Below are 56,186 nucleotides of genomic sequence, written 5' to 3'. Positions count from 1 at the left end.
GGTATGACGATGCCGTTCATCGCGTACGGCGGCTCGTCCGTGATCGCCAACTGGGCCCTGGTCGGCATCCTGCTGCGCATCAGCGACACCGCCCGCCGCCCCGCGCCGTCGCCCGCCCCGAACCCCGACGCCGAGATGACCCAGGTGGTACGGCCGTGAACAAGCCCCTGCGCCGCATCGCGATCTTCTGCGGGCTGCTCGTCCTCGCGCTGCTCGTCCGCGACAACTGGCTGCAGTACGTGCAGGCCGACAAGCTCGCCGAGCACGACATGAACCGCCGCGTGCCCATCGAGCGGTACGCGCAGCCGCGGGGCGACATCATCGTCGACGGCAACCCGATCACCGGTTCCAAGAAGGTCAACGGCGACGACTTCAAGTACAAGCGGACCTACAAGAACGGGCCCATGTGGTCGCCCGTCACCGGCTTCGCCTCGCAGCGCATAGGCGCCACCCAGATCGAGTCCCTCGAGGACCGCATCCTCACCGGCAACGACGACCGGCTCTTCTTCCGCCGCAGCCTCGACATGCTGACCGGCAAGAAGAAGGAGGGCGGCAACGTCGTCACGACGCTCAACGCCGCCGCGCAGAAGGCCGCGTACAACGGCCTGAAGGGCCTCGGCAAGGGCGCCGTCGCCGCGATCGACCCGGAGACGGGCGCGATCCTGGCGCTCGCCTCCACCCCGTCGTACGACCCCTCCAGCTTCGCGGGCAACACCAACGACGAGGCCGAGAAGTTCACCAAGCTGGACAAGAACCCCAATAAGCCGATGCTGAACCGCGCGCTGCGCGAGACCTACCCGCCGGGCTCCACCTTCAAGGTGGTCACGGCCGCGGCGGCGATGGAGCACGGCCTGTACACGGACATCGACGCCAAGACCCGCTCGCCGCTGCCGTGGACGATGCCGGACACCCGGACCGAGCTGAAGAACGAGGGCCCCATCCCCTGCAAGAACGCCACGCTGCGCGAGGCGCTGCGGGTGTCCTGCAACACCGTCTTCGGCAAGATCGGCTCGGACCTCGGCAAGGAGAAGATGCTGGAGACCGCGGAGGAGTTCGGCTTCAACGAGGAGCAGTTCGTTCCGGTCCGCTCCAACGCCTCCGTCTTCCCCAAGGAGATGGACCGGCCGCAGACCGCGCTGTCCTCCATCGGCCAGTTCGAGACGGCCGCCACTCCGCTGCAGATGGCGATGGTGACCTCCGCGATCGCCAACGACGGCACGCTCATGGAGCCGTACATGGTCCGTGAACTCCAGGCGCCGAACCTCGACGTGATCGAGAAGCACTCGCCGAAGGAGATGAGCACGCCGCTGTCCAAGGAGAACGCGCAGAAGCTCCAGGACATGATGCAGACGGTCGTGAACCAGGGCACCGGAACCAGGGCCAAGATCCCCGGCGTCACCGTCGGCGGCAAGACGGGCACGGCCCAGCACGGCCTGAACAACAGCAAGAACCCGTACGCGTGGTTCATCAGCTACGCCAAGACGGACTCGGGTTCGCCGGTCGCCGTCGCTGTGGTCGTCGAGGACAGTGACGCCAGCCGTGGCGACATCTCCGGTGGCGGTCTCGCGGCGCCGATCGCGAGGGACGTGATGAAGGCGGTCCTCGACAGCAAGAAGTGACCCCTGTCACGGACCCTTCACATCGGTGCACGTTGCGATACCGGTCCTGTATCGGGTGACGGTTGCGGCCGGGTCACGTTAGGCGATCCGGGTACGGTATGCCCGGACAGCACACCGCCGGACCGCGCAACACGGTGCGGTCGGGACCGACGGAGAGGGCTGGATTAGCTATGGAAGAGCCGCGTCGCCTCGGCGGCCGGTACGAGCTGGGTCAGGTGCTCGGCCGCGGTGGCATGGCGGAGGTCTACCTCGCGCACGACACCCGCCTCGGCCGCACCGTGGCGGTGAAGACGCTGCGCGTGGACCTCGCGCGCGACCCGTCGTTCCAGGCCCGGTTCCGCCGTGAGGCCCAGTCGGCCGCCTCGCTCAACCATCCGGCGATCGTCGCGGTCTACGACACCGGCGAGGACTACGTCGACAACATCTCCATCCCGTACATCGTGATGGAGTACGTCGACGGCTCCACGCTGCGCGAGCTGCTGCACTCCGGGCGCAAGCTGCTGCCCGAGCGCGCCATGGAGATGACCATCGGCATCCTCCAGGCGCTCGAGTACTCGCACCGCAACGGCATCGTCCACCGCGACATCAAGCCCGCGAACGTCATGCTGACGCGCAACGGCCAGGTCAAGGTCATGGACTTCGGCATCGCCCGCGCCATGGGCGAGTCCGGCATGACGATGACGCAGACCGCGGCCGTGATCGGCACCGCGCAGTACCTGTCGCCGGAGCAGGCCAAGGGCGAGCAGGTCGACGCGCGCTCCGACCTCTACTCCACCGGCTGCCTGCTGTACGAGCTCCTGACCGTCCGGCCGCCGTTCGTGGGCGACTCCCCGGTCGCGGTGGCCTATCAGCACGTGCGGGAAGAGCCGCAGGCCCCGAGCGTCTTCGACCACGAGATCACGCCCGAGATGGACGCGATCGTGCTCAAGGCGCTCACCAAGGACCCGGACTACCGCTACCAGTCGGCGGACGAGATGCGCGCCGACATCGAGGCCTGCCTCGACGGCCAGCCCGTCGCCGCGACGGCCGCGATGGGCGCGGTCGGCTACGGCCACCCCGACGACCAGGCCACGGCGATGCTGCGCCCGCAGAACGGCGCCCCCGGCCAGGCCCAGACGTCGATGATGCCCCCGGTCAACCCGGATGACGGCGGCTACGACGAGAACGGCCGCCGCGGCCGCCAGAAGAAGAGCAACACGTCGACGATCCTGCTGATCGCCGCGGGTGTGCTCGTCCTGGTGGGCGCGATCCTGATCGGCAAGTGGGCGTTCACCGGCGAAAGCGGCGCCGCCGACGACAAGAAGGCACCGAATTTCGTCGGCGAGACCGTCAAGGAAGCCCGCGAGTCCGCCGAGAACGTCGACCTGAAGATCAACGTCTCCAAGCGCGAGCCCTGCGAGAAGTACCCGAAGGGCCAGATCTGCTCGCAGGACCCCAAGGAGGGCGCGAAGGTCGAGAAGGGCGACACGATCAATGTGGTCGTGTCGACGGGGGCGCCGAAGGTCGCGGTGCCGAGCGTCCTCGGCATGGACGAAGACAAGGCCACCGAGAAGCTCGAGGGCGACGATTACCAGCTCGTGGTCAAGACCAAGCCGCGGATCTCCACCGAGACCGCGGGCAAGGTCCTCGAACAAGACCCGGTCACTGGTACCGAAGTGCAACAGGGCAGCACGGTCACCCTGTACATCGCCAAGGAGCAGCAGAAGACCAGCGTCCCGGACGTGTCCGGTCAGACGTGGGAGGCCGCGAAGAAGCAGATCGAGGCCAGCGGGCTCGTCGCGACCCGTACGGATGTCGAGAGCGACAGCGTCGAGGAGGGCAAGGTCATCCAGACCACTCCCGTCGCGGGCACCAAGGTCGACCCCAATTCCCAGGTCGCCGTCCAGGTAGCCAAGAAGAAGCCCGAGGAAGAGGACGTCCAGGTCCCGACCCTCACCGGCCAGAAGCTCTCCGACGTCCGTGACGCCATCGAGGACGCGGACCTAACGGTCGGCAACATCACGGGCCCGCAGGACGACGACGCCGTGGTGGTCCTCGCCGACCCGCCCGCGGGCAGCAAGGTCAAGCCCGGCACCCCGATCAACCTGACGACCATCGGCGGCGGTGGCGGCCAGCAGGGCGGCAGTGACAACGGCGGCGGTGACAACGGCGGAGGCGACGACGGCGGAGGCGGCTTCATCGAGGGCGCCACCGGCTTCGGCCGCCACTTGCGGGACTGAGTCCCGAGCGGTAGACGGCAAGAGCCCCGGCACCAGAACGGTGCCGGGGCTCTTCCCGTGCCATGCCGCGGTAGGTGCCTACGTCAGCTCCGGCGGCGGCGTGCGCTTGTTGTCGACCTTCTCGACTCGCTGCAGTTCGCCCCACACCACGTAGCGGTACGTCGACGTGTACACGGGGGTGCACGTCGTCAGCGTGATGTAGCGGCCCGGCTTCTTCGTGCCGGACTCCTTGGGGACGGCGTCGAGGACGCGGACGTTGTACTTGGAGGTCTCGGGGAGGGTCTTGAAGACCTTGTACACGTACCACTTGTCGCGGGACTCGAAGACGATCGGGTCGCCCTCGTCGATCTTGTCGATCTTGTGGAACTTCGCGCCGTGGCCGTCACGGTGGGCCGCAAGGGTGAAGTTGCCCTTGGCGTCCTGCGGCAGCGCCGACTTGACCGGCTCGGTGTAGTAGCCCGCGACACCGTCGTTGAGGGTCTTGGTGTCGGTGCCCTTCTTGACCAGGATCTCGCCGCCGCTCATGGACGGTACGTGCAGGAAGCCGATGCCGTTCTTGGTGTTCAGGGCGCCGGGGCCGCCCGCCCAGCGGTCGCGGACGGCGTCGCCCTGCTTCTTCGCCTCGCGGTCCGCTATGACGTTGGTCCACCAGAGGGAGTAGGCGACGAAGAGGCCGAGGATCACGCCCGCGGTGATGAGGAGTTCGCCGAAGAGGCTGACGGCCGTCGCGAGGGGGCCGCGGCCGCGCGGTCGCGGCGGCCGCGCGGGCCGGGACTCGTCGGTCCGCTCGTCCTGGTCGGTGGTGGCTGCCACTGCATCTGCCCCGTCTGTCTCGGCTTTCCCGGCGCCTAGTCGACCAGCGCGGCCGGTTTCCCCTTGGCCCGTGGCCGGTCTTCGACCATCTTGCCCCACACGATCATCCGGTACTTACTCGTGAACTCGGGGGTGCAGGTGGTCAGGGTGATGTAGCGGCCGGGTCGAGTGAAGCCGGAGCCGGGCGGGACGGGGCGGAGGACCGCCGTGTTGCCCGGACTCGTCTGCGGCAGGATGCTCGCCATTTTGTAGACGAAGTACGTGTCCTGCGTCTCCACCACGATCGGATCGCCCGGTTTGAGCCGGTTGATGTACCGGAACGGCTCGCCGTGGGTGTTGCGGTGTCCGGCGACCGCGAAGTTCCCGGGATCGGCTTCGGGCATCGGGGTCTTGGTGCCGCCCTCGCTGTAGTGGCCGACCATGCCCCGGTCGAGGACCTTGTGCTTGTCGATGCTCTCGGCGACCGGCACCACGACGTCGAGCTTCGGGATGTGCAGCAGGGCGAAGCCCTGGCCGGGTTCGAAGACGCCGGGCTTGCCCTTGCCCTTCGCCCAGTCCTCCTTCAGGTCACGGGCGGCGGCGTTGGCCTGCTGATGGGCCCGTATGTTCGTCCACCACAGCTGGTACGTGACGAAGAGGAGCATCAGGACGCCGACGGTGATGAACAGCTCCCCGATGGCGCGGCTCGCGAGGGTGGCGGGGCCCGGTCTGCGGGCCCGCTCGGCGCGGCGGGCCTCCAGGCGGGTGAGGGGGCGGCCCGCCGCTCCGGCGGTGGCGGGCGCGTCCGCGGTGGTGCGGGGCGCTTCCCCGGCGGAGGGGGGCGCGTCCCCCGCGGCGGGCGGCGCGGAGGTCCTGGCGGCCGCTCTGGCGCCCCGGCGGCCCTTGTGCTTGGCCGCCTTGCGCCGCGCGGCCCTGCCGCCCGGGACGACGGCCTCCGGCGGCCCGGGAGCCTCTGGTGGTCCGCCCCCGGCTATGCGGCGCGTGTCCGCCGTCCGCAGGCCTATGGTCTCGTCGTCGGGCGGCTGCCGAGAGGCGTCGGGCGGCTGCTGAGAGGCGTACGGAGGCCCCTCGCCGTACGCGTCGGGCACTGGGGCCTGTGGTGGCCCCGGCGGCTCCGGAGGCGTCGGTTCCGGCTCCGGGCCCGGGGTCGCCCCGCTGCGGAACCACGGAGACGGATGCTCCCCCGCCCCCGCCGCGTCGGCGCCTCCGTGCGCCCCCGCGGTCACGCCGTGGCCCTGCCCACCACCGGGGCGAGCCCGCTCGAACGGGCGACGGCCCCGGCGTCCCCGCACTCGGTGAGCCAGTTGGCCAGCATCAGGTGCCCGTGCTCGGTGAGGACCGACTCCGGGTGGAACTGCACGCCCTCGACGGGCAGTTCCCGGTGGCGCAGGCCCATGATGATGCCGTCCGCCGTGCGGGCGGTGACCTCGAGCTCGGCGGGCACGGTGGCGGGCTCGGCGGCGAGCGAGTGGTACCGGGTCGCGGTGAAGGGCGACGGCAGGCCCGCGAAGACGCCCTTGCCCTCGTGCGTGACCGGCGAGGTCTTGCCGTGCAGGAGCTCCGGCGCCCGGTCCACGACACCGCCGTACGCCACGGCCATCGACTGCATGCCCAGGCACACGCCGAAGACGGGCACGCCGGTGGCGGCGCAGTGGCGCACCATGTCGACGCAGACGCCCGCCTGTTCGGGGGTGCCGGGGCCAGGCGAGAGCAGCACGCCGTCGAAGCCGTCCTGCGCGTGCCGCAGCTCGACCTCGTCGTTGCGCAGGACCTCGCACTCGGCGCCCAGCTGGTACAGGTACTGGACGAGGTTGAAGACGAAGCTGTCGTAGTTGTCCACGACGAGAATGCGCGCGCCCATCAGTTGTCCACCGTCACGTCGTTGAAGGGAAGCAGGGGCTCGGCCCAGGGGAACACGTACTGGAACAGCACATAGACCACGGCGAGGACCAGCACCAGGGAAATCAGTGCCCTCACCCATGCGTTCCCCGGCAGATGCCGCCAGATCCAGCCGTACATGCCGTCCCTTTCGTCGCCAGACGGCCACCCGGCTCCCTCGCACCAGCCGCCGCCGTACCGCACCAGACTAACGGCGCAGTGCCTCGGGCTTGCCTGCCTCCACGGGCTTGGTGGCGTCCAGACGGGCCCAGGCGATCAGCCGGTGGCTGTGGCCCCACTCCGGCTCACAGGTGGTGAGGGTGAGATAGCGGCCGGGCCCCCTGAAGCCCGACGCGCGCGGCACGGGGTCGATGACGCCGGTGTCACTGGGGAGCGTTCTGTAGGGCTTTGTGGTGATGCGGTACGTGTACCAGACCGTGCCGTCGGTGAGGACAACGGCGTCGCCGGGGCGCAGCTCGGGGAAGTCCTTGAAGGGGTCGCCGTAGGTGCGGCGGTGGCCCGCGACGGCGAAGTTGCCCTTCTGGCCGAGGGCGGCGGTGCGGGCGTAGTGGCCGAGCCCCTTCTTCAGGGTGTCGGTGGCGGTGCCCTGGAGCACGGGCTTGTTCCACGTGAAACCAAAGCGGGGGATGTACATGACGGCGAAGGGCTCGCCGTCTTCGTAGGGCCCGGTCTCCACCGCCAGGAGCGGGGCCGCGTCGCCGTCCCCGCTCCTGGCCAGGGACTGCTCGGCCCACCGGTCCTGGAGGCGGTCGATCTGCTGGTCCATGGCGCGGTCGGCCTTCACGCCGGTCCAGAACAGCACGTACACCACGAAGAGCACGATGACCGTGCCGACGGTGACGCACAGTTCGCTGAACGTCCTGACGATCACGCGTACCGACACGGGCTCCCCCAGCGGCTCGCGCCACGGTTACTCCATGGCTACTGCACGGGCTTGGCGTAGTGGAGGTTCACTGTGCCCGAGTAGCCGGGAAGAGTCACCGCCCCGTCGTCGTCGACTTTCCAGCCGAGCCCGTAGGCGTTGACGTACAGCATGTAGTTCTGGATCTCGGGGGAGGCGGCGAGGGCCCGCCTGAGCTTGTCGGGGTCGCCGACGGCGGTCACCTTGTACGGCGGCGAGTAGACGCGGCCCTGGAGGATCAGGGTGTTGCCGACGCAGCGCACGGCGCTGGTGGAGATCAGGCGCTGGTCCATGACCTTGATGCCCTCGGCGCCGCCCTGCCACAGGGCGTTGACCACGGCCTGGAGGTCCTGCTGGTGGATGACCAGGTCGTTGGGCTGCGGCTCGGGGTAGCCGGGCAGCTTGGCGGTGGCGTTCGGCGGGGCGTCGGTGAGCGTGACGGTGACGGCGTCGCCGCTGAGCTTCTTGGTGCCCGCGTTGCGCTCCAGGGCCCCGAGCCGGGCGGCGTCGGCCTTGGTGCCGGGGCTGTCGCGGCGGGCGAGGGACTCGACGTCGCCGCGCAGCGAGCCGTTGGACTGGTCGAGGTCCTTGTTCTTGCGGCTGCGTTCCTGGATGAGGTCGGAGAGCTTCAGGAGGGAGGCGTCGGTGCGGATGTTGGTGCCCTTGGCCGTGTTGAAGCTGGTCATGAAGAGCAGCCCGGCGAGCGCGAAGACACCGGCGGTGAGCACCCGCACCGGGCGCCAGCGGCGGCGTCGGGCCCCACCCGTGGGGAAGTCGGCAGAATTGCTCAACGTACCCTTATCTCCTTCACCGCCGCGGAAGCACTACGCTAACGGACGCCCGGGGGAAGACTTAGCGCACCGTAGCGCCGTAGCGTCAGCCCCGGCGTCGGACCCAGTTACCTGCGCGGCCACGCAGCGCATCGACAGGAGAGACCCTCGTGCCGAAGTCACGTATCCGCAAGAAGGCAGCAGACGACTACACGCCGCCGTCGTCGGCCAAGAAGGCTACGAACATCAAGCTGACCAGCCGAAGCTGGGTCGCCCCCGTGATGCTGGCGATGTTCCTGATCGGCCTGGCGTGGATCGTCGTCTTCTACGTCACGGACGGCAAACTGCCGATCGACCCCCTGGGGAACTGGAACATCGTGGTCGGCTTCGGCTTCATCGCGGCGGGCTTCGGCGTATCCACTCAGTGGAAGTAACGCAAGCCGTGGCCTGAGTTATCCACAGCGCGAGCAGCGCCATCCACAGACCTGGGGAAAGGTCTGAAGATCTGTGGATAACTCTCCGGAGGTTGACGCCGGTGTGACCGGTCGGTCCAACGGGGCCGACCCGTTCACCCCTTGCCCCGCCTGGGAAAACCCGGATCGGCGAGCGACGGAACAGGCGTTCCCCACTTCGTGCACAAGATCGGGCACAGACTGTGGACAACCAAGGGGTACGCGGTGGAGAGTCCGCGTACCCCTGGTCTCGTGCGCCCGGCCTCGTACCCCCGGCCTTGTGCGCCCGGCCGGTGGCTCAGGCGATCTGCGCGGTCCGGACGACCACGGTGACCACGATCGCCGCGAACACCAGGGCGCACGTGCCCCACTGCACCAGGCTCCGGCGCTCGCGCGGCGCGTGCACCATGCCGTAGGCGATGGCGACACCGGCGACGAGGCCGCCGACGTGGGCCTGCCAGGCGATGCCGTGCCAGGTGAACGTGAACAGCAGGTTCAGCGCGAGGAGCGCGATCACCGGGCGCATGTCGTAGTTGAGGCGGCGCATCAGGACCGCCGTCGCGCCGAGCAGGCCGAAGATCGCGCCGGACGCGCCGAGGGAGGCCTCGCTGGGGCTCTCCGCCGCGTAGGTCAGGGCGCTGCCCGCGAGCGCGGACAGCAGATAAAGGGCCAGGAAGCGGGCTCGGCCGAGCGCCGCTTCCAGGGGGCCGCCGAGCCACCACAGGCCCAGCATGTTGAACGCGATGTGCCAGATCTCCTGGTGCGCGAACGTGGCCGTGAGCAGGCGGTACACCTGGCCGTCGGCGACGCCCTCCAGCGCCTCGTACGGATACGGGGGCCAGCGGCCGATGAGGAACAGGTCACCGGCGATGCTCTCGTCCATGCGGATCGCGACGAACACCATGACGTTGAGCGCCAGGATGATCTTCGTGAGCAGGCGCGGGTCCGCGGTGAGGGTGCCGCCCGCCAGCGTGCGCGGCTGGCTGGCCGCCGGGGCGTGCCCCGTACCGGATCCGTCGCGGACGCACTCGGGGCACTGGAAGCCCACCGAGGCGCTGATCATGCACTCCGGGCAGATGGGGCGCTCGCAGCGGGTGCAGCTGATGCCCGTCTCGCGCTCCGGGTGGCGGTAGCAGCGCGGCGTGCTCTGCGCGTCCTGCGGGCCCTGCGGGCTGCCTGGCGCCTGGTCCATCACGGTCCCCTCAATCTCCGTACGAAGGCGGCACTCGGCGCGCGCCGCGTCAACGCGCCGCCCCGCCCTCCTTGACGGATGGGCGGGGCGGTTTTGTTCCCTCACGGGCTTCCGCGCGCGTTCCCCCTCGGGTCCGCCCACGGGGCGGGCCCGGGCGCGGCAGCGCTCGGAGCTCAGCCCTCGCGCGTCTCCACGACGACGGACTCGATCACGACGTCGTTGACCGGACGGTCCGTGCGCGGGTTGGTCTGGGTGCCCGCGATGGCGTCCACGACCTTCTTGCCGGCGTCGTTGGTGACCTCGCCGAAGATGGTGTGCTTGCCGGTCAGCCACGCGGTCGGGGAGACCGTGATGAAGAACTGCGAGCCGTTGGTGCCGGGGCCCGCGTTGGCCATGGCCAGCAGGTAGGGCTTGGTGAAGGCGAGGTCCGGGTGGAACTCGTCCTTGAACTCGTAGCCCGGACCGCCGGTGCCGTTGCCCAGCGGGTCGCCGCCCTGGATCATGAAGCCGCTGATCACCCGGTGGAAGACCGTGCCGTCATACAGCTTGTCCGTGGACTTCTCGCCGGTCGCGGGGTGAGTCCACTCCCGCTCGCCCTTGGCGAGCTCAACAAAGTTCTTGACCGTCGTGGGCGCGTGGTTCGGCAGGAGCCGGATCTCGATGTCGCCCTGGTTGGTCTTGAGAGTGGCGTAAAGCTGCTCAGCCACGATCTGCCTTCCGTCGTCCTCTGTGACCCTCCGATCCTCGCACGGACCGGATTGGGACGAGTAGCCGCCGAGTGGGCGCGCGTCGACGGGATCCGTGGCATCGTCGTCGACGAGCCCCACTCGTAGCCCGACACGTAGCCCCACTTGTAGCCCCACTCGCAGCCTCACTCGTACCGAATCGACCGGCTTCAGCGCCTCGATTCGAGGGCGTGCGCCCTCGGTGATGCCCCGGATGCTCTCGTGCGCATGCCCCGGTTCCGTCCGACAGGCATGATCCCGTAAAGGGTGGAAAGGTGACATACCTATAACGCCACCAAGGAGGAGGATCCCGTGACCCGCAAAGACAGCGTGCGTGCCGCGGCCGACTCGGCGAAGGAAAGCGTGCGGCACGCCGCGGACGCGGTGGCGCCTTACGCCGAGGAGGCCAAGGACCGGGCCGCCCACCTGGCACAGGAGGCCCGGGTGCGCCTCGCTCCCCGGGTGTCGCACGCGGCGCACACGGCCGCGGACCAGGCCCGTTCCCAGTACGGCACGCATGTCGCGCCGCGGATGGAGCAGGCCCGCGGCCATGTGCCGCCGCGGGTGGACCACGCGGCGCAGGAGGCGGCCGCGCGCACGCGGCGGGCCGCCCGGCACGCCGCCGACTTCTCGAAGCCCCGCATCGAGCACGCGGTGGCCGTGGCCGGGCCCGTCCGCGAGCAGGCCGCCGCCCGGGGCGCGGCCGCGCTCGCCGCGCTGCGCGGCCAGGTGACGCCGGAGGAGATCCAGCGGCTCGGCCGCAGGCAGGAACGCCGGGCCCAGCGCGGGCGCCTCGCCAAGCGGCTCGCCGTCCTCGGTGTGCTCGGCGCCGCCGCGTTCGCCGCGTGGAAGTGGTGGGACAAGCAGGCCAACCCGGAGTGGCTCGTGGAGCCGCCCGCGGCCACGGAGGTGCCCGATCGGGCGCCCCTGGCCTCGGTGGACGGGAGTGGGCAGGCAGCGCTTGACCCGGAGGTGCGGGCGAAGCAGGCGGAGGCCGAAGCCGAGGCTGACGAGCGCCCCTGAGGGGGCGGGCCTCGTCCGCCTGGGCCGCCTGGCGGGGCCGCCCTGCCGGGGCCTCTGCCCTGCCGGGCCGCTGATGGGGTGGGAGGTTTGCGCCTCCCGCCCCCCTCGCGTGTGTTCTTTGCTGCGGCGCCGTCGTGGCTGGTCGCGCAGTTCCCCGCGCCCCTTCGGGGCGCTCACGCCCGCGCCTGTTTCGGGGCGCTCGGCCCACGTGCCCACGCCCCTTCAGGGCGCTCAACCGCGCCCCCGCACCCCTCGGGGATCCAGCGCGCCCCTCACCCCTCGGGGATCCAGCGCGCCCCGCACCCCTCAGGGATCCAGCCGCCCCTCCACCACATCCTGTGCGACTCCCGCCAGTTTCCGCTGGTGGGAGCGGGCGTAGCCGCGGAGTACGGCGAAGGCTTCGTCGAGGGAGAGTGATCTGCGGGCCGCGAGGATGCCCTTGGCCTGTTCGATCGCGAGCCTGCTGGTCAGGGCGGTCTGGAGCTGGTCGGCCAGGGTGCGGCTCTCGCGCAGTTCGTCCTCGCGCAGCAGCACCCTGGCGACGATGTCCGCGAGGGACTGGCCGAGTACGAGGGCCTCGTCGGTGAGCGGCGCATCGGCGGAGCCGAACACCACGAGCGCGCCCACCGTCCGCTCGCGCCCCCGCAGCGGCCGGACCGCGACCTGGGTGTAGCCGCTGGCCAGCGCGCGGGGCACGTAGCGCGGCCAGCGGAGCTGGGCCACCGGGCTGTTCAGGTCGGTGCGCGGCACGGGGCGGCCGGTCTCGCGGCAGTGCGGTCCTGGCCCCTCATCCCTGAGGAGCGCGCCGTGCACGAGGTCGCGGGCGGCTTCCTCGGACGCGTACACCAGCGCCGTGTCGCTGTCCGGCGAGGCGCACAGCACCGCGCAGGCGCGGGCGCCGAGCAGTTCCCTGCTGCGGACCGCGAGCACCTCCATCAGCGCGGGCGGGTCGACCCGCTGCCCAGGGGCACCGCCCGCTAGTTCCACGAAGACATCGGCGAAGCGCTGCCGCGACGTCATGACGGCTCCCCAGGAGTGAGCTTCATGCCACCGGACACGATCTCCAGGGCGAGCGCCTCCAGCGGCTCGCCCCTGCTGAACGCCCGCGCCTTGATCAGCGCCAGCGCGTCGTCGACACGGCAGTCCGCCTGGACGGACACCATGCCCGCGGCCTGCTGCACCACGTCGCGGTGGTCGGTGCCGCCGTACAGCTCCGGGCCGAGCAGCACCGTGTGGGCAAGGCCCGCGACGATCTCCAGGAACGCCGACGTACCGATGAGGCCGGGGCGCGGGTCGAACACCGCGAGCGCCCCGAAGCAGTGCGCGGTGGAGTCCAGCGGAATGGCGGCCACCTCGCGGATGCCGAGCGCGGTGAGGGCGGGGCCGTAGCAGGGCCAGCGCTCCTCAGCGCTCTCGCTCGTCGCGAAGACCAGGCCGTTGGCCCGGGTCGCGTCCTTGGTGGGCCCTTCGCCGAGCATGAACTCCAGGTCCTGCGCGGCGCGCGCCGCCGGGTTCGACGCGGCGACGGCCAACTGGCTCTGGTCGGCGCCGACGAGGGTGAGCGCCACGCTGTTCGTGCCGCAGGCCTCGGCGACTCCGGTCATGAACTGCGGCCGCACTCCGCGGCCCCTCCGCCACCCCTCGACGCGCTGGGCGAACGCCTCTTGCAGACGCGCCGACGAACGGTGACAGCTCGCCGACGCGCGCAGCGCCACGGCGAGTTCCTGGTGCAGCTCCCTGTCCGAGTGGGCCGCCCGCCTCTCGTGCTTCTCGGCGGCTTCATCCGCGCGCAGGGCGCGCACACGCGCCGCCGCCGCTCGGCGCCATGCTGCCGCCGCCTGGCCGGCAGAGCCATAGCCCGGAGTCATGGTCGCAGCGTACGCCGATACGCGGGAGCGGGGGACGCCGTTTCAGACGTTCCCGCACATCTCCGGGTGAGTCTCCCCTTACGGGGCGAGGCGATGCCCCGCGCGGCCCGCCGTACGCGCGGTGTCGCCTACCGCAGCGGTGCGACGCGAACCGGTCACACCAGGGACGCCTCGTGGGCTTCCTCCATCAGGACCACGACGCCGCCGTTGTGCCCGTCGAACGGGGAGCAGACCACGTTGCACAGGATGGGGCGGCCGATGCGGTTCACCGCGGACACCGCGACCGGGCCGGTGCGCTTGCGGGTGTCCAGGCACTTCTGGACCACGGGGCGCAGCTCCTCCGTCGGCAGGCCGAAGTCGAGCCCGAAGAACAGCTCGTCGCGGACCTCGTCCACGCGCAGCCCCCACAGCTCGGCCGCGCCCCGGTTCCAGCTCTTGACCTTCGTGTCCGTGTCCAGGACGACCACACCGGCCGCGATGCTGCTCATCACGCCTTCCAGGAACGCGCGCGCCTCGTCCAGCTCCTCGGAGCGGATGCGCATCTCCTCGTTCATGGTCTCCAGTTCCTCGTTGCCGGACTGGATTTCCTTGTTGGTGGTCTCCAGCTCCTCGTTCGTGGACTGGAGTTCCTCGTTCGTCGTCTCCAGTTCCTCGATGCTGGACTGGAGTTCCTCATTGGTGGTCTCCAGCTCCTCGTTCGTGGACTGGAGTTCCCCGTACGCCGTCTCCAGGTCCTCGCGGACGCGTTTGATCTCCGACTTGAGCTGGGTGGGGACGGTGACGTCGGTGAAGCTGATGAGGGTGCCCGCGGGCAGGCCGTTGTCGCCCGTGAGCGGCTGGATCAGGATGCCGACGTACTGGACCTCCTCGCCGACGTGCCGTTCGACGCGGTGGACCCGCATCGTCCTGCGCTCATGCGTGGCCTGCTCGATCAGTGAGCGCAGCTCGACGGGACAGTAGGAGATCTCCAGGTCCTGGAAGGGGCGCGCGCAGTCGTTGGTGGTGAGGCCGAACTGCATCCGCGCCTGGCTGTTGATCATGACGACGACACCCTCCGTGTCCACGGCGACGGCCGGGACCGGGATGGCGTCGAGGATGAGGTCGCGCAGCTGCCGGCTGCGGGCCAGTGACCGGGGTTCGCCGCCCGTGCCGGTCCTGATCTTCAGCGGGGCCGGTGAGTAGGGCGGTCCGGAATCCCCCGGGCGGCGCCGGAAGACGCGCTGGCGCATGCTGACGACCTGGAAGCGGTCGGCGTCGTTCAGGAGCATCTCGGCCTTGCCGAGGAAGAGGAAGCCGCCCTCGCGCAGCGCGAAGTGGAACCGGTCGACGATCTGCGTCTGCGCCTCGACGTTGAAGTACATCAAGGTGTTGCGGCAGACCAGGAGGTCGAGCCGGGAGATGGGCGCGTCCCGGGTCACGTCGTGCCGCCCGAAGATCACCCGGCGGCGCAGATCGGTCCGGAAGCCGTACCGCGCGCCGTTCAGCTCGAAGTACGTGTCCCGCAGCGCGGTCGGCAGCGCCTCCAGCGCCTTCGCGGGGTACAGCGCGGAACGGGCGTCGCGCAGCGCCTCCTCGTCGACGTCCGTGCCGTAGATCTTGACGCGGCTGAGGGTCTCCTCCAGGCCGAGCACTTCGGCGAACATGATGGCGAGCGAGTACGCCTCCTCGCCGCTGGAGCAGCCCGCGCTCCACACCCGGATCTCCTCATCGGGCCCGGCCTCGGCGAGCACCTCGGGAACGACCTCGCGCTGGAGGAACGTCCACGCGTCCGGATCGCGGAAGGTCGAGGTCACGTTGATGAGGATGGTGTTGAAGAGGGCGCCGAATTCCTCCGCGCTGGTCTCCAGGCGGTCGCGGTAGTCCGCGTACGACGCCGCGTCGACGTCGGACATGCGCTTGCGGATGCGGCGCCCCAGCGACGAGCGCTTGTACCCCGTGAAGTCGAAGCCTCGGGCGTCCCTGAGGAAACCTAGGAGCTCCTCCAGCTCCTCATCGGTCTCCGAATCCCGCGTTTCGCCCATCATTGCCTCTTGATTGCCTCTTGGCCTCGACGAGTCCGCGGATGACCGCGGCGATCTCCTCCAGCGGTAGCACGAAGTCCACTGCGCCCGTACCCAGTGCCGCCTTGGGCATGCTCGGAAACTCCGCCGATTCCGGGTCCTGCGCGATCACGGTGCCGCCGCACGACGCGACCGCCGCCACGCCTCTCGCCCCGTCGACTCCGGACCCGGTCAGGACGACGGCGATCGACCGGGGTCCGTACGCACCGGCCACCGACTCGAAGAGCAGATCCGCCGAGGGCCGTACGAAGCGATGGCCACTACCTCGTAGGAGTCATCCTGGTCAGCCGCGGGAGCGGGCTGATGAGCCGTCACGGGGAAGAGCCCAACGAACCTGCGGGGACGTGACAGGTGCTCCACCACGGGCGCTCGCGCCCCCCGGCGCGTTACGCCAGGTGGCGCAACCGGGCGTGCGCCGCCCCGCCACCGCCGTTGTCCTTGCAGCCATGGGCTACCACATAGACAGCCCGCAAACAGCGGGCAGCACACGGCGCGACGCACTGGGGATCGGCGTGATCCTGCTCGCCTCAGGAGCACTCGGCATGGCGGGAACCCCACCGGCCGACGACACCACCGACGCCACTGGGACCACTGGCACCACCGGCACCGACCCCACCGCCGACGACGTCCTCGACCCGTACGACGACCGTCAGGACGGTCCGTACGACGACGCTCACGACGATCCGTACGACGACCTGCACGGCGACTGCGTCAGCGAGTACGACCCCGGCTTCGAGAACGATCTCGCGGCGGCCGACGCGGCGGTGCCCGAGGACCGCGCGCTGCTCGCGCCCGCGCGCCGCTTCACCCGCCCCCTGCGCCGCCGCTTCCGCGTCAGCGCCCGCTACGGCCTCCGCGGCAACTGGCTCGCGGGCCACCACACCGGCATCGACCTGGCCGTGCCGCGCGGCACGCCGGTGTACGCGGTCGGCTCGGGCGTGGTGGTGCTGGCCCGCTGGTCGGGCGCGTACGGCAAGGCGGTCACGGTGCGGATGCCCGACGGGCACTACGCGGTGTACGCGCACCTGAACCGCATCTCCGTCCGCCAGGGCGCGCGCATCCGCACCGGCGCCCGGATCGGCAGCAGCGGCAGCACGGGGCGCGCCACGGGCCCCCATCTCCACCTGGAGATCAGGGCCCGGCGCGGCTACGGCTCGGACATCAGCCCGGTCAGGTACCTGGCCCGGCGCGGGGTGCGGCTGGTGCGCTGAGGGCCTTGAGGTGTGCGGAGAGCGCCGCTCACGTCTCCACGGCGGGCACGAGCTGGGTCACCGGCTGCACCAGGTCCGTGAGCTGGTGCAGCTCGTTCAGCCGGTGCAGCCCGCCGAGCTGGCTGGACACGGTCGGCACCTTGGCGTGCTCCGACTCGGGCAGCGGCGCGCGGCCCAGCGTGTCGAGCGTGGTCATCGGCGAGACGGCCACCCCCTCCTGGGCTCCGGTGGACGCGTGGGCCGCGGGCGCCGCGAGCGCCGCCGCACCCGCGGCGAGGGAGACGGCGGCCAGAATTCGTCGTGCTGAAGTCATGCCCTCAGCAACGGCGGAGCCCTCCGGCGGGACACGGGAGCGCCCCGCATTCCGCCCACCCCGGGCACTAATGGCCTACACGCGTACCGGCACCTGCCGTCCCGCGTGTTCGATTCGGGAAAGATCACCGTCGATTTCACGCCGTTACTTCGCGTCAGACGCGCGCGTTAAAGGGGAGCGCGGCCACACCCACGCGGCCGTGCTTTCCAAATCGAAGGAGAACGTGATGTCTCGCATCGCGAAGGCAGCCGCCCTCACGCTCGGCGCGGGTGCCGTCGTGCTGGGTGGCGCCGGACTCGCCATGGCTGACGCCGACGCGCACGGCGAAGCCAAGGGCTCCCCCGGTGTCCTCTCGGGCAACCTGATCCAGGTCCCGGTGCACGTGCCGGTCAACGTCTGTGGCAACACCATCGACGTCATCGGTCTGCTGAACCCGGCGTTCGGCAACACCTGCGTCAACAACGGCGGGGACTCCGGCTACGGCCACTGAGCTCGCACCGCGGCCCCCGAGCCGCAGGAGAAGCCCCCGGCGACGGTGCTCGCCGGGGGCTTCCCCGTTCAGACGTACCGATGGACCGTTTTAGGCCTACCGACGGACCGTTTTAGCCGTACCGACGGACCGTTTCAGACGTACCGATAGATCGCCTCGTGGTCCAGCATCTCCTCCGGCGTGGTCCGCCACGGAGGCATCGGCTCGTGCCGGGCGACGACGCGGCCGCGCCCCGCCTCGCCGAGCCCGGGAGGCCGCTGCGGCAGATAGCGCGCGCCCTGGCGCCGGGTGCGCTCCCAGCGGCTCCACAGCAGGTCGACGAAGGCGTGGTTCAGCCAGAACACGGGGTCGTTCACGGAGCCGCCGCCGAGCATGTGGCCGCCGACCCAGCGGTGCACCCGGTTGTGGTTGCGCCACCTGGCCGTGCCGACGCCGGACGTCCAGCCCTCCAGCTTGTTGCGGAAGCCCTCCGCCGACCGCGAGTCCCACGGCGACACGTCGTAGCGCGGATCGCGCATCGCCCACTCCACGTCGGCGGCCGTGGGCAGTTCGATCGGGTTGGCGGGGTTGCCGAACGCGCGGGTGAGGAACTCGCCTTCGGTGACGCTCTCCTTGATCGGCCACTGCCCGCCCCGGTGCGCGAACGGTCCGGTACGCACCTGCCGGTCGCCCCGGCGCCCGTCGCCGCCCAGGAAGTCCTCGCCCCACAGGGACGCCGCCGGGGTGCGGTCGTGCGTCCAGTCCCAGTACGGGACCGTGACCGAGGGGTCGATCCGCTGGAGGGCCCGCTCGAAGTCGAGCAGGAACCGCCGGTGCCAGGGCAGGAACGTGGGCGTCATATGGGCGACGCGGAGCTTGTTCTCGCCGTCGGCGACATAGAACTCGATGTGTGTGCGGACGAATTCGTCGTACTCACCCGTGCGCTTCAGGCGCAGCACCGCGTCAACGAATCTGCGCCGTTCGGTCCGGCTGAGACGGTTCTGGTTCTTGCGTGTGTAGGCCACGCGCGCCCCCTTTGCGATCCCAAGCGCCCCGTGCGGTCAGGGCCCGTCAGTGCGTGCGGTCGGGGCCCGTCAGTGGGTGTGGCCGCGGAGCCGCTCGGACGCCCCGAGTTCGTCGACGGCCCCGCGCGCCGCCGCGAGCGGGGTGGCGTACGAGCCGTAGTGGTCGACCATGCTGAGGTAGCTGCCGTCGGCGCGGCGCATGAGGCCCAGCTGTCTGCCGTCGACCGTGACCCGCCACCGCGCCGCGCCCGCGCCGCGTTCACCGGGTACGCCCTGTTCACCGGGTACGCCCTGTTCACCGGGTACACCGGGTACGCCGATGACGGGATCGCCCTGGATGCGCCGGCCCCGGTACGTCTCGTCGAACGGCCCCTCGCCCGCCTCGTCCGGGGGCGCGGACCGCGCCAGGGCGGTGCGCACCACGCCGGCGGCGGCGAGCGTGGCCACGGCCGCGACACCCAGCAGGTGCCGCCGCCCGACGCGGTGGATCAGTGGCGTACCGGGCGCTGCTGTCATGTGGCTCCCTCTTCCGCGCTCCACGGCCTGGTCCGCTTCCCCGGACCCCACGGCCTGACGATCTGACGGCCTGACGGCCCGACGGCAATGTTCTGTCGGCACCTCTAACTCCGTGACCCCCCGGGTCCGTTACGGCCCGGGGCGGCGCGGGCCCGGCCTCCTCGGGCCGAGCCCTCCTCGGTCCGCGGGGCCCGCGACGGTCAGGTGAGGCCGAGGTCCGCCCCTGGCGCCGCGCTGAGCAGGGGCTGGTGCAGGCCCGCGCCGGGGAGCGTCAGCGGCGGCAGGGCGGTGCCGTCCGCGCCCGGCATGCCGAGCGGCGCCTCGGCCGACGCGCCCGGCGTGAGCGCGTACAGCTCGGAGCCGCGCGCGGCGAGGTCGACGCTCTTCAGGCTGTCCTCGCCGACCACGTCGGTGAGGGGCGCGCTGGCCTCGACGTCCGGCAGGACGTTACTGACGGGGATCTGCGGCACCACGCGCTCGGGCAGCAGCTTGCCCTCCACGTACCGCGGGCCCTCGAGCTCGCCGCCCGGCAGCGGCACGGGCAGGGTGCTGCTGATCTCGGGCGTCTGTACGCCCAGGGAGTGCTTGACCCCGTCGAGCGGCACGGGCACGGCGGCGCTGTCCGCGGCGGCGGTCGACGCCGCGCAGGCTGCCGCGGCGCAGGCGAGGGCCGCGGTGACGGCCCCCCTCGTGGTGTGCTTCATGGCTCGTTTCCTTTCGCTCACGGCGACCACTCGGTTCGCATGGGCTCAACGAGCCCGCCGCGCGCACCAGCACAGAATTCGCCCGAGCAACCCAATGCTGTCCTTAACGCATAGTCGACAAGTCCCATCAGCGGACCGGCCGGACGTCCGGCTTCGGGCATGCGAACGCCCGGCTCCCGCCGTCGGAGCCGGGCGTTCGCCGCTGGTCAGCCGCGCAGCCGCTGCACCGGGAGCAGGCAGTGCGTGGCGTTGGTCAGGGTCTCCTCGGCGCCCGCGAAGGACCTGAGGTTCTCCTCCGTCACGGGGGAGCCCGGCGCCCCCTCCGGCCACGCGCGCGTGGTCATGATGAAGTACGCGTGCCCCCGGTCGTTCACCGCCGCGAGCCACTCCGGGGGGACCACGCACTGGGCCTTGCCGCTGGGCAGGCTGACGACCGCCTGCCCGGCCTCGACGAGCAGGCTCACCGGCAGGCTCGGGTTGCGCGCGCCGTCGAGTACGGGACCGCCGACGGGCAGGCCCGCGTTGTGCAGGAGGGCGCCGACGGCGTCGGCCGTGGTCTCCGGGCCGCCCTCGGCGTCCCCCAGGGAATAGGCCAGGAGAAAGGCCATGTCCTTTTCCTCCTCGGGGTGTTCGCCACTCCAGGCGATCACACCGAGGGTGCCCATGTCGGCCGCTTGGAAGGGGCGCTGCTCGCTCGGTTTCGTGGTCATGGCGAAACCGTAGCGACGCGCGCGACGGGGTTTTCACGCTTGTCACCTGACTGGCCGAGCGGGCGTACCGCATCACACGATGGTGGGACTCCGTCGAATACGCGGTCGCATTTCCCCGAACTGCTCTTCGCGCAGGGGTCGGGTGTGGTGAATTCCCGTTCCCGGGCAGGCGAAAGGCCGGTCCGCGAGTGCCTCGCCGACCGGCCTTTAAGTACTGCTACGTACCGCTTCGCGCCGCAAAACCCAGCGGGTGAGCGTCAGTTGTTGGCGCCGCTGTTGCCGAAGGCCGGGTTCAGCGCGCCGATGAGGTTGGCGGTGTTGCCCACGACGTTGACCGGGACGTTCACCGGGATCTGGCCCACGTTGCCCGAGCCGACGCCCGGGGAGTGCGCGGCGTCGGCCATCGCGTCGGCGTCGGCGAACGCGGAACCGGCGGCGGCGCCCGTGGCGAGACCGGCGGCGGCGAGGGCGAGAGCGGCCTTCTTGGCAGTGTTCATCATCAAACCTTCCCTTGGGTTTAGCTGAAGCCTATGGGCGCATTCCGGGGGATTCCCGGAATAACACGCCCAAGCAGGTTCGGTTTCCCGTTCGGCTCAGGCCACTCGAAGGGAAACGGGAATTCGGGCGAACTACTTGGCGAGCGGAAGTCCGCCGAGGAGCTGCGTCGGGCCGCCGCCGGCGTTCAGTCCGTCCGTGGCCTGCTTGACCGTGTTGACGACCGAGTTCTTGTTCTCGGTGTCCAGCATGTTGGTGCTCAGCGGCGCCGCGTCCAGCGCCGGCTGGCTGAGCAGCGTGTCCAGGCCGCCGTTCAGGCTGGTGGGCGCCAGGTCGTTGGCGAACGCGGGCGCGGCGGCACCGGCGATGGCCATCGATCCGGCGAGGACAGCGGCAGCCTTCAGGGGCTTCATCGTGTTCCTTTCTCTGGTAACTCTTGTCCCCGATGGACGGGTCACCAATGGACGTCACTGTTCAGGCAATTACTGCCTGTTGTCTCTCTCATGTGACCTAACGAGCGGAACTCGGCGCGGAAACCCCTGGAACTCAAACTTCCCGGAACCCACTCGTTGGAAGGGCGCGCCACATTCTCATATCAACTGGAGTACGCACAGCGAGAGTTGACGAACAGTTGACGGGTTACTGGGACCGGGCGGCGACGGCACACAACGACGAACCCGCCGCACCGGAAAGGAATCCGGTACGGCGGGTCGTGAGCGGTGGAGCGTGTACGGCGGGAGCGCTTCCCGCTACTCCTCGATCGGCAGTGGCAGCGGGACCGGCAGCTTCGGCAGCCCGTCCAGGGGCAGCTTGGGGAGCGCGGGCAGCCCGGGCAGGTTCGGGAGCGGCAGGCCGCCGCTGAGCACCGTGGCGACGACCGTGTTGACGAGGCCCGTGAGGACTCCGGTGACGGCGGGGATGACCTGCGTGGGGTCGCCGCTCGTGACGGCCTTGAGCAGGGCGTCCACCGCGGTCTGGAGCGCCTTCAGGGCGTCGTCCTTGACGTCGAGGGGAGCCTGCGCCGCCTGCGGTCCGCCCAGCGGCAGCTTGGGCAGCGGGACGGGGAGCTGCGGGAGGGCGGGCACGGCCGGAGCCGCCGGCACCGCGGGCGCGGCCGGGGCCTCGGGGGCGGCGGGCTGCGCGGCGGGCGGGGCGACCGGCAGCGGTACCGGCGCTCCCGCGGTGATCTTGGCGATCGCGGCCGTGACCGCGTCGGCGAGCTTCGCGGCGTCCGCGGCGGGCAGCTGGCCGTTCTCGGCCTTGAGGGCCGCCTGCAGGAGGTCGGTCACGGGAGTGAGGACAGCGCCGAGGTCGCCCAGGGCCTTCACCTGGCCGAGGAGCGCGTCCGCTCCGGGGACCGGCGCCCGCACTGCGGTGGGCGCTTCATGTCGGGACTCCGCCTGCATGGCTATGGCCGGTCCGGCCGTGCCGAGCAGAAGCGCCGCGCAGAGCGTGGTCGTCGCGATTCGCCGTGCGGGTTGAGCGCGCATAAGTCGTTCCCTTTCGGTGATCGGTCAGGTCTTGTGATCACCGTGAAAGGGGCGAAAGCCCACCGCAACCGAGCGAACGCGCGCCGTCACCGCCCCGTTGGCGGCAGCCGCACGTGTATTCGGACGTTTGCGCAGGTCGGAAGAGGGAGCGCGAAACGGGCCAGGAGGCTTGTCCGTACCCGCCATTCGAGTAGGCGGCCCCGGCGCGCGACACGCCGGGGGCGGGGGCGCGCGTCAGGAGCGGGCGCCTTGACAGGAATGAGGGGGCGCGCACAGGAAAACGGCCGCCCCGCGAAGCGCGGGGCGGCCGTACCCGATCGGTGCGTCTGATCAGTCGTTGACGCAGGTGTTGCCGAACGCCGGGTTCAGCAGGCCGATCACGTTGATGGTGTTGCCACACACGTTGACGGGGACGTGCACCGGCACCTGGATGACGTTGCCCGAGACGACACCGGGGGAGTTGGTGGCCGCACCCTGCGCGCCGCTGTCGGCGGTGGCGATACCGGCACCGCCGGCCACGGCGGCGGCCGCCACGGCGGAGAGAGCGAGGGCCTTGGTGGTACGCGACATGGAGAGTTGCTCCTTGGTCATATGACGCTTGCGCCGTGCGGGATGCGCGGCTGTGCCGTGCGGGATGCCCGGCGCGTGGATCAACGGTGTGACCGGACGGTCGGTTGTGCCCCGGACGGGTGATGGATCGGGCGAGCCATTCCGGTGACGCGCCGGGCGCGGTGTTGCCGTGCGCCCCGGCTCACACGTGCGGCGTAAGCCCATGTGCCCCGTCCGCTCCGGCAATTGACCACACGCTTCACAGGTTCGACACACGCGCCGGGCTCACCGAGAAGGTCCCCGGCGCCCGCTACAGTTGCGCTTCCTCTTGAAGGAATTTCAGCCATAGATGTGCTCATGCCACAAATGTGCATATCTGCCCGGACAGCCGATGCTTCGTCCGATCCGTCGTTTTCTCCGTGCCTCTCAGCGTCTCCGTCTCCCGGTCCCTCAGTTCCCGGTCCCGGGCCCCTCAGTTCCCCGGTTCCCGGTGGCTCGGTGCCCGGTCCCCCGCGGTTTCTCAGCCCCTTGAGCCCCTCAGCCCCCGTCAGCCCTTGAGCCCCTCCGCCCTGGGGCCCCTCAGCTCCTCGACAGCCCGAGCCCCGGCTCCCCGAGTCCGTGGCTCCTCACTCCGGAAGGCCAACGCCGTCATGCGCCACTGCCCGGGCCCGCGTCGCGTCCTCGCCCTCCCGCTCCCGTGCGCCGCGTCGCCGCTGGTGCCCCGGGCAGCGTCGGCCGCGCCACCGGGTGGCGGGAAAGCGCGCTTCGGGTTGGCAAAGAGGTATCACGCGGTACGCCGCGACGAGGGCGTACGCGCCGCCGACGCCGCGATCACCTGTCGCCGGGCGGTCACCCGGACGGCGGTGGCACGCCCCGCGGGCGCCCGGGCGGAAGCCGTCCGCCCGGCCGACGGCGGGTGGCGGTAACCCGTCTTGCCGCGCACACAGCACGAGGAACCGCGTATGCCGCAGCCGTCTTCCGCCGCTTCTCCGCCGGGCCCGCCGCAGCCGTCGGCGACTCCTTCCCCGCCGGGCAGGCCGCAGAGTCCGGCCACCTCTTCCCCGCCGCACGTCCCGCCCGTACCCGCCGCCCGCGTCCTGCACGTCAGCCAGCCCGTGGACGGTGGCGTGGCCCGCGTGGTCCTCGACCTCGCCGCCGCCCAGAGCGCGGCGGGCCTGGACGTCCACATCGCCTGCCCCGGCGGCGCGCTGGCCGACGGCGCCGCCCGGCACGGGCGCGCGCACCCGTGGGCCGCGACCCGCGACCCCGGCCCAGGCCTGTGGTCCGAGGTCCGGGACCTGGCCCGCGTCGTCGCCGCCGTGCGCCCCGACCTGGTGCACGCCCACAGCGCCAAGGCGGGACTCGCCGCGCGGCTCGCCGTGCGCGGGCGCGTACCGACCGTCTTCCAGCCGCACGCCTGGTCGTTCGAGGCCGTCGGCGGGGTGACCGCGGCGCTCGCCCGGACCTGGGAGCGGCACGGCGCCCGCTGGACGCACCGGCTGGTGTGCGTGAGCGAGGCCGAGCGGCGCACCGGGCTGCGCGCGGGCGTCGGCGGCACGGCGCGCGTCGTGCCCAACGGCGTCGCCGTCGACCGCTTCCCGCTCGCCGACACCGGTGTGGTCCGCGGCGCCCTTCCGCTGCCCGAGGACGTGCGGGACGCGTCGACACCGCTGGTGGTGTGCGTCGGACGGCTGTGCCGGCAGAAGGGACAGGACGTCCTGCTGCGGGCCTGGCCCGCCGTCGCCGCCGCCGTGCCCGGCGCCCGCCTCGCCCTGGTCGGCGACGGTCCCGACGCCGGGGCGCTGCGCGCGCGGGCCGACGCTTCCGTGCTGTTCGCCGGGGCCGTCCCGGACGCCGGGCCCTGGTACCGGGCGGCCGACGTGGTCGTCCTGCCGTCCCGGTGGGAGGGCATGGCGCTGGCCCCGCTGGAGGCCATGGCGTGCGCGCGGCCCGTCGTCGTCACCGAAGTGGACGGCGCGCGCGAGAGCCTGCCGCCCGGCCTGGCGCCCCACGCGCTGGTGCCCCCGGAGGACACCGGGGCCCTGGCCCGCGCCCTGGTCGCCCTCCTCGGGGACCGGGCACTGCGCGACCGGTTCGGCGCTCGGGCGCGCCGCCACGTACAGGACCACCACGACCTGCGGCACACCGCCGCGGCGGTCGCGGAGGTCTACCGCGAGCTGCTGGGCGCGGCACCCGCCACGCGTCCGGCAGCAGTCAAGGACAGGGAGTCCAGGAAGCCGTGAGTGCGGAACGAACCGTCGTCACCTCGTCGGGGAAGCCGAGACAGGGACAGCAGGACGCCGCGGCGACGGTCGTCGTGGCACCCCGGGAGGCGCGGGGCTCGCGCGTCGGCCAGGGAGCCCGAAGGACCGCACGGCCGCGGCGGGCGCTGTGGCCGCTGCTCGCGGCCGACGGCACCGCGACGGTGCTCGCCACGCTCGCGTACACGGTCCCCTGGTCCGCGTACCGGCCCGCCCCTTGGCCCACCGCGACGCTGGTGCTCCTTGTCTGCGCCGTCGTCGCGCTCCACGCCCACGGCGGCCTCTACCGGCCGCTGCGGCTGCCCGGCGTCCTCGACGAACTGCCCGCCCTGTGCGGGCGCGTCGCGGTCGCCTGGTGCGTGACGGCCACGGCGGCGGCCGCGCTGTCGGGGGTCTCCGGCCTGCCCGGCCTGCCCGTCCTGCCGTCGTTCGCGCCCCTCGTGTCCCCCGCGCCGGTGCCGCTCCTGACGGCGTGCGCCGTGCACTGCGCGCTGCAGGCAGGCGGGCGGGCGCTGGTGTACTGGTCGCTGCGCAGGGCGCTCGCACGCGGGCCGCGCCCCGTCCTCGTCCTCGGCCACGGGCCCCGCGCCCGCGCGGTGGCCACGGCCCTGCTGCGCCACCCCCAGTGCGGGATGCGCCCCGTCGGCGTGGTCGGCGACCCCGCCGACCTCGCGCCCTCCCCGGGCCAGGACGCGACGCCGGGCCTCCCGGTGCTCTCCACCGTGGACGAACTCCAGCGCGCCGCCATCCAGAACGACGTCCGCACCGCGCTCGTCGTCACCGGGCGCACCGACCCCCGCGAGCGCTGGCTGCCCGCGCTGCGCGCGCTCGGCTGCGAGCTGTGGGAGGTCGAGCAGGGCCCGGTGCTGCCCGCCGGGCGGCAGCAGCACGTCGCCGGTTTCCTGTGCCGCCCGCTGCCGCCCGCCGGGCTGCGCACCAGCCTGCGCAAGCGCGCCCTCGACGTCGTGGTGTCCAGCGTGCTGCTCGTGCTCGCCGCGCCGGTGCTCCTGGTGTGCGCGGTGCTGCTGCGCGCCCTGGAAGGGCCCGGGATCGTGTTCCGCCAGGAGCGCGTCGGCAAGGACGGCCACCCCTTCACGCTGCTGAAGTTCCGCACCCACCGGCCCGCCGACCCCCGGGAGGCCGCGACCCGGTGGACCGTGGCCGACGAGCACCGGATGAGCGCGTACTGCCGCTTCCTGCGCCGCACCTCCCTCGACGAGCTGCCGCAGCTGTGGAACGTGCTGCGGGGCGACATGAGCCTGGTCGGGCCGCGCCCCGAACGTCCTTACTTCGTGGCCCAGTTCAGCCAGAAGTACCCGGACTACGCGCGCCGTCACCGGATGCCCACGGGCATCACCGGGCTCGCCCAGATCCACGGCCTGCGCGGGGACACCTCGATCGAGGACCGGTGCCGCTTCGACAACGCGTACATCGACAGCTGGTCCTTCTGGCAGGACCTGTGCATCCTGCTGCGCACGGTGGGCTGTCTCGTGCGGCACTCGGGGAGCTGACCGCGCGTGCTCACCGCTGACCGCGCGCGGATCGCGCCGCCGGAACTGCCCCCGGCCGTGCGGCGGGCCGCGCCCGTGCTGCCCGTCGTCGCGCTGGTGGCGCTGCTCGCGCTGCCCGTGCCCGCCGGTTCGGCCTCCGGCGGACCGCAGGCCACGGTGGCCGACGCCGTCTCCGGCCTGGTCGTCGCCGGGTGCGTCCTGGCCGCCGTGCGCTCCGCGCGGCGCCCGCTGACCCGCACGGCCGCGCTCCTGTTCGGCCTTCCGGTGCTCGGCGTCACGGTCGCCGCCTGCGCGGCGCCCACCGGCGGCGCCGCGCTCGCCGGTGCCGCCCGCTACCTCCAGGTCTTCGTCCTGGTGCCGCTCGCCGTGCTCTGCCTCCTCCGAGACGAGCGTGACGTACGCCTGGTGGCCTGGGCGTTCATCGGTCTCGCCCTGTGGCAGGGCGGGCTCGGCGTCCACCAGTACGCCACCGGCACCGGCGCCTCGTACATGGGCGAGGACATCCGCGCGGTGGGCACCTTCGGGGCGACGGACGTCATGGGAATGGCCACCGTCGTGTCGTACGGCGTCGTGTGCGCCCTCGCGCTGGCCTTCCGCGGCGGCGACGATCCCGGGGCGCGGCGGCAGCGCGCGGTCGCGGCCGTGTGCGCGGGACTGCTGCTCGTGCCGCTCGCGCTGTCCTTCAGCCGGGGCGCGTGGATCGCCACGGCGGCGGCCTGCTGCGTGGTCCTGGTCCTCTCCGGGGTCCGGCGGGCGCTGCGCGTGCTGCTCGCCGCGACCGCCGCCGCCGTGGTCCTGGTGGGCGGCTTCGGCGTGGGCTCGCAGATGCTCCAGCAGCGCCTCGGCAGCATCACCGAGGTCACCGACGCGCCCGACCAGTCCGTCACCGACCGGTACACGATGTGGGCCGCGTCCGTCGACATGTGGCGCGAGCGCCCGGCGACCGGCGTCGGGCTCAAGGGCTTCCCTGAGTACCGCGACAGCCACGCCTCGGTGGCGCTCTCCTCCGGCAGCGACATCGCGGGCGCGGGCCAGGGCTTCGCCCGCCAGCCCCTGCTGTCCCCGCACAACATGTACCTGCTCGTCCTCAGCGAGCAGGGGCTCCTCGGCCTGTGCGCCCTCGCGGGCTGCTGGACCGGCCTGCTGGTGTGCGCGCTGCGCCGCTGGGCCCACGCGCGGAAGCTGCCCGCGGGGCGGCGGCAGGAACGGCTCGACTGCGCGCTCCTGGCCTGCGGACTGCTCGTGTGGCAGCTGGTCGACTTCCTGTACGCCGACATCGGCGGCCCCTCCACCGTGCTCATGGCCGTCCTGGTGGGCGTCGTGGCCTGGTGGGGCGTCGGTGACCACGCGCGACGGCGGGAGGCATGGCCGCGATGATCACTGCCTCCGGGGGTGGGGACACGGGGGCGCTGCGGGCCCCCGGGGAGGAATCCGTCGAGATGTGCGGGGAGGACACCACCACCGCCACCGGCGCCGGTGCGGGCGCGCGTTCCGGATCCGGTGGTGCGGACGCGGGTGCGGGCGCGGCGCTCGTCGGTGCGGACGTGGGTGCCGAAGCCGCCGGTAGGGACAGGCTCGCGGCACCCGCCGGTACGGACACACATGCGGCACCCCCGAGTGCGGTCCCGGGCAGGGACGCCGGGCGCGGTCTGCTCGCCAGGGCCGCACTCGTCACCGCCGTGCTCTCGGTGGCCGGGTCGCTGCTCGGGCTCGCGCGGGACCAGGCGCTGGCGCACTTCTTCGGGGCCGGGACCGGCACCGACGCGTTCCTCGTGGCCTGGACCGTGCCGGAGATGGCGGCCACGCTGCTGATCGAGGACGGCCTCGCCTTCTTCCTCGTCCCGGCGTTCAGCCTGGCCCTCGCCCAGCGCGGACGCGGCCCCGCCCCCCGCGATCCGGTACGCGCCCTGGTCGCCGCGTCGCTGCCCCGGATGACCCTGTGCTTCGCGGCGGCCGCCCTGCTGCTCGCGCTCGCCGCCCCCTGGGTGGTGGCCGCCCTCGCGCCCGGCCTGCCCGACCGCCGACTGGCCGTGGAGTGCACCCGGCTGACGGCGACCTGCGCGTTCTCCTTCGGCCTCGCGGGCTACTGCAGCGCCGCGCTCCGCGCCCACCAGCGCTTCACGGCCCCCGCCGTGATCTACGTCGTCTACAACGCGACCATCATCGTCACGCTCGCCCTGCTCGCCGGACGCTGGGGCGTGCGGGCGGCGGCGGCCGGGGTCGCCCTGGGCGGTGCCCTGATGGTGGCCGCGCAAGTGCCCTCGCTGTGGCGGCAGCTGCGGCACCGCTCCGGGACGGGCACCGCCGGGCGGCCCGCCGACTCGACACCGGCGACGCCCGCGGCGCGGCTGCGGACCGCGGTCATCTGGACCGTGCTGCTGTTCGCGCTCTGCCGCCAGTCGCAGGTGCTCATCGAACGGTTCCTGGCGTCCTCGCTGCCCGGCGGGGCCATCTCGCATCTGAACTACGCGCAGAAGGTCGCGCAGATGCCCATGGCCCTGTCCCTGATGCTGTGCACCGTCACGTTCCCCTCCCTGGCCCGGGCCCAGGCGGACGGCCAGACGCTGAAGGCACGGGACCGGGTGGAGCGGGACGTCGTGCTCGCCGGGTGCGTGGTGCTGCTCGGCGCGGCCTTCGTGATCGCGGGCGCGCACCCGTTGATCCAGCTCCTCTTCCAGCGCGGCGCGTTCACCCCCGAGGACACGGCGGCGACGGCCTCCGTGATGCGGGTGTACGCGCTCGGGCTCCTCGGCCACACCCTGGTGGGTGCCCTGGCCCGCTCGTACTTCTCGGCGGGCCGTGTCACCTGGGCCCCGCTGTACGCGATGTCCCTCGGCATCGTCACCACGGCGGGCCTCGGCCTGCTGAGCGTCGGCACGTTCGGGGTGTACGGCATCGCGGCCGCCAACGCCACCGGCATCTGTCTCACCGCCACGCTGCTGCTGCGCGGCATGGGGCCGCGCACCGTCCCCATCCGGACCCCCAGGATCGTCGCGGAGCTCGCCCGCCTCGTCCTGGCCACCGCCGCGGCCACGCTGCTCGGCGCCCTGTGCGCCAGCTCGGTGGCCTCGCCGGTCCTCGCTCTGCTCCTCTGCGGCCCGACCGTGCTCGCGACCTTCCTCCTGGTGGGCCGGTCCCTGCGCGTCGGCCCCCTAGTGGCCGCCGTCTCCGCCGTCGGCCCCGCCCTGCGAAGGCTTCGGCCCCGTTCTACGAAAGCTGGCTCCGCGTCATGACCTCTGACACCGCCGACATCAGAACCCCCGCCGGCGCGAGACCGCCCGCCCGGCCGACCGCCACCCGCGCGTGGATCGCGATGTACCACTCCGTGGACCGCTGCCCCGACGACCCGTACCAGATCACCGTCACCCCCGAGCGCCTCGACGCCCAGCTCGCCCGGCTGCGCCGCCGGGGCCTGCGCGGCGTCTCCATGCGGGAGCTGCTGCGCGCCCGCGCCGAGGGCCGCGCGGACGCACTGGTCGGGCTCACCTTCGACGACGGCTACCAGGACTTCCTCGACCACGCCCTGCCGCTGCTGCACCGCCACGGCTGCACCGCCACGCTCTTCGTCCTGCCCGGCCGCCTGGACGGCGACAACGCCTGGGACCCGCTCGGCCCCCGCAAGCCGCTGCTCGGAGCCGCGGGCATCCGCGCCGCCCACGAAGGCGGCATGGAGGTCGCCTCGCACAGCCTCACCCACGTGGACCTCACCCAGGCCGACGACGCGCTGCTCCGCCACGAGGTCGAGGACAGCCGGGGCGCCCTCGCGGACCTCATCGGGGCGGACGTGCTCGGGTTCTGCTATCCGTACGGCTACGTCGACGCCCGGGTCCGGGACGCCGTGCGCGCTGCCGGGTACCGGTACGCCTGCGCGATCGCCCCCGGTGACCTGACCGGCGACTTCGCCCTGCCCCGTGTCCACATCGGGCAGCGGGACACAGCCGGACGGCTGTGGCTCAAGGAGCGGCTGAACCGGCGACGCGGGCGCACGGTGCCGTCGGCGGACCTCACGGAGTCGGCCGTGCCCGCCCCGAAGAGGCCAGCGGACCTCGCCGCGCCTGCCGGGTCCGCCCGCCATGTTTCACGTGAAACACCGCCCGCCGCCTCACGTCATGTTTCACGTGAAACACGCGCTGCCGCGTCAAGCATCACGGCCGAAGACGCCGCCGATTCCACCCCGTCGGCCGCCCCCGACCCCACCGCGCCCCCGAGGGCGGTGACCCCATGAGGGCCCTGCACGTCATCACCGGGCTCGGCATGGGCGGCGCGGAGCAGCAACTGCGGCTCCTGCTGCGCCATCTGCCCGCCACCTGTGACGTCGTCACCCTCACCAACCCCGGATCCGTCGCCCGCCAGATCATGGCCGAGGGCACCCGCGTCACCCACCTCGGCATGTCCGGCAACCGCGATCTGTCGGCGCTGCCACGCCTGACCAAGCTGATCCGCGCCGGGAACTACGACATCGTCCACACCCATCTGTACCGCGCCTGTCTGTACGGCCGCATCGCCGCCCGGATCGCCGGGGTCCGCGCGGTGGTGGCCACCGAGCACTCCCTGGGCGAGTCACAGATGGAGGGGCGGCCGCTGACGCGCGGCGTGCGCGCCCTGTACCTCGCCGGGGAGCGGGCCGGGCGGCTCACCGTGGCCGTGTCCCCCGCGGTCGCCCGCCGTCTGCACCGCTGGGGCGTGCCCCGGCAGCGCATCCGCGTCGTTCCGAACGGCATCGACGCCGACCGGTTCCGCTACGACCCCGCCACCCGTGTGGCCGGACGCCACCGCCTCGGCCTGCCCGAGGACGCGTACGTCGTCGGGGGAGTGGGCCGCCTGGCCCCCGGCAAGCGCTTCGACGTGCTGCTGCGGGCCGTCGCCCAGCTCCCCGGCGACGTCATGGCCCTGCTCGTCGGCACGGGACCGCAGGAGGCCGAGCTGCGCGAGCTCGCCGGGCGGCTGCGGATCACGGACCGCGTCCGGTTCGCGGGGGAGTCCCGGCACGATCCCGGCGACGGCCCTTCGGACGGCACCGACCTGCCCGCCCTGCTCTCGGCCATGGACGCGCTCGCCTCGCCCTCGCCCGAGGAGGCCTTCGGGCTCGCCCTCCTGGAGGGCCTGGCCGCCGGGCTGCCCGTGCTCTACTCCGACTGCCCCGCCATCGACGCCCGGCCCTGCGCCGAGCGCGGCCTCGCCATGCCCTGCGCGAGCGATCCGGACTCCTTCGCGCGCGCCCTGCACACCCTGCGGCCCCGCGGCCCCGCGGCCCGCACGGCCCCCGCGGCGGCCCACCACTACAGCATCGCCGGCAGCGCCGGACAGCTGATGAACGTCTACGAGTCGGCCCTCTCCGGCTCGCTCCCCGGCCCGACTTCGGAGGTGACCTTCCATGAGTAACCCCTTCCACGCCGGTCTCGGCGCCGCCCGCACCCGCCTCGCCCGGCTGCCCCGCTGGTGGCCGCTGCCCGCCTGCGCCCTGCTCGGCGCCACCGCGGGCGGCGCCTACGGCGTGCTGCACACCCCCCAGTACACGGCGACGAGTTACGTCCTCGCCGTGCCGCAGGGCCAGACGGACCCCGCGGCGGCGCTCGGCTACGCGCAGGCCTACGGCAGGGTCGCGACCCAGCTGGCCGTCCTCGGCGACGCCCAGGTCGCGGCGGGCGTCTCGGCCGCGCGCCTGAAGGACAGCGTGCGCGTGGCCACGTCTCCGGACGCGCCGATGATCGCCATCTCCGCGTCCTCGTCCCACCCCGGCGAGGCCGCGATCACCGCCAACGCCGTGGCCCGCTCCCTGACCGTCAGCGCCGGTCACGCCAAGGACAGCACGCGGGTCAAGCTCCTTCCGTTCTCGCGCGCCCTGGAGCCCACCGCCCCCTCGTCGGTGTCCGCGCCGGTGAGCACCCTGGTGGGCACCAGCGCGGGCGGCCTCCTCGGCGGCCTCGCGCTGCTCGTGCGCCCGCGCCGCGCCGAGCGCTCCGCCACGGCCGCCGTGCCCGCGCCCGCGCCGGTCCTGGCCAGGGACGCGGTGTGACGGCGGCAGGCAGCCGGATCACGGTCGAACTCTGCGTGCGCGAGGAGGAGTTCGAGCGCCTCGCGACGCCCTGGGGGCGGCTGTACCGGGCGTGCCACGCGGCGACGCCGTTCCAGAGCCACGCCTGGCTGTCCTCCTGGTGGCAGTCGTACGGCGCCCAGGGGCGGCTGCGGGTCCTGCTGGTCCGCGACGGCGACACGCTGGTCGGCGCCGCTCCCCTGATGCGGGCGCGCGGCCCGCTGCCCGTGCTCACCCCGCTCGGGGGAGCCATCTCCGACTTCACGGACGTGCTCCTGGACGACGCGGCCGGAGGGGAGGGGCTGCGCGCCCTGACCGACGGCCTGGCGGTCCTGGCGCGCGGCGCGCTGCTCGACTTCCGCGAGGTGCGCCCAGGCGGCTGTGTGGGGCGCGTGTACGAACACTGGCGCGGCCCCCGGCACGTCGCCGACGACTCCCCCTGTCTCGAACTCCCCTCGCTGCCCATGGAGGAGCTGCTCACCCGCCTTCCGACGCCACGGGCCCAGCGCACCCGCGCCAAGCTGCGCAAGCTGGCCAAGCTCGGCGTGGAGACCCGGGTCGTGCCCGCCGAGGGCGTACCGGAGTCGCTGCGCACCCTGCTGCGCCTGCACCAACTCCAGTGGCAGGGGCGCAAGGTGACCACCGAGCACCTGCGGCCGCGCTTCCGCGAGCACCTGATCCGCTCGGTGCGGCCCATGGTCGCCGCGGGCGAGGCGGTCGTCACCGAGTTCCGCCTGGACGGCGAGGTGATGGCGGCCGACCTGACGCTCCTGTCCGGCGGCCTCGCCGGGGGCTACCTGTACGGCGCGCACCCGCTGCTGCGGGAGCGCAAGGCGGACGTGGCCACGATGCTCCTGGACGCCTGCACCCGGCACACCGCGGGCGAACACCCCCGCACGCTGAGCCTGTTGCGCGGCACCGAGCCCTACAAGCGGCACTGGCGTCCCGACCCGGTCGTCAACCGCCGCTACCTGCTGGCCCGTACCGCCACGGCCCCGCTGCTCGCGGCTGCCGTGACCCGGGCGGCCGCCCGCCGCTGCGGCAAGCGGCTGCTCGACGCCCGGCGCGAGCGTCGCGGTGACGCGGCCCCCGAGTAGGTCCGCGCCACCGCGACCGATCATGCGCCCCGCCTCAGCGGTTCCTGCGGAACCAGTCGAAGCGCAGGCACAGCTTGCCGCCCAGCCAGTACTCGACCCAGTCGCCGAGGTCCAGCGGCGAGCACGTGGGCGGAGTCACCGGTTCGGTCGGCTTCGGCGTCGGCTCGGTGCCGCGGCCGTTCAACAGCTCCCGGTAGACGGCCGATGCCCTGGGGTTGGAGTCGCACTGCCACACGCCGTGCGGGCAGTAGTCGGTGATGGTGTTGTAGAGCGGCTGCTTCTCGTCCATCCAGGCCAGCATGCGGCGCATGTACTCGGCGTTGTCGCCGTTGCGGAAAAGGCCCCACTCCGGGTACGAGATGGCCTTCTTGTGCCGCGCCGCGAAGTCGACGTGGTGCTGGAGCCCGTACGGCTCGGAGACCTGCTCGTCGAACGACATGCCCCGCGGCTGGTCGTAGGAGTCCATGCCGATGATGTCGACGACGTCGTCACCGGGATAGCACTCGGTCCAGGCGACGGCGTCCCGCCCGCGGCTCGGCGTGAAGTCGAACTTGAACTTCTGCCCCGGCACCGACCGCATCGCCGTGACCACCCGGGTCCAGTACTTCTTCCAGGACTCCGGGTCGGGGCCGCAGCGGTGCGTGTACGTGATGCCGTTCATCTCCCAGCCCAGGACGAGCACCGTGTCGGGCACCCCGAGGTCGACCAGGCGCCGCGCGAGCACCCGGAAGTGCTCGTCGAACTCGCCCGCCGCGGCCCGGCGCAGCAGCGCGCGCACCTCGTAGTCGCCGACGCCGTCCTCGTTGCGCTCCATCATCGGCACGTTGAGCACGAAGAGCCGGTCGTCCCGCTCCTTGCGCCACTGCGCCCAGCTCTCCAGGAAGGTGGGCGCGCCCTCGATGTTGCTCCACCGGTCCCCCGGCAGATACGTGTGTCCGACCCGCAGCTTCGCGCCGCCGAGCCACTGGCTGAGCTCCTGGATGCGGCGCGGGCCCCGCGAGCTGTAGTCGACGTACGCGCCGAAGACGGCCGCCTCCGGGGGCGTGGCCGGTACCGGCGACGGTGACGCCGCAGGCGAGGGGGTCGCGGGCGAGGGCGCCTCGGGGGACGGGCCCGCGGGCGAAGGCACCGTCGGCGACGGCGGGACCGGTGAGACGGCGGGCGCGGGGGGCACGGCGGGGGTGACAGGTGGTGCGGAAGCGGCGGGCGAGGGCACGTTGGCGGACGGCGGCACATCGTCGCGCTGCATGACCACCGTGTATCCCGGCCCGGCGGCGAGCACGGCCGACATAATGATCCCGGCGGCGATAAAGACCACGCGTTTACCGCGTCGGTGACTATGTCGAGTCATCATCTCTGCTCCTCGTTTCCGCCTCCGCGTACTGACGCTCAGTCATATTTATGTTTATTGTGCCAATCGAGTTCCTAATCCTCCCTGTCGGCAGATCCCTCTTTTGGGCGAACGGCCGCGGAGTTCGAACAGTAAGGGCGAAAGTGCAGCGACTGGATACACGCACCCCGGCGGTCCTGCTGCGGATCGACAGGAATGCCTTCCACCACGGAACGCTGGGAGCAGTGCGGTCGCTGGGGCGCGCGGGGGTCGAGGTCCACCTGGTCGCCGACGACGCCCGGGGCCCGGTCGCCCGCTCCCGCTATCTGCACCGGACGCACACCCCGCCCCCGCCCACTGCCCCCCTGGCGGAGACCGCGGCCGTGCTGCGCCGCGTCGCCGACGGCCTGCGCGCCCCGGCCGTGCTCATCCCCCTGGACGACGCGGGCGCCCTGGCCGTCGACGCCCTGCGGGCCGATCTCGACGGCGCCTTCCTGCTGCCCGAGACCGCGCCCGGCACGGCGGAGCGCGTGGCGGACAAGGCGGCGCTCGCCCAACTGTGCGCCACGGCGGGCGTACCGCACCCGAGGACGGAGCGCCCGGACTCGGCGGCACGGGCCGCGGCGCTCGCGCGGAGCCTCGGCCCGACGGCGGTCGCCAAGTGGAGCCGCCCCTGGTGCCTGCCGCGCGACGCGGGCCTGCACAGCACGGTGGTCGTGCGCTCCCCCGGCGAGGCGGCGGCGCTGTTCGCACGGGGTCCGGAGGCGGGCAGTCCGCTTTTGTTGCAGGCCTATGTGGCGGCGCACCGCGGCGCCGACTGGTTCGTACACGGCTATGTGGGCCGCGACGGCCGCGTGCACGGCGGCGGCACGGGCCGCAAGCTGCGCTCCTGGCCCCGGGCCGCGGGCAGCACGGTGCGCGGCGAGTGGGTGCCCAACCCCGCCCTGGAGGCCCTGGCCGCGCGGCTCCTGACGGCGGTCGGCTACCGGGGCGTCTTCGACCTCGACTTCCGCGAGGACGCCGCGACCGGCACGTACCACCTGCTCGACTTCAACCCTCGCCCCGGCGCCCAGTTCCGCCTGTTCGCCGACGGCGTCGACCTTGACGTGGTGCGCGCCCAGCACCTGGACCTGACGGACCGCCCCCTGTCCGCGCCGAGCCCCCTGCCCGGCCGCAGCTTCCTGGTGGAGAACTACGCCCCGCTGACCGCGCTCCTGCCCGGCCCGCGCGCGGCACCCCGTGAGCTGGCCTGGCACGCGCCGGACGACCGCGCCCCGGGCGCCGCGCTGCGTCTGCTGTGGGGACGAAACGTCGTACGGCGGCTGCGCGGGCGGGCGTGGACCTGGCTGCGCGCACCGCGGCGCACGCCCCCGAACCCGGGAGCCGTGCCAGCGCCGCGCACCGGCCCCAGGGAACACGAGCGCCTGGGCAGCTGACCGGCGCCGCACAGCGCGAAGCGTGGTGCGCGGCCCCGGTCAGGGGGCGCACCACGCTTCGCGTGACGGCGGTGTCGGCTGGACGCTAGGGGCGTGTGGCACGTCCCCGCCGGTAGAGGACCGCGCCCGCGGCCACCAGACCGGCGCTCGCGACCCCGGCGGCGGCCAGGCCCGGCTCGGCGCCCGTCCGCGCGAGCTGCGGGGCACCGGCCTCGGTCACCGCGACCCTGGTGGGCCGCTCCCGCGGCGCCTCGGACACGGGAGCCGGGACCTTCGGCACGTCGGGGGACTCGACGGACCGTGGCGGGGACTTCGGCGCGGGCCGCTTGGGGCCCGCCGGGCTTTCCGGGCTCTCGGGGCGGGGCGCCGGGGGCTCGCTGTGCTCCTTCGGCGGCAGCGGGACCTCGGGGGTGCCGGGCTCCGGAGCACCCTCGGCGCAGCGGTTGCCGAAGGCCGGGTTGAGGGCCGCGACGACGTCCACGGTGTTGCCGCAGAAGTTCACGCCGGGCTCGACGGGCGCCGCGACGCTGTTGCCGGACAGCACGCCCGGCGAGTGCGAGGCCTCGCTCGTGGCCGTCGTCCCCTCCGGGGAACGCGGTCCTTCGTGGGAGCGGGTGCCGTGGGACTGCGGACTCTGGTGGGGCACGGCGGGGCGCTGCTGCGGTGCCGCCGGACGCTGCCGCGGGGCGGCGGGGCGCTCGGGTGCCACCGGGGCGCTCTGGTGCGCGGCCGCGCGCGGGGCGGGCCGCTCGGGGGCGGCGCTCCGGGCGGGCGCCGTCGGCTGCTGCTGCGCGCGGACGACGGAGGGCTGTGGGGCGGATTGTTGCGGAGCGGAGCGCTGTGGGGCGGAGCGCTGTGGGGCGGAGCGCTGTGGGGCGGCGGAACTCCCGGAGCTCGCACAGCTGTTGCCGCCCGCGGGGTTGAGGCCAGCGGCCGCGTTGGCGGAGTTGCCGCAGACGTTCACCGGCACGTCCACCGGGGCCGACACGGAGTTGCCCGACAGGAGGCCGGGGGACCCGTGGGCCTGTCCGCTCGCGTCGGCCGCGAGGGCGGAGGTGCCAGACAGAGACAGGATGCTCGACGCCGCCGCGGCGGAGAGCATTCCTTTGCTGAGGGCCTGTCGCAATCTAGTGATCTTCCTCTGAGCGGTGGAGCCGGCCTTGGCACCCGGTGAGGGGCCAAGGCCGGCGAAGGCGCAGCCTGAACAGCTGGGCTGACTGCGTCAGTCGTTGACGCAGGTGTTGCCGAAGGCCGGGTTCAGCACCGTGATGAGGCCGGCGCTGTTGCCGCACACGTTGACGGGAACGTGGACGGGAACCTGGATGACGTTGCCGGAGAGCACACCCGGGGAACCGTGCGCGCCGCCCTTGGCGTCGGCGTCGGCGAACGCCGGGGAGGCCATGCCCAGAGCCAGAACGGCGCCCGCGACGATGGTCGCGCTCTTCTTGAGCTTCACAACATTTCCCTTCTGTCGGGTCACGCCTTTTCGGCGGTTGGGAACCGGGCGGTCAATATTTGCTTCCCGCACCGTGACCTGAGTCCTGTTAACGAGGAGGGAAGAGCGAAGAAACCGTGAAATTGATGTGATGCAGAATTTCACTCGATTGACTCAGTGCGCCAAGCCACCCTGTACTGAGGCGAGTTGACCGAAAAGCGGGGCTACCAGTCCCGTAAATGAGAGCGGGCCGCACAAGGGGCACGCTGGCCGCACAAAACCGCCCGGACCGCCGCCCTCGAAGACGAGGACGAAGCGGCCCGGGCGGACGTCGCGCGCGCGGGATCAGCCGTTGTTGACGCCGTTGCCCGAGAGCGCGGAGATGTCGCTGAGGATGTGCGACAGCGGCTCGTCGCCCTTGGCCTGCGTCGAGTTCTCGACACACTGCTGGTACTGCGGCGCCGACAGGATCGGGATGTCCTGAACGGTGACCGGAACCACGCCGACGACCGAGCCGACGTTGACCTTGGCGGGCAGGCCGACGCAGAGCTTGTTCAGCGAGCCCTGCACCGCGGAGAGCTGCGGGCTCATGTCGCCGTGGGTGGCCGAGTTGCCGAACACCGACTTGGCGTCGTTGCCGCTCATCGAGTGCGTGCCGTGGTCGTCACCAATGGCCAGCGCGGTGGGCGCGGCGGCGGCAGAGATTCCGACGACGGACGCGGCGACCGCGGCCGCTGCCATTGACTTCTTAAGCATTTCCTGTTCCTTTTCCTGGGCAGAGACACGGCTTGCTTCAGCCCGGTTCAACAGGCGAAGCGACCGCTCGGTTGCGCACGTTCACCCCATCGGATCCCTTTTCCATCGGGAACTCGACGGCTATCCATAGCCCTCCCTCAGCTATCCACAGGCACCCGCCGCGGAGAAATAATCTGATCGCATCGCTCCCGTCCTTTAGTCATTTCTTCGGCCCCACTCGCGGTCCCGACAGGAAAATACGAGTTTCATATCCCGAACGTGGGCCATCCGAGTGAACTGGAGCAACCACCGCGCGACGGCGCAGTTAGCCAAAGTGCTCCTGGACGGGGGCTGATCAGAAGGGAAATCCTGTGCTCAAGAAGGTTATGACCGCGACCGCGGTCACGGCTTCCGTAGTAGGAATGTCCGCGGCGGCGGCCCCCACCGCGTCCGCCATCGGCAACGACACCGGCACCACGTCCCTGAGCGGCAACGGCGCCTCACAGGAGTACGGCAACTTCGCCACCCACGGCAACATGAGCCCGCAGATGGCGCTCATCCAGGGCTCCTTCAACAAGCCCTGCATCGGCCTGCCCGCCAAGGCCAACGTCGGCTCCGTCGTCGGCGTGGTCCCGATCACCGTTCAGGACATCCCGATCCTGTCGGCGCCGCAGAACCAGCAGTGTGTCGAGAACTCGACGCAGGCCAAGGGCGACGAGCCGCTGTCGCACATCCTCAACGACATCCCCGTCCTCTCGGGCAACGGCGCGGGCAACCACTGACGAGCCGCCCTCAGTCCCAGCGGGCCGCCACGCTCTCCTCGGCGGCCCGCTGTGCTGTAGGGGCCGGACCCGCCGACCGGACCCGTCGGCCAGGCGCCGGACCGGTCCGCCCCACCGGGACGGTCAGGGCCGGGGCCAGAAGTCACGCCCCATGAGGTTCTTCCATTCGTGATCGGGGCGGCCCGGAACTGTCTTTCCCTGAGCACTCCACTTATGCATCAGTGATTCGTAGATCGGCACCGCACCCACGTCCGACGGCGGCCTGCTGACCGGAATGAAGCCCTGCCGCTTCCATTTTCTTCCAGCGTTACTCATGTCCCCTCCTCGGCGGCACCCATACGGTCGCCGCCTTACCGACTTTGATCGCCTGTTTACGTACCTGATTGACCGTCCTGCAAAACCACACCCGGCCCCATCAGATACGTGCTCGCGAGCACCCGGAAGGTTCAACGATTCCACGTCTCCGGCATCGCCGACAGCATGAGGAATCCTCCGAAAGAAGGCGTGGTGCCCAATGGACACGGCCGTACGACGCCTTCGTGGACACGGCATCACGGTTGTCCTCGGGAAAACGGGTCCAGGCCCTTGTCGGCAACAGGTCCAGACCCTTTGTCAGCAACAGGTCCAGGCCCTTGTCAGCACCGGGTCCACGCCGTTTTCGGCGATCAGCCCACTAATCGGCCGACCGGGTCAAGAGGCGCAACTCCCGCGCCGCCACTCAGTTGATCATCACGCGGCTCCGTAACGGAGCCCCTCTCCGAAGGGAACCCCCACCATGAAGAAGGTCCTGGCCTCCGCCGCCATCGCCGCGTCCGTCGCGGGTCTGTCGGCTGTCACGGCTCCGCAGGCCCTCGCCATCGGCGACGACCATGGCACCACGTCGAAGAGCGGCAACGGCGCCTCGCAGGTGTTCGGCAACTCCGCCACGCACGGCAACATGAGCCCGCAGATGGGGATCGTCCAGGGCTCGCTGAACAAGCCGTGTGTCGGCCTGCCGGCCAAGCTCAACGTCGGCTCCGTCGTCGGCCTGGTCCCGGTCACCGTCCAGGACATCAACGTCCTGTCCGCCCCGCAGAACCAGCAGTGTGTCGAGAACTCGACGCAGGCCAAGGGCGACGAGCCGCTGTCGCACATCCTCAGCGACATCCCCGTCCTGTCGGGCAACGGCGCGGGCAACCACTGACCAGCTCCGCACCCAGCCATCGCTCGGGGCCGGCCACCGCCGTGGCCGGCCCCGTTCGCGTCCGCGGGCGGTCCGGTCCAGCCCCTGAGAACCGGTCGTACGGACCCGAGCGGAGGACTCGTCTTCCGCTCGGGTGAAGGCGAGCTGGCCGGACACCCCCCTCCGCGAGTCATCGGCGGCGGAGCAACTGTGCCCTGTTTGGATGCGGATTTAACAGATTGTCTGCATGGAGGGATACGTCATGCGAGTTCTGAGAAAGTCCGGGACGGCCATGGCCCTGGCCGTCGGCACGGCCTGCGCCATCGGCGTCACCTGCGGCCCGGCCCTGGCCGGGGACACCGAACCGACGGCAGGCTCCAGCGAGGTGCACGCGCCACCCTCGGCCCCGGAGGCACCGGCCGACCTGCCAGGATCCGCCGCGCGGGAGGCCGAGCCACCATCACCCGCCATGGCTCCCCGGGGCAGCGCCGCCGAGCGGGCCGAGGCCCCGGCGACGGCCGTCCAGCCGGGCGCCGACGCCCCGTCGCACGCCGCCGGGTACGGCGACGACACCACGCACGAGACGTCCTCGTCGGGGTACGGGGACGACACCTCGGGGTACGGGGACGACGCCCCGGGGTACGGCGGCTCCGCGGACTCCAGCCACGGCGATGGCTACGGGGACGGGAACGGCTACGGAGACGACGAGACCCCGCCCTCGGGCTACGGCGACGACAGCCCGCCCTCGTCGCCCCCGCCCACGACGAAGCCCCCGACGACGCAGCCGCCGACCACCCATCCGCCCACGTCCCAGCCACCCATGTCCCAGCCGCCGACATCGGGCCCGCCCACCTCGACGCCCCCCACGTCCCAGCCGCCGACGTCCGGCCCTCCCACCTCGCAGTCTCCGTCTCCGTCGCCCAGCACGTCCCGCCCGCCGGAGATGGCCGAAACAGGGCACGACGGCACCGTCGCCCTCGTCGCCGCGAGCGGTCTCCTCATCGGCGCCGGTGTGCTCGTACGTCGCCTGAACCGCCGATTCGGTGACCGAGCGTAAGGACCTGAACCAAGGTCAGCCCCTCCGCGATAACGGATGAAAACACCGCTGACCTGCGAAAACATCGATGAAACGGTACGGGTCCCGCGCTGGCGCGTTCACACGGGACCCGTACCTGTTGCAGAAGTGAATGACTCTGGGCCAGAGGTGGCCCGCCCTCGCCGCACCGCCGCCACCGCGCCGAGTGACCACGCCCCCGCTCACCGCCGCGCGGAGGCCCCACCCGCGCGAAGTCCGTTGGCCCACGGGGAGGTTGCCGCCGCACCGGACACCCCCTCCGGCAGTTCGCGGCCGCGGCCCGGCTTCACTCCCGCATCGCCGCCGGAAGCGGCAAGATCCAGCCCCGCTCCGCACCGCCTCCGCCACCGGACGACCACGCGACCGGCATGTCGGACACGAGACCAGCGGGACACCTCAGCCCACCGGCGGCCGCCCCGCACGCGCCGCCCGCTGATGCCGCCCGGGACAGGCGGGGCGATCGTCCGGATTGCTCCGCGATTTTCTCTGCGACTTTCCGAAGTCCGGAATCGCGGGGGCACGCGACACGTCCCGAGCGGTGCCCGCCATCCCCGCCAGACGACCGCCCCCGGCGCCCGGCGCGCCCCCTCCGAGGCCGGGAGCGGCACCGCCCGCCCGTACGGCCCGAAACGGAAAAGAGCCCCTCTGATCCGCGTTTCCGCAGTTCAGAGGGGCTCTGGAGAGTGGAGCCTAGGGGAGTCGAACCCCTGACATCTGCCATGCAAAGACAGCGCTCTACCAACTGAGCTAAGGCCCCGAGCCAACGCCACCGGTCCGAAAGGATCACGTCCCCGCGAGCGTCGCAGACCAGAGTACCGGGTCTTCCGGGGGATCTCGCAAAAGGATTGGGGGTCCCCGTGCGCGACCACTCTCCGTAAGATGCACGACGTGGTTCGCGGCAGCGAACCACGGTCCTATGGGGAAGCGATGGGGAGACGCAACATGGACGCTGCACAGCAAGAATCAACAGCAAGAGCGCGGGAACTCCAGCGGAATTGGTACGGGGAGCCGCTGGGGGCACTGTTCCGTCGCCTCATCGACGATCTGGGCCTGAATCAGGCGCGGCTCGCCGGGGTGCTCGGTCTGTCCGCGCCCATGCTGTCCCAGCTGATGAGCGGCCAGCGCGCCAAGATCGGCAACCCGGCCGTCGTCCAGCGCGTCCAGCTGCTGCAGGAGCTGGCGGGCCAGGTCGCGGACGGAAGCGTGAGCGCCGCCGAGGCGACAGACCGCATGGATGAGATCAAGAAATCGCAGGGGGGTTCGGTACTGACCAACACCAGCCAGTCCGCGTCGAGTTCGGGTGCGCCCACCGTGAAGCGTGTGGTGCGGGAGATCCAGTCGCTGCTGCGCTCCGTCGCGGCCGCGGGCGACATCATCGATGCCGCGGACGCCCTCGCCCCGACCCACCCGGAACTGGCAGAGTTCCTCCGGGTATACGGAGCGGGCCGCACCGCGGACGCGGTCGCCCACTACGAAGCGCACCAGAGCTGAGCCGCCGACCGGGCCGCTGCCGGGCGGCCCGGAAGGGGAGCGGGACACGACCATGGGTGAGGTCTTCGCGGGCCGGTACGAACTCGTCGACCCGGTGGGGCGCGGGGGAGTAGGCGCCGTATGGCGCGCCTGGGACCATCGGCGGCGTCGCTATGTGGCCGCCAAGGTCCTCCAGCAGCGCGATGCCCACACCTTGCTCCGTTTCGTGCGGGAGCAGGCACTGCGGATCGACCATCCGCATGTGCTCGCTCCCGCCAGCTGGGCGGCCGACGACGATCAGGTCCTGTTCACCATGGACCTGATCACCGGCGGCTCCCTCGCCCATGTCATCGGGGACTACGGGGCTCTGCCACCCCGCTACTGCTGCACGCTCCTGGATCAACTCCTCGCCGGTCTCGCGGCGGTGCACGCGGAGGGCGTCGTGCACCGCGACATCAAGCCCGCCAACATCCTGCTCGAGGCCACCGGGACCCGGCGGCCGCATCTGCGCCTGTCCGACTTCGGGATCTCGATGCGCAAGGGCGAGCCGCGACTGACCGAAACCGACCACGTGGTGGGCACCCCGGGCTACTTCGCGCCCGAGCAAATGCTGGGCGCCGAGCCGGACTTCACCGCTGACCTCTTCGCCGTCGGCCTCGTCGCCCTCCATCTCCTGCAGGGCGCCAAGCCCGATGCCAAGGCCCTCATCGAGCACTTCGCCGCGCACGGCACCCCGAGGGCGCCCCGGGGTGTGCCCGAGCCGTTGTGGCAGGTCATCGCCACGCTGTTGCAGCCGGATCCGCAGGCACGCTTCCGGACCGCCACGGGGGCGCGCAAGGCGCTCGCCGCCGCCACCGAGATGCTCCCGGAGCCCGGCCACGAAGACGAACTCGTCGAGATCTTCGACCAATTGGGCCCGCTGCCCGAGGCCTTCGGCCCCGACGGCCCGCTGACCCCCGCGCCCCAGCCACCGCCGACGCGTCCTCCCGTACCTCAGCACCCCGGATCTGAGCATCCCGGATCCCAACACCCCGGATCCCACCACTCGGGATCCCACCACTCGGCATCCCAGCTGTCCGCCTCCCCACACACGGGATCCCCCCACTCCGCATCCGGGCCCGCCGTGCCCCAGCCTCCGATGGCGCGGCCGACCACGCCCTCGCCCCAGGTCCGGTACGAGGGCTCCACCGGCTCCCCACTGCCCGTTCCCCCGCCGTCCCTCCCCCCGCGCCCTCCGATGCCGGAGTCCGGCAGCTTCCCCCTTCCCCCACCGCTTCAAGCACCCCCACAGCCCGTGCGGCCGCCCACTCCCCCCACACCGATGCCCACGGCCGCGCCCACCTCCACCCCCACTGCCATACCCACGCCAGCACCGCCCGCGCCCCAGGCACCGCCCCGCACCACGGAACACACCCAAGTCCCGCCCGAGCACACCCCACTTCCTCCCGCGCCCGCCCACGTGGCCTCCCCCCGTCCGGCCGCACCCGCGAGCGACCCCTCACTGGCCACGAACTCCGCGGCGCGGCGTGCCTACGCCTACGCTCCTACTTCTCCATACACCGCTCGCCCGGGGCAGGTTCCACCTTCGAGCACCCCAATTCCGGGCCCGAAGGAACAAGTTGAGAACGAGCGGCAGCACCACCGAGCCCCCGCGACTGACCAGCTCCACCAGCCTGATCCGGCCGATCACTCCAGCCGGGCCCCACAACCCGACCAGGCCCATCACCTCGACCAGGCCGATCAGCCGGACCGACCGGCGGGAGCGGCTGGACCGGATGGACCGGACCGACCGGACCAAGCCGACCGGCCGGACCGGACCCAGCAGCCGCAACGCCCCCGCACCACCGGCTCACACGCCGCCCGGAGGCGGCAGCGCACCGGCCCGCCCGCGAAGGTGGCCCTGCCGATGCTGCTCGTCGCGCTCGCCTGTTTCGCGGTGGGTTTCTGGGCGCTGACACGCATCTGAGCCGGGGCCCGGCGGCGCACGCCGGTACTCACCTGCTCACAGCCCCGAGCGCATGGGCGCCAGGGCACCCGTCCTCACGCCGACGCCCGCCTGCGCCCCACCGCCGTCCACACGCCGAGGATGGTCACCAGCACCGTCCCCGTACCGATGCCCGCGACCGCGAGTGTCTTCATGGCGGCGTCGCCGCCGGTGCCACCGGCCGCCGCCTCGCCCCGGCGCGGTGTCCGCCCGCCGTCGTCGGCGGAGCCTGCGGCTCCGCCCCGTGCCGCCTCCTCGTCCCGTTCCGTGACGCCGAACTCGTCCGCGGGCCGTGCCGCACCGGCGTACGCCGGTGCGGGGTGCCGCTCCCCGGTGACGCCCACGCGCAGGGTCAGACCGATCGCGCCGTCACCGAACCGCTGCCCGACGTCCGGGTCAAGGGAGACGGCGAGGTAGTACCACCCGGCGAACCGGACCTCGGCGACGCGTGAGATCGGCGCGTAGCGGTTCTCGTACGTCACGGGCGGCAGGGTGGGCAGCGCGGTCGACTTCTGGCGGCCGTCGTATGAGGTGTCGATGTCGTCGACCAGTCCGCGCGCGGGGTTGAGGACGGAGACGACCAGGGCGGCCGTCACGTACTCACGGCCACCCGGCCCGCCCGCGCCGGGCCCGCCCGAGCCGCCGAGTTCGACGGTGGCGGAGAGCCGCTGCCCCCAGTCGACGGGCACGCGGTAGTAGCGGGTCCGCCCGGGTTCGAGACGGTCGCCCCAGACGCCGGTCTCCAGGGCCGTGGCCGTGCTGAAGCTGTCGCCACCCGCGCGTGGGAGCACCGGTCCGGCGGGCGGCTCTGGTGTGACGGACTCCTCGGCCCGGGGCGGTGTCGTCGCGCCCCGCTCGGCGAGGGCGGGCTCCGAGGCGAGGTACAGCTCCAGATCCCAGTCCTCCGGAGTGGACGGTTTCTCCGTCGAGGGGGACATCGACGACCTGGAGGACGCGGTCCGCTCGACGACCACGTAGTACGTGCCGGCCCGCGCGCAGCGCCCGTCGGCCTCGCCCGCATCGCGCACGGCCGAGGCGGTGAGCGGACGCGGGCTGCGTGAGGCACCGAAGCGGACGGAGCCGGAGTCGCAGTCGAAACCGTTCGCGTCCTCGACGGACACCTGGATGCCGTCCGCGAAACCGACGCGGCTGCCGAGGCCGGGAAGCGCGGTGACGGAGGCGTAGACGTTCTCCCGGGCGCCCAGTTCGAGCCGGTAGTAGAGCTCGGTCGAGCCCCCGCCCGCTCCGGGGTGTGCGATGGAGCTCTTGTACGTCGCTCCGGGCATGAGCCTGCGGCTTCCGGTGCTGCTGGACGTACCGGCGACGGTCCGGGTGTCGTCGGCAAAGGTGTACGGCTGGGGCGTCTCGGCCGCGTGGGCGCTTCTTGGGGGCGCTGTCACGCACCACACCGCGCCCAGGAGTGCGGCGGTCGCGCCCGCCACCGTCCGACGGCCCGCACCCTGCCACGTCACGCCGCTCTCCACCTCACCCTCCATTGATTTGCTCAAGCAAGCAATGAAATTGCGCAAGTGAACCAAAGGGGCGCAGCCGCCGCCACCCGCTACGGGAGCACCCGGAGCCAGAGGGCCGGGGACCTCAGCCGGTCCCGGCGGGGCCCGGGACGGCGACGTCACGCACGACAGGAGACGTCACGCGCGACACCAGAGAACACGACACCAGAGAACACGACACCGGAGAACGCGACACCAGAGAACACGACGCGGGAGAACACGACGCCGGAGAAGCGGGACAAAACCCCTTCACGCAGCACAGGGCCCCGACCGCTCTGGCGATCGGGGCCCTGTGACGAGACTGCTGTCGATACTCACGAACCCGTGGGCACGGAGTCAGTCGCCTCCGTCCACAGATCCTGCTCGGCGCGATCCGCCTGGATCTGGCGGTACACGAGGAGCCCGCCGATGGCGGCCAGTGCGACCAGGAGAAGCTTCTTCACCGCGCGACCTCGTCTTTCCTTGACGTAAGGGACTACTGGCGCCCGACTATACACACCGACCGATACCGATCGGTGACCTGGATCGGGCCCAACTCCCCACCGGAACAGCACAGTAGAAGCGGACTAAACCACTCCGCCCGCGCCTTCGCCCTGTGTGATGTTCGCCGCCTTTTGCCCCGGCTCCTGGGTTTCTCGGCCCTGTTGCACCCATCCGGGTGGTGTTCATCTGAACATCGGCGTGACGGGAGCGTCGGTCCCCCACTGTCGGCTCGCCATACACATCATGAGGAAAGTACGCAAATCGCCCAACCCGAAAGTGAGGGGCCATGCCCGCCACCAAGGCCATGAAACTGTGGACCACGATCGTCACCGCCGTCCTCGCGCTCTTCGCCACGCTCGGCTTCGCCTCGCAGGCCGCCGCGGCGCCCGTACAGCAGGCCACGACGACGTGCAAGAGCACGACGAGCGCGACGGCGCCCGTGCTCGCCGCCTGGATGGCAGCGTACGAACGGTCCCTGCCCCCCACGATGAAGCAGCGCATCCGCGCCGAGGCCCACGGCTCGACCCCGAGCTGCCGCCACCTGCCCACGACGGACGCGGACGCCTCCGACGACAGCGGCGCACTGACCGGCGCGAGTCTCGCCGCCGAGCCGTAGTCCCCGGCCCGCACGCCCCGTACTCACGCAGAAGACCCCCAGCCGCTACCGGCTGGGGGTCTTCTCGCTGTGGGGCTACCTGGATTTGAACCAGGGACCTCATCCTTATCAGGGATGCGCTCTAACCAACTGAGCTATAGCCCCGCCGCGCTTCTCGGGTGTGCCCCGCGCGCTGACCTCTGAAGATTAGCGCACGTGGGGGCCAGTCCCAAAATCGATGGTTCCGGGGGCCCTGAGCAGGCCCTGATGCCGCCCGGCCACAGGGCCGGTGGCCCTCTGCCCGCACGGGTGGGAAACGAGCGGCCGGGCTCGGGGGAATGCCGCCCCGGTAAGCGAAAAGGTCCCGGCGTCCTCTCAGAGGAACACCGGGACCGTCCGTCAAGTAGGTCTTGAAGATCACAGAGGCTGACGTCACCGAGGGTCGGGGACCACAGGGGTCGAAGACCAGTCAGGCCGAAGACCACTCAGGCCGAGGAACCCCTGACAGCCAGGGCGGCCTGGGAGGCCGCGGCTATTCGTCCTCGGCCAGCGTCAGTTCCACGCCGCCGACGAAGCCCGCGGAGAGGTTGTAGATGAACGCGCCCAGGGTCGCGAGCGCCGTGGCGAGGACGACGTCGATGACCGCGATGATCGAGGTGAAGATCAGCACGCGCGGCAGCGAAAGGAACGCCTGCAGGTCGAAGCCGTTGGACTCGTTCGAGCCCGTCGCCTCGGAGATCGTGCCGCCGACCGTCGAGAAGACGCCCATCGCGTCCATGACCATCCACAGCACCGCGGCCGCGACGATCGTGCAGATGCCGAGCGCGATGGAGAGCAGGAAGCTGACCTTCATCACCGACCAGGGGTCGGCCTTGGCGACCCGCAGCCTGGCCTTGCGCGTGCGCGGGGTAGTGCGCGCCCCCGTGCGTGGACGGCGGACCGACCCGGCGGGAGCCGCCTGGTAGGCCTGCGGCGGGTGATACGGCTGCGAGCCCTGCTGCTGCGGCGGGCGCTCGCCGGGCAGCGCGCTGGAGCCGCTCGCGCCCGCGCCCGCGCTGTCCTTGGCGCCCTTGGTGGCCTTGGTGTCCTTGCCGTCCTTGGTGTCGTTGCCGTTCCTGCTGGCCTTGCCGTCCGGGCCGTCGACGCTCTTCTTCGTCTTGGTGCCTCGGCCTCGGGTGTCCGTCACAGTCCCCCCCTGGGATCCATGAGACTCGTGGGAGTCAGTATCAGTGGCGGGGCCACGGGCACCGTCCGTGCCGGTTCTGCTCGATCCGGCGGCGCCCGTACCCGTGGCTCCACTCACGATGACTCACTCCTCGCGCTACTCGGCCGGGGACTGTGTGCCCTCGTCCGCGCCGACGGCCGGAGTCTCGTCGGACGATTCGTCGATCCCGTCGACTTCCTCGGCCTCACGCCCCGCCTCGGCGTTACGAGCGATGCCGACGACGGCATCGCGCTTGCCCAGGTTGATCAGTTGGACGCCCATGGTGTCACGGCCCGTCTCCCTGACCTCGTTGACTCGCGTACGAATCACACCGCCGGACAGGGTGATGGCGAGGATCTCATCGGTCTCCTCGACCACCAGCGCGCCGACGAGCTCACCACGGTCCTCGACGATCTTGGCGGCCTTGATGCCGAGACCACCGCGGCCCTGGACGCGGTACTCGTCGACGGCGGTCCGCTTCGCGTACCCACCATCGGTGGCGGTGAAGACGAACGTACCGGGCCGCACCACATTCATCGAGAGCAGCTGATCGCTGTCGCGGAAGCTCATGCCCTTGACGCCGGAGGTCGCGCGGCCCATCGGACGCAGTGCGTCATCCGTCGCCGTGAACCGGATCGACTGCGCCTTCTTGCTGATCAGAAGCAGATCGTCCTCGGCCGACACCAGCTCGGCGCCGATCAGCTCGTCGTCCGAACCGTCGTCCGTCTCCCGCAGATTGATGGCGATGACGCCGCCGGAGCGAGGCGAATCGTAATCCTTCAGAGGCGTCTTCTTGACCAGACCGCCCTTGGTGGCGAGGACCAGGTAGGGCGCCGCCTCGTAGTCACGGATCGCGAGGATCTCGGCGATGGCCTCGTCCGGCTGGAAGGCGAGCAGGTTCGCCACGTGCTGGCCACGGGCGTCGCGGCCGACGTCCGGGAGCTCGTAGGCCTTCGCACGGTAGACGCGGCCCTTGTTCGTGAAGAACAGCAGCCAGTGGTGCGTGGTCGACACGAAGAAGTGGTCGACGATGTCGTCCTGCTTCAGCTTCGTGCCGCGCACGCCCTTGCCGCCGCGCTTCTGCGAGCGGTAGTCCTCCGTCTTGGTGCGCTTGATGTAGCCGCCACGCGTGATGGTGACGACGATGTCCTCTTCGGCGATCAGGTCCTCGATGGACATGTCACCGTCGAAGGGCACGAGCGCGGAGCGCCGGTCCTCGCCGAACTTGTCGACGATCGCCGCGAGTTCCTCGCTGACGATCGCCCGCTGCCGCTGGGGCGAGGCGAGGATCTCGTTGTACTGGTCGATCTTCAGCTGGAGCTCGTCGTGCTCCTGGATGATCTTCTGGCGCTCCAGGGCGGCCAGTCGGCGCAGCTGCATCTCCAGGATGGCGTTCGCCTGGATCTCGTCGATCTGCAGCAGGCCCATCAGGCCCTCGCGCGCGACGTCGACGGTGTCGCTGCGCCGGATGAGCGCGATGACCTCGTCGATGGCGTCCAGGGCCTTCAGGAGGCCGCGCAGGATGTGGGCGCGCTCCTCGGCCTTACGCAGACGGAACTTCGTCCGCCGGATGATGACCTCGATCTGGTGGCTCACCCAGTGGCGGATGAACGCGTCCAGGGAGAGGGTGCGCGGCACGCCGTCGACGAGCGCCAGCATGTTGGCGCCGAAGTTCGTCTGCAGGTCCGTGTGCTTGTACAGGTTGTTCAGGACGACCTTGGCGACCGCGTCCCGCTTCAGGACGATGACCAGGCGCTGGCCCGTACGAGAAGACGTTTCGTCACGGACGTCCGCGATGCCGCCGACCTTGCCGTCCTTGACCAGGTCGGCGATCTTCTGCGCGAGGTTGTCCGGGTTGACCTGGTACGGGAGCTCGGTGACCACCAGGCACTGGCGGTTCTGGATCTCCTCGACCTCGACGACCGCGCGCATCGTGATGGAGCCGCGGCCCGTGCGGTACGCCTCCTCGATGCCCTTGCGGCCGACGACGAGGGCGCCGGTCGGGAAGTCCGGGCCCTTGATGCGCTCGACCAGGGCGTCGAGCAGCTCCTCGTGCGAGGCCTCCGGGTGCTCCAGGGCCCACTGCGCGCCCGCCGCGACCTCGCGGAGGTTGTGCGGCGGGATGTTGGTCGCCATGCCGACCGCGATGCCCGCCGAACCGTTGATCAGCAGGTTCGGGAAGCGGGACGGCAGGACGGTGGGCTCCTGGGAGCGGCCGTCGTAGTTGTCCGTGAAGTCGACGGTCTCCTCGTCGATGTCCCGGACCATCTCCATGGACAGCGGCGCCATCTTGCACTCGGTGTAGCGCATGGCGGCCGCCGGGTCGTTGCCCGGAGAGCCGAAGTTGCCGTTGGAGTCGACGAGCGGCATGCGCATCGACCAGGGCTGGGCGAGGCGGACCAGGGCGTCGTAGATCGAGGAGTCGCCGTGCGGGTGGTAGTTGCCCATGACGTCGCCGACGACGCGGGCGCACTTGTAGAAGCCCTTCTCGGGGCGGTACCCGCCGTCGTACATCGCGTACAGGACGCGGCGGTGCACGGGCTTGAGACCGTCGCGGACGTCCGGCAGCGCGCGGGACACGATGACGGACATCGCATAGTCCAGGTACGAGCGCTGCATCTCGGTCTCGAGCCCGACGGGCTCGATGCGCACCGTCTGGCCTTCGCCGTCCTCGGCAGGGGTGGGGCTGTTCTCGTCGGCCATGGCCGGTCAAGATCCTTTCGTACGTCAGTCAGCAGCCGTCGGGGCGCCTGACCGGCTCAGATGTCGAGGAAGCGGACGTCCTTGGCGTTGCGCTGGATGAACGAGCGGCGGGCCTCGACGTCCTCGCCCATGAGGACCGAGAAGAGGTCGTCGGCCTGGGCGGCGTCGTCGAGCGTGACCTGGCCGAGCACGCGGTGCTCGATGTCCATCGTGGTGATGCGCAGCTCCTCGGCGTTCATCTCGCCGAGACCCTTGAAGCGCTGGACCGAGTCGTCCCGGATCCGCTTGCCGTTCTGGCGGCCGAGCTCGATCAGCGCGTCGCGCTCGCGGTCCGAGTACGCGTACTCGAAGTCGTCCTTGCCCCACTTGATCTTGTAGAGCGGCGGGCGGGACAGGAACACGTGGCCCGCCTCGACCAGCGGCCGCATGAAGCGGAACAGGAACGTCAGGAGCAGGGTGTTGATGTGCTGGCCGTCGACGTCGGCGTCCGCCATCAGGATGATCTTGTGATAGCGGAGCTTCTCGATGTCGAAGTCCTCGTGGACTCCGGTGCCGAAGGCCGAGATCAGCGCCTGGATCTCCTGGTTCTGCAGGATCTTGTCGACGCGGGCCTTCTCGACGTTCAGGATCTTGCCTCGGATCGGCAGGATGGCCTGGTACTCCGGGTTGCGGCCGGACTTGGCCGAGCCGCCGGCGGAGTCACCCTCGACGATGAAGATCTCGCACTTCGTCGGGTCGTTCGACTGGCAGTCGGAGAGCTTGCCCGGCAGGGAAGCGCTCTCCAGGAGGCCCTTGCGACGGGTGAGGTCGCGCGCCTTGCGGGCGGCCACGCGCGCGGTCGCGGCAGCGATGCCCTTGCGGATGATGTCGGCCGCTTCGTTCGGGTTGCGGTCGAACCAGTCCGTCAGGTGCTCGTGGACGACCTTCTGGACGAAGGTCTTCGCCTCGGTGTTGCCCAGCTTCGTCTTCGTCTGGCCCTCGAACTGCGGCTCGCCGAGCTTGACGGAGATGATCGCGGTCAGACCCTCGCGGACGTCCTCGCCCGTGAGGTTGTCGTCCTTCTCACGGAGCAGCTTCTTGTCGCGCGCGTAACGGTTCACCAGACCGGTCAGCGCGGCGCGGAAGCCCTCCTCGTGGGTGCCGCCCTCGTGCGTGTGGATCGTGTTCGCGAAGGAGTACACCCCCTCGCTGTACTGCGAGTTCCACTGCATCGCGATCTCGACCGAGAGCATGCGCTCCTTGTCCTCGGCCTCGACGTCGATGACGGTGGGGTGGATGACCTCGCCCTTGCGGGAGTTGAGGTACTTCACGAAGTCGACGATGCCGCCTTCGTAGTGGTACGTGACGGTGCGGGCCTCGGCGGCCTCGTCGTCGGTGGCCTCGGCGCTGTCGGCGCCCGCCGTGGCCTTCGCCGACTCGCGCTCGTCGGTGAGCTTGATCGTCAGGCCCTTGTTGAGGAAGGCCATCTCCTGGAAGCGCCGTGCGAGCGTCTCGAAGGAGTACTCGGTGGTCTCGAAGACGTCCGGGTCGGCCCAGAAGGTGACCGTCGTCCCGGAGTCCTCGACCTGCTCGTGCTTGGCGAGGGGCGCGGTCGGCACACCCAGCTTGTAGTCCTGCGTCCAGCGGTACCCGTCACGCTTGATGTCCACGGAGACCTTGGTGGACAGCGCGTTCACCACGGAGACGCCGACGCCGTGCAGACCGCCGGAGACGGCGTAGCCGCCGCCGCCGAACTTGCCGCCCGCGTGCAGCACGGTCAGGACGACCTCGACGGCGGGCTTCTTCTCCACGGGGTGGATGTCCACGGGGATGCCGCGGCCGTTGTCGATGACGCGCACGCCGCCGTCAGCGAGGATCGTGACGTCGATGGTGTCGGCGTGGCCGGCCAGCGCCTCGTCGACGGAGTTGTCGACGACCTCCTGCACCAGGTGGTGCAGGCCGCGCTCGCCGGTCGAGCCGATGTACATGCCGGGCCGCTTGCGGACCGCGTCCAGACCCTCGAGGACGGTGATAGCGCTGGCGTCATACGACGCCGCACCCTCGGGGGGCGCGGCGCCGTCGCCGGCGGCAGTGGACGGGATGTTCTCGTTGGGGTTGCCGGAATCGGCCACGAAGCGCCCTTTCTGGCACAGCACAAGCCAAGCTCCCGGCGCTGGCCGGAGCGGCTGCGGCGTGTTGCGTTGGTAAGCCTGGTTCAGCTCTTGCTCAGCTTCTCCCGCTGGGTCCCCACGACTGGGGCGGGATTAGCTTCCAGTCTACCGGTAGCGCTGACAGTGATGGGGGTTTGCCGGTACCTGAGTCCGCATGTGCCGCCCTGAACCGGCATCAGCCGACTCCCCATATGCGGCCCCGGGCTCCAAGAGGCTCACAGCGGCACTCAGCGCTTCGGGCGGACAACCCCCAGCTACCGACCGGATCTCGTCACCCGTAGGTGTCGCCGGGGCCGGTGCTTCCGGGGGCGCGCAGGGGTCCGAAGCGGCGTGCGGGGCCACCGGGGCCGAGGACCTTGATGACGCGTACGGTGCCGTGGCCCAGGTCCTCGTTCAGGCGCGCGACCAGCTGCGGAGCCAGCAGGCGCAGGTTCGTCGCCCAGGCCGTGGAGTCGCACTGCACGGTCAGGACGCGCTCGTTCTCGTCGTACCGCTGCGGCACACAGTGCTTGGCCAGGTCCTCGCCGACGATCTGCGGCCAGCGGCCCATCACGCCGCCGACGGCCGCCGGGGTCTCCCAGCCGCGCTCGGTGATCAGACGGTTGATGGCGGAGCCGAGCGGCAGCGGATCGCGCCCGTCGGCGCGCGCGCCCGAGCGCAGGCCTCCGCGCCGGGCCTGCTTCTTCTGCCGGTTCGCGTCCCCACGCGCGCGTGCCTGCTCCTTCGCGGCGCGCAGGGCGACCCGCGCGAGGTCCACGCCGGACGGCTCGGGGGGCGTCGGCTTCGCGGGCTTCTCGCGCTCCCCTGGCTGCGACGGCTCAGCGGACTCGGTCATACGCGGCTCACCTCGCCCTCGGACACGGTGTAGCGGGTACCGCTCAGGACGCCGGGCACGTCGTCGTCCACGGCGGCCGTCACCAGGACCTGCTCGCCAGGGGCGACCAGCTCCGCGAGGCGCTCGCGGCGGCGGGCGTCCAGCTCGGCGAAGACGTCGTCGAGGACGAGCACGGGTTCGTTGCCCTCGGCCCTGAGCAGGTCGTAGGAGGCGAGGCGCAGGGCCAGGGCGTAGGACCACGACTCTCCATGGGAGGCGTATCCCTTCGCGGGCAGCTGGCCAAGTTTGAGTAGTAGGTCGTCCCTGTGGGGTCCCACCAGGGTGACACCCCGCTCGATCTCCTGCTTGCGGGCCTCGGCGAGCGCAGCCATCAGCTGTTCGTAGAGGGCCTCGCGGTCGCGGGCCTCGCCCGGAGCGGACGGCTTGTAGTCGAGGGCGATCGGGCCGCCGCCGGGCGCCAGCTGTTCGTACGCCTTGTCGGCGAGGGGCTCGAGCGCGGCGATCAGGTCGAGCCGCTGGGCGAACAGTTCGGCGCCCGCGCGCGCGAGGTGCTGGTCCCAGACGTCGAGGGTGGACAGGTCCATGGAGCGGCCGCCGTGGCGGCGGGCCAGGGCGGCCGACTTCAGCAGCGTGTTGCGCTGCTTGAGGACCCGGTCGTAGTCGGAGCGCACCGCGGCCATGCGCGGCGAGCGGGCGGTGATCAGCTCGTCCAGGAAGCGCCGGCGCTCCCCGGGGTCGCCCTTGATCAGCGCCAGGTCCTCGGGGGCGAACAGGACCGTGCGCACGATGCCGAGGATGTCACGGGGCCTGACCTGCGACGATCTATTGATGCGGGCGCGGTTCGATTTGCCGGGGTTCAGTTCGAGTTCGATCAGCTGCTGGCGCTCGCCCTGGCGGACGGCGGCCCGGATGACGGCCCGGTCGGCGCCCACGCGCACCAGAGGCGCGTCCGAGGAGACCCGGTGGCTGCCGAGCGTCGCGAGATAGCCGACGGCCTCGACGAGGTTGGTCTTGCCCTGGCCGTTCGGGCCCACGAACGCGGTGACGCCCGGGTCGAGCGGAACCTCGACCTGGGCGTACGAGCGGAAGTCGGCCAGGGACAGATGCGTGACGTGCATGGTGTGCGCCGACCTCCCCCGGCTCTCCTTCTGTACGTGCGACCGGCCCGTCCACCGCGGACCGCACAGGCTGTGGACGGGGTCGCGCGGACCGCGGACAGGCACCGCGCGCGGACCGCCGACCGCGGTCCAGGCGCTGTGGATCGGCGCTAGCCCTTGGACTCGACGGCGTGGCCGCCGAACTGGTTGCGCAGCGCCGCGATCATCTTCATCTGCGGCGAGTCGTCCTGGCGCGAGGCGAAGCGGGCGAAC

At 71.6% G+C, this 56,186-nt stretch carries 52 protein-coding genes, 2 tRNA genes and 3 pseudogenes (1 of these 57 running past the window's edge); 22 read left to right on the top strand and 35 right to left on the bottom strand.

Annotated features, from left to right (window positions below):
- From AC07A4_RS37975 to pknB, 3 genes are all read left to right on the top strand, one after another.
- On the top strand, positions 1–159 hold the 3' end of the coding sequence (locus AC07A4_RS37975; protein WP_478608213.1) for an FtsW/RodA/SpoVE family cell cycle protein. Its footprint begins 1,254 nt before the window's first position; 159 of the gene's 1,413 nt are visible here — the last part of the coding sequence; its start codon lies beyond the left edge, outside the window; it ends in the stop codon at positions 157–159.
- Positions 156–1,619: a peptidoglycan D,D-transpeptidase FtsI family protein gene (locus tag AC07A4_RS37970; protein WP_478608210.1), complete on the top strand. Its 1,464-nt coding sequence runs from the start codon at positions 156–158 to the stop codon at positions 1,617–1,619. The genes AC07A4_RS37975 and AC07A4_RS37970 overlap by 4 nt, the downstream gene beginning before the upstream one ends.
- Positions 1,620–1,789: 170 nt before the next feature.
- Positions 1,790–3,838, top strand: a complete 2,049-nt coding sequence (gene pknB, locus AC07A4_RS37965; RefSeq protein ID WP_478608207.1) for a Stk1 family PASTA domain-containing Ser/Thr kinase — start codon at positions 1,790–1,792, stop codon at positions 3,836–3,838.
- A gap of 78 nt (positions 3,839–3,916) precedes the next feature.
- Here pknB and AC07A4_RS37960 read toward each other — a convergent pair whose 3' ends face one another.
- The 5 genes from AC07A4_RS37960 to AC07A4_RS37940 form a co-directional block, all read right to left on the bottom strand.
- Positions 3,917–4,651 (bottom strand): class E sortase, encoded by a 735-nt coding sequence (locus AC07A4_RS37960; protein ID WP_478608204.1) that lies wholly within the window; start codon positions 4,649–4,651, stop codon positions 3,917–3,919.
- A 35-nt stretch (positions 4,652–4,686) separates the two neighbouring features.
- On the bottom strand, positions 4,687–5,877 hold the full coding sequence (locus tag AC07A4_RS37955) for a class E sortase (RefSeq protein ID WP_478608201.1): 1,191 nt from the start codon (positions 5,875–5,877) through the stop codon (positions 4,687–4,689).
- Positions 5,874–6,512: an aminodeoxychorismate/anthranilate synthase component II gene (locus AC07A4_RS37950; protein ID WP_478608198.1), complete on the bottom strand. Its 639-nt coding sequence runs from the start codon at positions 6,510–6,512 to the stop codon at positions 5,874–5,876. Before AC07A4_RS37950 ends, AC07A4_RS37955 begins: the two co-directional genes overlap by 4 nt.
- A gap of 225 nt (positions 6,513–6,737) precedes the next feature.
- Positions 6,738–7,433: a class E sortase gene (locus AC07A4_RS37945; RefSeq protein ID WP_478608195.1), complete on the bottom strand. Its 696-nt coding sequence runs from the start codon at positions 7,431–7,433 to the stop codon at positions 6,738–6,740.
- A gap of 38 nt (positions 7,434–7,471) precedes the next feature.
- Entirely contained in the window at positions 7,472–8,242 is a 771-nt protein-coding gene (locus tag AC07A4_RS37940) for a DUF881 domain-containing protein (protein WP_478608192.1), read from the bottom strand.
- A 149-nt stretch (positions 8,243–8,391) separates the two neighbouring features.
- Between AC07A4_RS37940 and crgA the strand changes: the two genes are divergently transcribed.
- Complete coding sequence (gene crgA, locus AC07A4_RS37935) at positions 8,392–8,655, top strand: cell division protein CrgA (RefSeq protein WP_478608190.1); 264 nt, start codon at positions 8,392–8,394, stop codon at positions 8,653–8,655.
- Between the two features lie 316 nt (positions 8,656–8,971).
- Here the strand turns inward: crgA and AC07A4_RS37930 are convergent, their stop codons facing one another.
- Both AC07A4_RS37930 and AC07A4_RS37925 read right to left on the bottom strand, forming a co-directional pair.
- Positions 8,972–9,865, bottom strand: a complete 894-nt coding sequence (locus tag AC07A4_RS37930) for a rhomboid family intramembrane serine protease (protein WP_478608187.1) — start codon at positions 9,863–9,865, stop codon at positions 8,972–8,974.
- Positions 9,866–10,038: 173 nt separating this feature from the next.
- Entirely contained in the window at positions 10,039–10,572 is a 534-nt protein-coding gene (locus tag AC07A4_RS37925) for a peptidylprolyl isomerase (protein ID WP_478608184.1), read from the bottom strand.
- A 330-nt stretch (positions 10,573–10,902) separates the two neighbouring features.
- Here AC07A4_RS37925 and AC07A4_RS37920 point away from each other — a divergent pair, with 330 nt between their 5' ends.
- Positions 10,903–11,613 (top strand): DUF5324 family protein, encoded by a 711-nt coding sequence (locus AC07A4_RS37920; RefSeq protein ID WP_478608181.1) that lies wholly within the window; start codon positions 10,903–10,905, stop codon positions 11,611–11,613.
- A gap of 306 nt (positions 11,614–11,919) precedes the next feature.
- Here the strand turns inward: AC07A4_RS37920 and AC07A4_RS37915 are convergent, their stop codons facing one another.
- From AC07A4_RS37915 to AC07A4_RS37900, 4 genes and pseudogenes are all read right to left on the bottom strand, one after another.
- Complete coding sequence (locus tag AC07A4_RS37915; RefSeq protein ID WP_478608178.1) at positions 11,920–12,633, bottom strand: ANTAR domain-containing protein; 714 nt, start codon at positions 12,631–12,633, stop codon at positions 11,920–11,922.
- Entirely contained in the window at positions 12,630–13,481 is an 852-nt protein-coding gene (locus AC07A4_RS37910; RefSeq protein ID WP_478608175.1) for a GAF domain-containing protein, read from the bottom strand. Before AC07A4_RS37910 ends, AC07A4_RS37915 begins: the two co-directional genes overlap by 4 nt.
- A 155-nt stretch (positions 13,482–13,636) precedes the next feature.
- Positions 13,637–15,505 carry a CheR family methyltransferase gene (locus AC07A4_RS37905; protein WP_478608172.1) on the bottom strand — a complete coding sequence of 623 codons (1,869 nt, stop codon included), beginning with the start codon at positions 15,503–15,505 and terminating at the stop codon, positions 13,637–13,639.
- A pseudogene (locus AC07A4_RS37900) lies at positions 15,471–15,785 on the bottom strand (chemotaxis protein CheB); the annotation flags it as partial. The pseudogene AC07A4_RS37900 and the gene AC07A4_RS37905, both read right to left, overlap by 35 nt.
- Before the next feature lie 202 nt (positions 15,786–15,987).
- On the opposite strand from AC07A4_RS37900, the gene AC07A4_RS37895 reads away from it, so the two are divergent.
- Positions 15,988–16,752 (top strand): M23 family metallopeptidase, encoded by a 765-nt coding sequence (locus AC07A4_RS37895; protein ID WP_478608169.1) that lies wholly within the window; start codon positions 15,988–15,990, stop codon positions 16,750–16,752.
- 28 nt (positions 16,753–16,780) lie between these two features.
- Here the strand turns inward: AC07A4_RS37895 and AC07A4_RS37890 are convergent, their stop codons facing one another.
- Positions 16,781–17,065 carry a hypothetical protein gene (locus AC07A4_RS37890; protein WP_478608166.1) on the bottom strand — a complete coding sequence of 95 codons (285 nt, stop codon included), beginning with the start codon at positions 17,063–17,065 and terminating at the stop codon, positions 16,781–16,783.
- Between the two features lie 226 nt (positions 17,066–17,291).
- Here AC07A4_RS37890 and AC07A4_RS37885 point away from each other — a divergent pair, with 226 nt between their 5' ends.
- Positions 17,292–17,555, top strand: coding sequence for a chaplin (locus AC07A4_RS37885; RefSeq protein WP_478608164.1), 264 nt, complete (start codon positions 17,292–17,294; stop codon positions 17,553–17,555).
- A gap of 134 nt (positions 17,556–17,689) precedes the next feature.
- On the opposite strand, the gene AC07A4_RS37880 is transcribed toward AC07A4_RS37885, so the two are convergent.
- The 8 genes from AC07A4_RS37880 to AC07A4_RS37845 form a co-directional block, all read right to left on the bottom strand.
- Positions 17,690–18,559 carry a tyrosinase family protein gene (locus AC07A4_RS37880; RefSeq protein ID WP_478608161.1) on the bottom strand — a complete coding sequence of 290 codons (870 nt, stop codon included), beginning with the start codon at positions 18,557–18,559 and terminating at the stop codon, positions 17,690–17,692.
- Positions 18,560–18,628: 69 nt separating this feature from the next.
- Positions 18,629–19,075: a tyrosinase family oxidase copper chaperone gene (locus tag AC07A4_RS37875; protein ID WP_478608158.1), complete on the bottom strand. Its 447-nt coding sequence runs from the start codon at positions 19,073–19,075 to the stop codon at positions 18,629–18,631.
- A gap of 200 nt (positions 19,076–19,275) precedes the next feature.
- Complete coding sequence (locus tag AC07A4_RS37870; protein ID WP_478608155.1) at positions 19,276–19,779, bottom strand: hypothetical protein; 504 nt, start codon at positions 19,777–19,779, stop codon at positions 19,276–19,278.
- A 206-nt stretch (positions 19,780–19,985) separates the two neighbouring features.
- Positions 19,986–20,489: a DUF5949 family protein gene (locus AC07A4_RS37865; RefSeq protein WP_478608153.1), complete on the bottom strand. Its 504-nt coding sequence runs from the start codon at positions 20,487–20,489 to the stop codon at positions 19,986–19,988.
- A gap of 257 nt (positions 20,490–20,746) precedes the next feature.
- Complete coding sequence (locus AC07A4_RS37860; RefSeq protein ID WP_478608478.1) at positions 20,747–20,986, bottom strand: chaplin family protein; 240 nt, start codon at positions 20,984–20,986, stop codon at positions 20,747–20,749.
- A 132-nt stretch (positions 20,987–21,118) separates the two neighbouring features.
- Positions 21,119–21,397, bottom strand: a complete 279-nt coding sequence (locus tag AC07A4_RS37855; protein WP_478608152.1) for a hypothetical protein — start codon at positions 21,395–21,397, stop codon at positions 21,119–21,121.
- Between the two features lie 336 nt (positions 21,398–21,733).
- Complete coding sequence (locus AC07A4_RS37850; protein WP_478608149.1) at positions 21,734–22,474, bottom strand: hypothetical protein; 741 nt, start codon at positions 22,472–22,474, stop codon at positions 21,734–21,736.
- Between the two features lie 330 nt (positions 22,475–22,804).
- Positions 22,805–23,044 carry a chaplin gene (locus tag AC07A4_RS37845; RefSeq protein ID WP_478608147.1) on the bottom strand — a complete coding sequence of 80 codons (240 nt, stop codon included), beginning with the start codon at positions 23,042–23,044 and terminating at the stop codon, positions 22,805–22,807.
- A gap of 941 nt (positions 23,045–23,985) precedes the next feature.
- Between AC07A4_RS37845 and AC07A4_RS37840 the strand changes: the two genes are divergently transcribed.
- The 8 genes and pseudogenes from AC07A4_RS37840 (at position 23,986) to AC07A4_RS37805 (ending at position 33,926) form a co-directional block, all read left to right on the top strand.
- Positions 23,986–25,266, top strand: coding sequence for a glycosyltransferase (locus tag AC07A4_RS37840; RefSeq protein ID WP_478608145.1), 1,281 nt, complete (start codon positions 23,986–23,988; stop codon positions 25,264–25,266).
- A complete protein-coding gene (locus AC07A4_RS37835) occupies positions 25,263–26,795 on the top strand; it encodes a sugar transferase (RefSeq protein WP_478608143.1) in 1,533 nt (510 codons plus the stop codon). Before AC07A4_RS37840 ends, AC07A4_RS37835 begins: the two co-directional genes overlap by 4 nt.
- A 6-nt stretch (positions 26,796–26,801) precedes the next feature.
- Positions 26,802–28,172 (top strand): O-antigen ligase family protein, encoded by a 1,371-nt coding sequence (locus tag AC07A4_RS37830; protein WP_478608140.1) that lies wholly within the window; start codon positions 26,802–26,804, stop codon positions 28,170–28,172.
- Positions 28,169–30,028 (top strand): murein biosynthesis integral membrane protein MurJ, encoded by a 1,860-nt coding sequence (gene murJ, locus AC07A4_RS37825; RefSeq protein ID WP_478608138.1) that lies wholly within the window; start codon positions 28,169–28,171, stop codon positions 30,026–30,028. Before AC07A4_RS37830 ends, murJ begins: the two co-directional genes overlap by 4 nt.
- Positions 30,025–30,786, top strand: a pseudogene (locus AC07A4_RS37820) (polysaccharide deacetylase family protein); the annotation flags it as partial. The gene murJ and the pseudogene AC07A4_RS37820, both read left to right, overlap by 4 nt.
- A 230-nt stretch (positions 30,787–31,016) precedes the next feature.
- Positions 31,017–32,177, top strand: a complete 1,161-nt coding sequence (locus AC07A4_RS37815) for a glycosyltransferase (protein ID WP_478608136.1) — start codon at positions 31,017–31,019, stop codon at positions 32,175–32,177.
- On the top strand, positions 32,170–32,811 hold the full coding sequence (locus AC07A4_RS37810; protein ID WP_478608134.1) for a YveK family protein: 642 nt from the start codon (positions 32,170–32,172) through the stop codon (positions 32,809–32,811). Before AC07A4_RS37815 ends, AC07A4_RS37810 begins: the two co-directional genes overlap by 8 nt.
- Positions 32,808–33,926 (top strand): GNAT family N-acetyltransferase, encoded by a 1,119-nt coding sequence (locus tag AC07A4_RS37805; protein WP_478608131.1) that lies wholly within the window; start codon positions 32,808–32,810, stop codon positions 33,924–33,926. The genes AC07A4_RS37810 and AC07A4_RS37805 overlap by 4 nt, the downstream gene beginning before the upstream one ends.
- A 34-nt stretch (positions 33,927–33,960) precedes the next feature.
- Here AC07A4_RS37805 and AC07A4_RS37800 read toward each other — a convergent pair whose 3' ends face one another.
- The gene (locus tag AC07A4_RS37800) at positions 33,961–35,280 is read right to left on the bottom strand and encodes a glycoside hydrolase family 26 protein (RefSeq protein ID WP_478608128.1); all 1,320 of its coding nucleotides are present in this window, start codon (positions 35,278–35,280) and stop codon (positions 33,961–33,963) included.
- A gap of 140 nt (positions 35,281–35,420) precedes the next feature.
- Between AC07A4_RS37800 and AC07A4_RS37795 the strand changes: the two genes are divergently transcribed.
- The gene (locus AC07A4_RS37795; protein WP_478608126.1) at positions 35,421–36,692 is read left to right on the top strand and encodes a carboxylate--amine ligase; all 1,272 of its coding nucleotides are present in this window, start codon (positions 35,421–35,423) and stop codon (positions 36,690–36,692) included.
- Between the two features lie 85 nt (positions 36,693–36,777).
- On the opposite strand, the gene AC07A4_RS37790 is transcribed toward AC07A4_RS37795, so the two are convergent.
- The 3 genes from AC07A4_RS37790 to AC07A4_RS37780 form a co-directional block, all read right to left on the bottom strand.
- On the bottom strand, positions 36,778–37,818 hold the full coding sequence (locus tag AC07A4_RS37790) for a chaplin family protein (protein ID WP_478608123.1): 1,041 nt from the start codon (positions 37,816–37,818) through the stop codon (positions 36,778–36,780).
- A gap of 96 nt (positions 37,819–37,914) precedes the next feature.
- Complete coding sequence (locus AC07A4_RS37785) at positions 37,915–38,172, bottom strand: chaplin (RefSeq protein WP_478608120.1); 258 nt, start codon at positions 38,170–38,172, stop codon at positions 37,915–37,917.
- A gap of 300 nt (positions 38,173–38,472) precedes the next feature.
- Positions 38,473–38,883, bottom strand: coding sequence for a rodlin (locus tag AC07A4_RS37780; protein ID WP_478608118.1), 411 nt, complete (start codon positions 38,881–38,883; stop codon positions 38,473–38,475).
- A 350-nt stretch (positions 38,884–39,233) separates the two neighbouring features.
- Here AC07A4_RS37780 and AC07A4_RS37775 point away from each other — a divergent pair, with 350 nt between their 5' ends.
- The 3 genes from AC07A4_RS37775 (at position 39,234) to AC07A4_RS37765 (ending at position 41,863) form a co-directional block, all read left to right on the top strand.
- The gene (locus AC07A4_RS37775; protein ID WP_478608115.1) at positions 39,234–39,644 is read left to right on the top strand and encodes a rodlin; all 411 of its coding nucleotides are present in this window, start codon (positions 39,234–39,236) and stop codon (positions 39,642–39,644) included.
- Positions 39,645–40,419: 775 nt separating this feature from the next.
- On the top strand, positions 40,420–40,827 hold the full coding sequence (locus AC07A4_RS37770; protein WP_478608112.1) for a rodlin: 408 nt from the start codon (positions 40,420–40,422) through the stop codon (positions 40,825–40,827).
- Positions 40,828–41,068: 241 nt separating this feature from the next.
- Positions 41,069–41,863 carry a hypothetical protein gene (locus AC07A4_RS37765; RefSeq protein ID WP_478608109.1) on the top strand — a complete coding sequence of 265 codons (795 nt, stop codon included), beginning with the start codon at positions 41,069–41,071 and terminating at the stop codon, positions 41,861–41,863.
- A 702-nt stretch (positions 41,864–42,565) separates the two neighbouring features.
- Here AC07A4_RS37765 and AC07A4_RS37760 read toward each other — a convergent pair.
- Positions 42,566–42,638 (bottom strand) — tRNA-Ala (locus AC07A4_RS37760).
- Between the two features lie 185 nt (positions 42,639–42,823).
- Here AC07A4_RS37760 and AC07A4_RS37755 point away from each other — a divergent pair.
- Together AC07A4_RS37755 and AC07A4_RS37750 are read left to right on the top strand one after the other, a co-directional pair.
- Positions 42,824–43,372 (top strand): helix-turn-helix domain-containing protein, encoded by a 549-nt coding sequence (locus AC07A4_RS37755; RefSeq protein WP_478608106.1) that lies wholly within the window; start codon positions 42,824–42,826, stop codon positions 43,370–43,372.
- Between the two features lie 52 nt (positions 43,373–43,424).
- Entirely contained in the window at positions 43,425–45,317 is a 1,893-nt protein-coding gene (locus tag AC07A4_RS37750) for a serine/threonine-protein kinase (RefSeq protein ID WP_478608103.1), read from the top strand.
- Between the two features lie 74 nt (positions 45,318–45,391).
- On the opposite strand, the gene AC07A4_RS37745 is transcribed toward AC07A4_RS37750, so the two are convergent.
- The 3 genes from AC07A4_RS37745 to AC07A4_RS37735 form a co-directional block, all read right to left on the bottom strand.
- Positions 45,392–46,807, bottom strand: a complete 1,416-nt coding sequence (locus tag AC07A4_RS37745) for a hypothetical protein (protein WP_478608100.1) — start codon at positions 46,805–46,807, stop codon at positions 45,392–45,394.
- Between the two features lie 158 nt (positions 46,808–46,965).
- Positions 46,966–47,106, bottom strand: coding sequence for a pentapeptide repeat-containing protein (locus AC07A4_RS37740; RefSeq protein WP_478608097.1), 141 nt, complete (start codon positions 47,104–47,106; stop codon positions 46,966–46,968).
- Between the two features lie 54 nt (positions 47,107–47,160).
- Positions 47,161–47,289: a DLW-39 family protein gene (locus AC07A4_RS37735; RefSeq protein WP_003999697.1), complete on the bottom strand. Its 129-nt coding sequence runs from the start codon at positions 47,287–47,289 to the stop codon at positions 47,161–47,163.
- Positions 47,290–47,615: 326 nt separating this feature from the next.
- Here AC07A4_RS37735 and AC07A4_RS37730 point away from each other — a divergent pair, with 326 nt between their 5' ends.
- Positions 47,616–47,945 (top strand): DUF6344 domain-containing protein, encoded by a 330-nt coding sequence (locus AC07A4_RS37730; RefSeq protein WP_478608092.1) that lies wholly within the window; start codon positions 47,616–47,618, stop codon positions 47,943–47,945.
- A 70-nt stretch (positions 47,946–48,015) separates the two neighbouring features.
- Here the strand turns inward: AC07A4_RS37730 and AC07A4_RS37725 are convergent.
- From AC07A4_RS37725 to AC07A4_RS37695, 7 genes and pseudogenes are all read right to left on the bottom strand, one after another.
- A tRNA-Ile gene (locus tag AC07A4_RS37725) sits at positions 48,016–48,089 on the bottom strand.
- A 367-nt stretch (positions 48,090–48,456) separates the two neighbouring features.
- Positions 48,457–49,227 carry a DUF3566 domain-containing protein gene (locus tag AC07A4_RS37720; protein ID WP_478608089.1) on the bottom strand — a complete coding sequence of 257 codons (771 nt, stop codon included), beginning with the start codon at positions 49,225–49,227 and terminating at the stop codon, positions 48,457–48,459.
- An 18-nt stretch (positions 49,228–49,245) separates the two neighbouring features.
- A complete protein-coding gene (gene gyrA, locus AC07A4_RS37715) occupies positions 49,246–51,831 on the bottom strand; it encodes a DNA gyrase subunit A (protein WP_478608086.1) in 2,586 nt (861 codons plus the stop codon).
- A 56-nt stretch (positions 51,832–51,887) separates the two neighbouring features.
- Complete coding sequence (gene gyrB / locus AC07A4_RS37710; RefSeq protein WP_478608083.1) at positions 51,888–53,966, bottom strand: DNA topoisomerase (ATP-hydrolyzing) subunit B; 2,079 nt, start codon at positions 53,964–53,966, stop codon at positions 51,888–51,890.
- Positions 53,967–54,252: 286 nt separating this feature from the next.
- Entirely contained in the window at positions 54,253–54,816 is a 564-nt protein-coding gene (locus AC07A4_RS37705; protein WP_478608080.1) for a DciA family protein, read from the bottom strand.
- Positions 54,813–55,934 (bottom strand): DNA replication/repair protein RecF, encoded by a 1,122-nt coding sequence (gene recF, locus AC07A4_RS37700; RefSeq protein WP_478608078.1) that lies wholly within the window; start codon positions 55,932–55,934, stop codon positions 54,813–54,815. Before recF ends, AC07A4_RS37705 begins: the two co-directional genes overlap by 4 nt.
- A 149-nt stretch (positions 55,935–56,083) precedes the next feature.
- A pseudogene (locus tag AC07A4_RS37695) lies at positions 56,084–56,186 on the bottom strand (6-phosphogluconate dehydrogenase); the annotation flags it as partial.

This window comes from Streptomyces sp. NPDC043996, from assembly GCF_056435225.1.
The sequence above is the reverse complement of the archived record's forward strand: the minus strand, read 5'-3'. Positions and strand labels throughout refer to the sequence as shown.

Excerpts from the sequence above, each read along its gene's own strand:
- pknB (WP_478608207.1), top strand. The coding sequence starts at position 1,790 with ATGGAAGAGCCGCGTCGCCTCGGCGGCCGGTACGAGCTGGGTCAGGTG.
- AC07A4_RS37950 (WP_478608198.1), bottom strand. The coding sequence starts at position 6,512 with ATGGGCGCGCGCATTCTCGTCGTGGACAACTACGACAGCTTCGTCTTC.
- AC07A4_RS37930 (WP_478608187.1), bottom strand. The coding sequence starts at position 9,865 with ATGGACCAGGCGCCAGGCAGCCCGCAGGGCCCGCAGGACGCGCAGAGC.
- AC07A4_RS37915 (WP_478608178.1), bottom strand. The coding sequence starts at position 12,633 with ATGACGTCGCGGCAGCGCTTCGCCGATGTCTTCGTGGAACTAGCGGGC.
- AC07A4_RS37910 (WP_478608175.1), bottom strand. The coding sequence starts at position 13,481 with ATGACTCCGGGCTATGGCTCTGCCGGCCAGGCGGCGGCAGCATGGCGC.
- AC07A4_RS37905 (WP_478608172.1), bottom strand. The coding sequence starts at position 15,505 with ATGATGGGCGAAACGCGGGATTCGGAGACCGATGAGGAGCTGGAGGAG.
- AC07A4_RS37895 (WP_478608169.1), top strand. The coding sequence starts at position 15,988 with ATGGGCTACCACATAGACAGCCCGCAAACAGCGGGCAGCACACGGCGC.
- AC07A4_RS37890 (WP_478608166.1), bottom strand. The coding sequence starts at position 17,065 with ATGACTTCAGCACGACGAATTCTGGCCGCCGTCTCCCTCGCCGCGGGT.
- AC07A4_RS37885 (WP_478608164.1), top strand. The coding sequence starts at position 17,292 with ATGTCTCGCATCGCGAAGGCAGCCGCCCTCACGCTCGGCGCGGGTGCC.
- AC07A4_RS37875 (WP_478608158.1), bottom strand. The coding sequence starts at position 19,075 with ATGACAGCAGCGCCCGGTACGCCACTGATCCACCGCGTCGGGCGGCGG.
- AC07A4_RS37870 (WP_478608155.1), bottom strand. The coding sequence starts at position 19,779 with ATGAAGCACACCACGAGGGGGGCCGTCACCGCGGCCCTCGCCTGCGCC.
- AC07A4_RS37865 (WP_478608153.1), bottom strand. The coding sequence starts at position 20,489 with ATGACCACGAAACCGAGCGAGCAGCGCCCCTTCCAAGCGGCCGACATG.
- AC07A4_RS37860 (WP_478608478.1), bottom strand. The coding sequence starts at position 20,986 with ATGAACACTGCCAAGAAGGCCGCTCTCGCCCTCGCCGCCGCCGGTCTC.
- AC07A4_RS37855 (WP_478608152.1), bottom strand. The coding sequence starts at position 21,397 with ATGAAGCCCCTGAAGGCTGCCGCTGTCCTCGCCGGATCGATGGCCATC.
- AC07A4_RS37850 (WP_478608149.1), bottom strand. The coding sequence starts at position 22,474 with ATGCGCGCTCAACCCGCACGGCGAATCGCGACGACCACGCTCTGCGCG.
- AC07A4_RS37845 (WP_478608147.1), bottom strand. The coding sequence starts at position 23,044 with ATGTCGCGTACCACCAAGGCCCTCGCTCTCTCCGCCGTGGCGGCCGCC.
- AC07A4_RS37840 (WP_478608145.1), top strand. The coding sequence starts at position 23,986 with ATGCCGCAGCCGTCTTCCGCCGCTTCTCCGCCGGGCCCGCCGCAGCCG.
- murJ (WP_478608138.1), top strand. The coding sequence starts at position 28,169 with ATGATCACTGCCTCCGGGGGTGGGGACACGGGGGCGCTGCGGGCCCCC.
- AC07A4_RS37815 (WP_478608136.1), top strand. The coding sequence starts at position 31,017 with ATGAGGGCCCTGCACGTCATCACCGGGCTCGGCATGGGCGGCGCGGAG.
- AC07A4_RS37810 (WP_478608134.1), top strand. The coding sequence starts at position 32,170 with ATGAGTAACCCCTTCCACGCCGGTCTCGGCGCCGCCCGCACCCGCCTC.
- AC07A4_RS37800 (WP_478608128.1), bottom strand. The coding sequence starts at position 35,280 with ATGATGACTCGACATAGTCACCGACGCGGTAAACGCGTGGTCTTTATC.
- AC07A4_RS37780 (WP_478608118.1), bottom strand. The coding sequence starts at position 38,883 with ATGCTTAAGAAGTCAATGGCAGCGGCCGCGGTCGCCGCGTCCGTCGTC.
- AC07A4_RS37770 (WP_478608112.1), top strand. The coding sequence starts at position 40,420 with ATGAAGAAGGTCCTGGCCTCCGCCGCCATCGCCGCGTCCGTCGCGGGT.
- AC07A4_RS37765 (WP_478608109.1), top strand. The coding sequence starts at position 41,069 with ATGCGAGTTCTGAGAAAGTCCGGGACGGCCATGGCCCTGGCCGTCGGC.
- AC07A4_RS37755 (WP_478608106.1), top strand. The coding sequence starts at position 42,824 with ATGGACGCTGCACAGCAAGAATCAACAGCAAGAGCGCGGGAACTCCAG.
- AC07A4_RS37750 (WP_478608103.1), top strand. The coding sequence starts at position 43,425 with ATGGGTGAGGTCTTCGCGGGCCGGTACGAACTCGTCGACCCGGTGGGG.
- AC07A4_RS37730 (WP_478608092.1), top strand. The coding sequence starts at position 47,616 with ATGCCCGCCACCAAGGCCATGAAACTGTGGACCACGATCGTCACCGCC.
- gyrA (WP_478608086.1), bottom strand. The coding sequence starts at position 51,831 with ATGGCCGACGAGAACAGCCCCACCCCTGCCGAGGACGGCGAAGGCCAG.
- AC07A4_RS37705 (WP_478608080.1), bottom strand. The coding sequence starts at position 54,816 with ATGACCGAGTCCGCTGAGCCGTCGCAGCCAGGGGAGCGCGAGAAGCCC.
- recF (WP_478608078.1), bottom strand. The coding sequence starts at position 55,934 with ATGCACGTCACGCATCTGTCCCTGGCCGACTTCCGCTCGTACGCCCAG.